Annotated in this window: 45 protein-coding genes (2 of these 45 cut by a window edge); all 45 read right to left on the bottom strand. The window is 40.1% G+C overall.

The genetic code is table 11. From position 1 onward, the window contains the following. A protein-coding gene (drmB, locus tag E7274_RS08705) for a DUF1998 domain-containing protein (RefSeq protein ID WP_304175314.1) crosses the window boundary here: on the bottom strand, positions 1-348 show its beginning. Its footprint begins 1,512 nt before the window's first position; 348 of the gene's 1,860 nt are visible here — the first part of the coding sequence; its start codon is at positions 346-348; the stop codon falls past the left edge of the window. Between the two features lie 2 nt (positions 349-350). Continuing rightward, positions 351-3,527 (bottom strand): hypothetical protein, encoded by a 3,177-nt coding sequence (locus tag E7274_RS08700; RefSeq protein ID WP_304175312.1) that lies wholly within the window; start codon positions 3,525-3,527, stop codon positions 351-353. Between the two features lie 12 nt (positions 3,528-3,539). Beyond that, a complete protein-coding gene (locus E7274_RS08695; RefSeq protein ID WP_304175310.1) occupies positions 3,540-8,276 on the bottom strand; it encodes a UvrD-helicase domain-containing protein in 4,737 nt (1,578 codons plus the stop codon). 45 nt (positions 8,277-8,321) lie between these two features. Next, a complete protein-coding gene (locus E7274_RS08690) occupies positions 8,322-10,772 on the bottom strand; it encodes a DUF2357 domain-containing protein (protein WP_304175308.1) in 2,451 nt (816 codons plus the stop codon). 12 nt (positions 10,773-10,784) lie between these two features. Beyond that, positions 10,785-12,902: an McrB family protein gene (locus E7274_RS08685; protein WP_304175306.1), complete on the bottom strand. Its 2,118-nt coding sequence runs from the start codon at positions 12,900-12,902 to the stop codon at positions 10,785-10,787. Positions 12,903-12,906: 4 nt separating this feature from the next. Further along, on the bottom strand, positions 12,907-14,112 hold the full coding sequence (locus tag E7274_RS08680; RefSeq protein ID WP_304175304.1) for a DNA cytosine methyltransferase: 1,206 nt from the start codon (positions 14,110-14,112) through the stop codon (positions 12,907-12,909). A 52-nt stretch (positions 14,113-14,164) separates the two neighbouring features. Continuing rightward, a complete protein-coding gene (locus tag E7274_RS08675; protein WP_118483821.1) occupies positions 14,165-14,365 on the bottom strand; it encodes a helix-turn-helix domain-containing protein in 201 nt (66 codons plus the stop codon). A 529-nt stretch (positions 14,366-14,894) separates the two neighbouring features. Next, entirely contained in the window at positions 14,895-16,328 is a 1,434-nt protein-coding gene (locus E7274_RS08670) for a relaxase/mobilization nuclease domain-containing protein (RefSeq protein WP_304175302.1), read from the bottom strand. Between the two features lie 18 nt (positions 16,329-16,346). Continuing rightward, positions 16,347-16,676, bottom strand: coding sequence for a plasmid mobilization protein (locus tag E7274_RS08665; RefSeq protein WP_004602770.1), 330 nt, complete (start codon positions 16,674-16,676; stop codon positions 16,347-16,349). Between the two features lie 2 nt (positions 16,677-16,678). Then, positions 16,679-17,053 (bottom strand): DUF4316 domain-containing protein, encoded by a 375-nt coding sequence (locus tag E7274_RS08660; RefSeq protein WP_004602771.1) that lies wholly within the window; start codon positions 17,051-17,053, stop codon positions 16,679-16,681. Then, positions 17,041-18,927, bottom strand: coding sequence for a DNA topoisomerase 3 (locus E7274_RS08655; protein WP_304175300.1), 1,887 nt, complete (start codon positions 18,925-18,927; stop codon positions 17,041-17,043). The genes E7274_RS08660 and E7274_RS08655 overlap by 13 nt, the downstream gene beginning before the upstream one ends. Beyond that, positions 18,924-20,255: an ArdC family protein gene (locus E7274_RS08650; RefSeq protein WP_304175298.1), complete on the bottom strand. Its 1,332-nt coding sequence runs from the start codon at positions 20,253-20,255 to the stop codon at positions 18,924-18,926. The genes E7274_RS08655 and E7274_RS08650 overlap by 4 nt, the downstream gene beginning before the upstream one ends. Further along, positions 20,248-20,394, bottom strand: a complete 147-nt coding sequence (locus tag E7274_RS08645) for a hypothetical protein (protein ID WP_004602774.1) — start codon at positions 20,392-20,394, stop codon at positions 20,248-20,250. The genes E7274_RS08650 and E7274_RS08645 overlap by 8 nt, the downstream gene beginning before the upstream one ends. A gap of 64 nt (positions 20,395-20,458) precedes the next feature. Further along, positions 20,459-21,268: a DUF4366 domain-containing protein gene (locus E7274_RS08640; protein ID WP_304175296.1), complete on the bottom strand. Its 810-nt coding sequence runs from the start codon at positions 21,266-21,268 to the stop codon at positions 20,459-20,461. After that, positions 21,255-21,572, bottom strand: coding sequence for a DUF4315 family protein (locus tag E7274_RS08635; RefSeq protein ID WP_026508815.1), 318 nt, complete (start codon positions 21,570-21,572; stop codon positions 21,255-21,257). Before E7274_RS08635 ends, E7274_RS08640 begins: the two co-directional genes overlap by 14 nt. A 10-nt stretch (positions 21,573-21,582) precedes the next feature. Beyond that, positions 21,583-23,229: a C40 family peptidase gene (locus E7274_RS08630; protein WP_304175294.1), complete on the bottom strand. Its 1,647-nt coding sequence runs from the start codon at positions 23,227-23,229 to the stop codon at positions 21,583-21,585. After that, positions 23,230-25,620 (bottom strand): VirB4-like conjugal transfer ATPase, CD1110 family, encoded by a 2,391-nt coding sequence (locus E7274_RS08625; RefSeq protein WP_304175292.1) that lies wholly within the window; start codon positions 25,618-25,620, stop codon positions 23,230-23,232. It abuts the gene before it with no gap. After that, entirely contained in the window at positions 25,550-26,008 is a 459-nt protein-coding gene (locus E7274_RS08620; protein ID WP_304175290.1) for a PrgI family protein, read from the bottom strand. The genes E7274_RS08625 and E7274_RS08620 overlap by 71 nt, the downstream gene beginning before the upstream one ends. Before the next feature lie 12 nt (positions 26,009-26,020). After that, the gene (locus tag E7274_RS08615) at positions 26,021-26,887 is read right to left on the bottom strand and encodes a VirB6/TrbL-like conjugal transfer protein, CD1112 family (protein WP_304175288.1); all 867 of its coding nucleotides are present in this window, start codon (positions 26,885-26,887) and stop codon (positions 26,021-26,023) included. A 73-nt stretch (positions 26,888-26,960) separates the two neighbouring features. Beyond that, positions 26,961-27,173, bottom strand: a complete 213-nt coding sequence (locus E7274_RS08610) for a Maff2 family mobile element protein (protein WP_304175286.1) — start codon at positions 27,171-27,173, stop codon at positions 26,961-26,963. Between the two features lie 273 nt (positions 27,174-27,446). Beyond that, positions 27,447-29,225, bottom strand: a complete 1,779-nt coding sequence (locus E7274_RS08605; protein WP_304175284.1) for a VirD4-like conjugal transfer protein, CD1115 family — start codon at positions 29,223-29,225, stop codon at positions 27,447-27,449. Next, the gene (locus E7274_RS08600; protein ID WP_304175282.1) at positions 29,222-29,707 is read right to left on the bottom strand and encodes a PcfB family protein; all 486 of its coding nucleotides are present in this window, start codon (positions 29,705-29,707) and stop codon (positions 29,222-29,224) included. The genes E7274_RS08605 and E7274_RS08600 overlap by 4 nt, the downstream gene beginning before the upstream one ends. 29 nt (positions 29,708-29,736) lie before the next feature. Further along, entirely contained in the window at positions 29,737-30,066 is a 330-nt protein-coding gene (locus E7274_RS08595) for a DUF7768 domain-containing protein (RefSeq protein ID WP_004602785.1), read from the bottom strand. 12 nt (positions 30,067-30,078) lie between these two features. After that, positions 30,079-30,489 carry a hypothetical protein gene (locus E7274_RS08590; RefSeq protein WP_304175279.1) on the bottom strand — a complete coding sequence of 137 codons (411 nt, stop codon included), beginning with the start codon at positions 30,487-30,489 and terminating at the stop codon, positions 30,079-30,081. Between the two features lie 12 nt (positions 30,490-30,501). Beyond that, a complete protein-coding gene (locus tag E7274_RS08585) occupies positions 30,502-31,365 on the bottom strand; it encodes a DUF6017 domain-containing protein (RefSeq protein WP_304175277.1) in 864 nt (287 codons plus the stop codon). Between the two features lie 11 nt (positions 31,366-31,376). Continuing rightward, complete coding sequence (locus tag E7274_RS08580; RefSeq protein ID WP_304175275.1) at positions 31,377-31,589, bottom strand: hypothetical protein; 213 nt, start codon at positions 31,587-31,589, stop codon at positions 31,377-31,379. 76 nt (positions 31,590-31,665) lie between these two features. Further along, positions 31,666-32,721: a DUF5688 family protein gene (locus tag E7274_RS08575; protein WP_304175273.1), complete on the bottom strand. Its 1,056-nt coding sequence runs from the start codon at positions 32,719-32,721 to the stop codon at positions 31,666-31,668. Positions 32,722-33,049: 328 nt separating this feature from the next. After that, positions 33,050-33,610 (bottom strand): chromate transporter, encoded by a 561-nt coding sequence (locus E7274_RS08570; protein ID WP_304175272.1) that lies wholly within the window; start codon positions 33,608-33,610, stop codon positions 33,050-33,052. Then, positions 33,607-34,203 (bottom strand): chromate transporter, encoded by a 597-nt coding sequence (locus tag E7274_RS08565; protein ID WP_304175270.1) that lies wholly within the window; start codon positions 34,201-34,203, stop codon positions 33,607-33,609. Before E7274_RS08565 ends, E7274_RS08570 begins: the two co-directional genes overlap by 4 nt. After that, complete coding sequence (locus tag E7274_RS08560) at positions 34,166-34,903, bottom strand: DUF134 domain-containing protein (RefSeq protein WP_304175268.1); 738 nt, start codon at positions 34,901-34,903, stop codon at positions 34,166-34,168. The genes E7274_RS08565 and E7274_RS08560 overlap by 38 nt, the downstream gene beginning before the upstream one ends. A gap of 293 nt (positions 34,904-35,196) precedes the next feature. Beyond that, the gene (locus E7274_RS08555; RefSeq protein ID WP_304175266.1) at positions 35,197-35,847 is read right to left on the bottom strand and encodes a CatA-like O-acetyltransferase, family 3; all 651 of its coding nucleotides are present in this window, start codon (positions 35,845-35,847) and stop codon (positions 35,197-35,199) included. Between the two features lie 79 nt (positions 35,848-35,926). Next, positions 35,927-36,235 (bottom strand): hypothetical protein, encoded by a 309-nt coding sequence (locus E7274_RS08550; protein WP_304175264.1) that lies wholly within the window; start codon positions 36,233-36,235, stop codon positions 35,927-35,929. After that, complete coding sequence (locus tag E7274_RS08545; RefSeq protein WP_200796074.1) at positions 36,235-36,507, bottom strand: helix-turn-helix domain-containing protein; 273 nt, start codon at positions 36,505-36,507, stop codon at positions 36,235-36,237. The genes E7274_RS08550 and E7274_RS08545 overlap by 1 nt, the downstream gene beginning before the upstream one ends. Positions 36,508-36,649: 142 nt before the next feature. After that, positions 36,650-36,985 carry a helix-turn-helix transcriptional regulator gene (locus E7274_RS08540; RefSeq protein WP_304175262.1) on the bottom strand — a complete coding sequence of 112 codons (336 nt, stop codon included), beginning with the start codon at positions 36,983-36,985 and terminating at the stop codon, positions 36,650-36,652. Between the two features lie 321 nt (positions 36,986-37,306). Further along, positions 37,307-39,949, bottom strand: coding sequence for a pyruvate, phosphate dikinase (ppdK, locus tag E7274_RS08535; protein WP_304175260.1), 2,643 nt, complete (start codon positions 39,947-39,949; stop codon positions 37,307-37,309). A gap of 199 nt (positions 39,950-40,148) precedes the next feature. After that, entirely contained in the window at positions 40,149-41,501 is a 1,353-nt protein-coding gene (gene gtfB / locus E7274_RS08530; protein ID WP_304175258.1) for an accessory Sec system glycosylation chaperone GtfB, read from the bottom strand. Continuing rightward, positions 41,474-42,970, bottom strand: coding sequence for an accessory Sec system glycosyltransferase GtfA (gtfA, locus tag E7274_RS08525; RefSeq protein WP_304175256.1), 1,497 nt, complete (start codon positions 42,968-42,970; stop codon positions 41,474-41,476). The genes gtfB and gtfA overlap by 28 nt, the downstream gene beginning before the upstream one ends. A gap of 24 nt (positions 42,971-42,994) precedes the next feature. After that, on the bottom strand, positions 42,995-45,334 hold the full coding sequence (secA2, locus tag E7274_RS08520; RefSeq protein WP_304175254.1) for an accessory Sec system translocase SecA2: 2,340 nt from the start codon (positions 45,332-45,334) through the stop codon (positions 42,995-42,997). A 2-nt stretch (positions 45,335-45,336) separates the two neighbouring features. Beyond that, positions 45,337-45,777: an accessory Sec system protein Asp3 gene (gene asp3, locus E7274_RS08515; protein ID WP_304175252.1), complete on the bottom strand. Its 441-nt coding sequence runs from the start codon at positions 45,775-45,777 to the stop codon at positions 45,337-45,339. Then, positions 45,778-47,388, bottom strand: a complete 1,611-nt coding sequence (gene asp1 / locus E7274_RS08510) for an accessory Sec system protein Asp1 (protein WP_304175250.1) — start codon at positions 47,386-47,388, stop codon at positions 45,778-45,780. 12 nt (positions 47,389-47,400) lie between these two features. Continuing rightward, positions 47,401-48,606, bottom strand: a complete 1,206-nt coding sequence (locus E7274_RS08505; RefSeq protein ID WP_304175249.1) for a preprotein translocase subunit SecY — start codon at positions 48,604-48,606, stop codon at positions 47,401-47,403. 100 nt (positions 48,607-48,706) lie between these two features. Continuing rightward, a complete protein-coding gene (locus E7274_RS08500) occupies positions 48,707-50,857 on the bottom strand; it encodes a hypothetical protein (RefSeq protein ID WP_304175248.1) in 2,151 nt (716 codons plus the stop codon). A 146-nt stretch (positions 50,858-51,003) separates the two neighbouring features. Beyond that, positions 51,004-52,497 (bottom strand): accessory Sec system protein Asp2, encoded by a 1,494-nt coding sequence (gene asp2 / locus E7274_RS08495; protein ID WP_304175246.1) that lies wholly within the window; start codon positions 52,495-52,497, stop codon positions 51,004-51,006. Between the two features lie 66 nt (positions 52,498-52,563). Further along, on the bottom strand, positions 52,564-53,586 hold the full coding sequence (locus E7274_RS08490) for a hypothetical protein (RefSeq protein ID WP_304175244.1): 1,023 nt from the start codon (positions 53,584-53,586) through the stop codon (positions 52,564-52,566). Positions 53,587-53,711: 125 nt separating this feature from the next. After that, positions 53,712-57,671, bottom strand: the 3' portion of a protein-coding gene (locus tag E7274_RS08485) for an accessory Sec-dependent LPXTG-anchored adhesin (RefSeq protein WP_304175242.1). The gene runs 1,782 nt beyond the window's last position; 3,960 of the gene's 5,742 nt are visible here — the last part of the coding sequence; its start codon lies off the right edge, out of view; the stop codon is at positions 53,712-53,714.

Here is a 57,671-nt window from a genome sequence, read left to right as displayed (position 1 = left end):
TTTCTTATGCTTTGCATCTCCAAACATTTTATAATCCTTCAAGTCTCCACATTTCGGACAAAAATGCATTCTCGGAAACCGGAATGCTGGTACGTCTGGATTTCCTTTAGGGTTTTCTGAATCGGTGGCATATGGTTCTTTAAAACCTTTTATACCAAGCAATCTTTCAAGGTTAGGTTCATGTATTACAGGGCTGTAATGATTCCAATAATCAGTAGCTGCCAAAATAACAGAATAATCCGGCATATCTGCTATTGCTCCCGGTGCGAATGTAGTAATTAATTGCGTTTTCCTTAACTTTCCTATTGCGTCTTTCTTTGTTTTGGCGCTTTTTGGTCCAATCCTCATAATTAATCTCCTAGCAAATATAATCCAGACTGTTTTTCAACGCTTCTCATACTATTCATACATCTAAATCTATCATCTTCTTCGATATCTTCTTTTAACAAAGATCTCTTCTTTTTTCTGTGATACCACAGTTCACCTTGAGCCTCTTCTGCCCATTTCATTTCAATGAACTTCACTTCCTTGATGACATTATCTAACTCACGTTTATCAACAATCTGAACATATTTAAATATAATATCCTCAACTTCTTTAACTTCTGGAAGAGACGGATCAAATCTTGAAGCATTTTCATTTTCGAGCAACTCAGGGCACATGTATCTACATAACGTTACAAATAATGCATGAAGCCCCCTATCTCTGGCTCTATCTGAAAAAGGTGTCAAACTTGTAGCTTCTACATAACGGTATAGTGCAGCGTGATATCTTAAAAACTGTTCATAGTGCGACCTATCCCTAGAACGAGATGCATTATAAATCATAAACACAAGACCTGGATTATCACGTCCAACACGGCTTGTAGCCTGTATATACTCAGCATTTGTTTTGGGTTGTCCAGCAACAACCATCGTTCCCAATCTACCCACGTCGACGCCGACTGAAATCATATTTGATGCAAGTATAAAATCAAATGGTACATCTTCACCCTGCTCACTTGTATATGGGACCTTAAGTCGAGTCTGAATGATATCTGAAATCTGGTCATTCGTCATTCGACTCGTTAATTCTTCAGAATACTCATATTTATTATTTCCGGTAAATTTAGGATTAAAATCCGCAAATTTCTTATCCTTTAAGTATTGATATCTACTTTGAATATCATCTACAACCTGTGTCTGTGCACCACCCAATTCTCGAATACTGTTGAAATATCCAGTTAACGTCCAGAAGTTATCGATTGCTTTATCGCTATATCCTTTATCAATCAGATATCTGGAGGCAAACAGCCATGCCGCATACACTCTTATAAGAGTTGTGGTAAAAGTCGCGCCAACTCCCATAACTCCCATATATAGTCTTGCCGGTCTCTCCTCTGGAGTTGATTTCACAGCAAAAAAAGAATCATCTGCGCATATTCCCTGCGGCGGAAACTGAGCAAATTTCCTTCCATATAAAGCTCTAATCTGCTTATCCGCATTACGAATGGTTGCTGTTGAAGCTACAACCTTTACTGGTATCCCATCACGTTCACATATTTTTGTTATTGCAGCCTCATAGATTCCAGTCATTGTTCCCAATGGTCCAGAAATAAGATGAAGCTCATCTTGAATAATCAATTCAGGAGGAAGGCATTGTTTATCGACTGAAAACAACGCCGCCGGTTTATCTTGTAACGTAATCTGAGCAAACTTATCCACCGTAGCAACTATAAATGTTGGTCGGAGTCCATAAATTTCCTCATCGATTAAATGAATAGGCAGGCTTTCCTCTTTTGAAAAAACGCATTCGCCATTTGTACACTTTATGTTCATACGTGTTTTTGCAGCATTAATAGAATAATTCTTAGGATATATTCTTTTACCGCACCAAGGACAAATCTTTATCTGACATGGATCCGCCTCATCTTGATCTACATTTCCATTGTTATGTAACTTTGCCAAAGTAGTATCTGCCACTTCAATCGTACCTGGGGTAAGTTTATTTCCAACCCATAATCCAATTGATATTTCTCTGCCCGGTAAAGCATATTTCTTTCGTAATAATTCGCAAGCACAAATCAAGATACTTGCCCTTTCAAACTGCTGAATCGTTAGCAATCGTAAGGTATATCTCATCAAAACAGTTACACCGTCTACACCTTCTTCATGGCTTAGTCTTCTGTAAAAAATACAAAATGCAGCAATTCCTAAGTATGCCTCGGTTTTACCACCACCAGTAGGAAACCACAACAAATCAACCGTCTTTCTGTCATCCCCAGTCGGATCTACAAATGACATTATTTCAAGCATCATAAATGCAAGCTGAAATGGATACCAATTAATATTCTCATCTTTTGGTTCCCTTCCACCTTTTATAATTGATTGTCGTCTTTGCATGTACATAGCTTCGTTTGCATATCTAAAAGCCTTCCATGCATTTCCATTTTTCGCCGCACTTTTTCCGAGAGTCTTAACTGTTTGCTCAATTCTCGCACAAACAGTCAGACACTTATTTATATTATTATTTGCACTTTCCGCATACTCTTTGGGAATGGATTCTTTAAGCTTATTAATCCAGTCTCTATATTCATCTACAAAACTCTCTAAATTAGCAATTATTTCTTCGGCATCTCCTGTGTGTAAGTATTTCATGTTGAACACAGGGTTATCCTCTATTTGACGTGCCTTCATTTGAAGAAGATTAAATGCAGGCATAAACGAGCTCTTAATATAGTCTGGTTCTACCTTCTCTACATCCCATTCAACAGCACAACCATGCCCTTGGCCAAAGCAACCATTAGCTGCATATAACATATCAAGCTCTGATAGTTCTTCATCATCAGTAAGCTCTATTTGTCTGCGGACAGAAGTAAACACTCTTCCTTCCATTTCATCGGAGACGATAGTAATTTCTGGTTGAAATAAAGAGTGATTATTCTTTTCATCAAAATCAAACTGATCAATTACATACTTGTTTGTGAGAACTATGGTAATAACTGTTTCCCCACTCTCAAATGTTTTGTGAGTGAACGACCTAAGATATATCTCATCAACAATTCTGTATTCTTTATCTTTTCCGATATCAAATACATATTCTTGTTTTCCCGGCTCTCTTACCCAAAATAATGTCTTATCCGTCACGTCATTTTCATATTTACTAACATCAAGCCCTTGCTTATCTATCTCTTCCTTTGTATTTGAATGATACTGTGCATAGCTTACAGACACTTTTATTTGCTTAACGCCTGGCTTAACTGTAAAAGTAACACCCATGGTACTTGGATCAATAACATTTGTAGATGCCAATGCACTATCATATGAATCAGTATTCTGATCCATGCCAGAGTTTGTTGTTACATCCTCATCTGTATCGCTTTCATTATCCTGCTCATCCTTTGCTCTTGGATATAGTTTTCCCATAACATAGTATTGCGTAGGACGCTCAACCAGTATTTCATCTTCATATACAGGCCCAATAAGGTCTTTTTTTACTATGTCTATGATTTCCTTTCGAGCCTCATAGAACTCTTTATAATCCGCCATCTCATTCTCCTATTAGTATTCCGCTTTGCTATAACCAACAATGGTAACTGCATTCCAAGTGACCATTTCTCCAAAGGCTTTTACACCCATTTCTGAACCATCAAGCTGATCAATTACAGAAATTACATCATCAACGTATATGTCTGTAAAACGCTCCGGATAGACATTAAAGTACAATTCTGCTCTTGAAGGCAGCTTATACACTACGTGCAATGCTCTACTTAATGACTCATAGAATTCCTTGCTTGTATATCCAAGAATGTAATTGCCTTCAGCAAGAACAATCTTATACCGCACAAACTCTGACTTATGTTTGTCTTTAAGCAAAACAATCTTCTTTCCTACGAGGTTATTGTAGTTTTCTCTGATATAAAGTTGTGTTCCACCTTCTCGTACAAAGGATCGCAAATCTATATCTGGCTCCCCTGTAACTTCAAAGTACGTCAATCGTTGCTTATTATATCCAACATAATCAGATTTAAAACAGCGCCTATCTCCTTCTTTGTCAATTCGGATAAAATCAGCCTTAGCATTTATTCTATAGATTTCTTGCTTAGGTCTGGTTAATGCTACATAACATACTTTATGCTCTTCCAACTCTTTTTCTTCATCTGTAAAAATATCATTTTCTACCAATACAGCATCAAATTCGCGTCCTTTTCCTCTATGTATATTTGTAACAGTAAGCTTTGATAGTCTTTCATGTGAATACAATGCCAATGATCTAGAATTAGTCATAATACCTTTCAAAATATCCCTAACACCAATTCTTTCAGCTGATGTTCGAGATGCTTCCCTTATGGCATTCCATACCTCATACGATTCTGCATCTTCAGAATCTGCTATATCATTGTATAAATCTGTAAAGTCATCTTCATCTATTGAAGTTAGTTCATAATCATTAAAGACTAATGCAATCCACTTATTTAAAGTATTATCTCTTAATCGTTTCTTTAAAACGTGATCAATTCCTTTTTCCCTTAATGCTGCAGATATTTTTAATGCTTGGCCATTGGTTCTGGTTAGTATCCCCACAGTTCCTGCATCCAGTAATTCTCTTAAACTACTTTGTGTTATCTTATCAGCATCATATTCCTTGAACTGAGGTATTTGTTTTTCGACTTCTTTATGCCAATAAGAATCACACTCTTTAACTCGTCCACTTAAAATATGAGTTCTATAACCATCGCCTAAAGATGCAAGTTCATCATCCTGTCTATAGTTTCTTGTAAATGTATAATGCGCAAATTTCGGCATATCATTTGCCATAACGCCGTAAAACTGTTTTGAAGTCATGCGGTCACTTCCTGCCTGATAATCATATATTGACTGACATGCATCACCAAGCAATGTTACTCCTGAAGAATCCGGTATCTTTCGTATCATAGCAAGTACCATACGTGCACGCTCCTTGACCAAATCCTGAACCTCATCAACAAAAAGATGACTACACTGTTCAAGTAACTCCGGCAACTCCGTTATGGTACTCGTAAACAAATTAATTCTTTCATCATAATTCAATTTGCCGATATCATAATATTGCAGGTTATCATATTCACTTTCATCCTTTACCCAATACAATACTTGTGAAGCAAATGAGTCAAATGTTCTGACATCTACAAGATTAATTACTTCTGATACTCGTTCATCATCAGCTGCTTTTTTTAATCTATTCTTTACGACTTCAACCGCAGCTTTAGAAAAACAAAGCACCAAAATAGTTTCAGGATCCACCTCCTGAACATCTACAAGATTTATAATTTTTTCAATCAAAGTCCACGTTTTACCCGTTCCAGGACCCGCATTGATTATCATTCTCCTTGATACTTCCGCTTCAATAACTTCACACTGATCTATCTCAACATACTTTTCAAAATCATTCCTCACATTTGAGTATGCTGAAACAACAGGTGTTGTAGCCTGCGCTCTTAGCCTTTTTACATTTGATCCATACAAATAGAAAAGTATATCCTTATAATTCTTTGCTCCAATCCTTGGTTCTCTGTCTGTAATTTCCAATCTCGGCGATGTTCCAAAATTGTCATAGCAATAAAGTCCTTCATCATCCTCATTGACAATTCGTAACAACTTTTCGTTAATATAGATTATTTTTACAGGGTTAATTTTATAGAACGAAAAATTCGTTTGCTTGTTGGTATAGTATCTACGTGAATAGTACTTTTTACTTCCATCCGGCCTTACAAAAAACATCTGTCCTTCATAAATATCAAAAGTACCCTCTTCTGATGCTACATAATTTCTTTCTAAAAACTTAATGTTCTCAATGTAAACAGGCTTAATTTCTTGTGGCTTTGTCCCTTCTTCAACATCCTCCGTAACTTCAAAAATTTCAATTATCTTATTCTCGAATCTGTATTTATTGGGGTTTCCAAAGAACTGTGTTTCCTGTGCGAGAATCAGTTCCTCATCTCCAGATTCTAGAACTATAGAATATGTATATTCACCATCTACAAAGTCTGGCGGTAATTCAATCTTGTTATCATCAAATTCCAATTCCAAAGAATAAGCATGATTCTCTTCGTTATACAAATCCAGTCTAATTCTTTTATCCCTATTACCTATAAAGCTAATGCCACCATCCCAGTAGATAAAACTCTCATCAGATGTAAACACTGGCATCCTAATGAACATTTCAGAAAAGATAATTTGTCCCAATGTATACCTATGATTCTGCACTGAAACGGTAACCGGATAATTATAAGAAGCCTTGCTTTTTTCCCGCTCTCCAATAGCAAAAAGATCTATTTTAGAATCTGAAAATCTCTCATCTCCGATTTCAACTTCAAAATCTAATTCTGATGAACAGTTTATCTCTAATTCAGCCCCCTGCTTAATATCATCAATCCATATATTCTCTCCGGGATAGATGTTATCAATATTGTTCCAATGATACGTCATAGCAGGAACATCAACGCTAATGTTTCCGGCCTCATATTCAATTGAAATGACATTCTCGCCCATTTGAATATTATGCTTCTGCATTTCATCATTGATTTTAATATCAACAAATGCTTCATCATAATCATCCCGCATAACATAGCAATCTTTATTAAATGACACCCTTAAATCTTTTAGAACGAGAAAATGTTTTTCATAAATAACCGCATTTCTTTCTAAACTAACAATACTTACCGATACCACATCATTTACTGTAGAAAAACTGCTCAATGGTATTTCACATACGTCTCTATCCTTCCAATAATCAGTAAGCTTTATTTCCTCACTTCCACAGTACATACGAATACTATTTCCCTGACGGTCTCTATCTAAATAAATGGAAAAGCTGTCCTGAATAAGGGTTATCTTGCACTCGTCATCTTCTGTTATATAATGACATCCTTCCACAAACTCCGGTTCTGAAATTGTCACTTCTCTAATATTAGACGTGTCCATGGCAACAAGTCTGTCGTTATAATAGATTGCATAATCATCATTCAGACAAATATCGAGGTAATTATTGCTTTTTTCAAGAACATCTACTTCTTCGAAAGATATGCCATCCACACCTGGAGCATAAATTTCATATCTTCCCGGCTTCAATCCACTTATGCTGGTTTCCTTACCATTTTTAAATATCCAAAATCTCTTATAAAGGCTCTTTCCTGAATCGTAGATAACATCCCCATCACAAACTATTTCAATCTTTAAATTGCAGGAATTTAATCCTGAGATAGCAATTGGAATGTTACAACCACTTACTGTCTCTCCAAGCTCATTACCATATATTTCAAGTGTTTCCTTTGATATCAGCCGAGTTTCATCGTAAAGCCTTACTTCGGCATATTTATGCCCTGTGTTTTCCAGTCGTATGGTAGGGATATTCACAACTACACCTGATGAATCAATCAATAACGATGCTCTGATTCTTGAGTATGACAAAGCTGTATCACCTGAACGTGACACTTTTCTAGTGAACTGCTCTTTTTCACCCTCCAGCATTCTGCTAATTCTATTTGTAAACCACTGATCTACAAGTTGCTCAACATAAGTAGAAGGTTCTTTGGCCGAATTCTGTACCAAATCATTTATTCTACTAATAATTTGTTCAAAAAGAACTGTTGAATACTCTGGACGATTTTGTAATAGACGTTTTGCTCCAAGTCTTATATGGTACTCCTTAGAACTAATTAATAAATCCTCATCATCAGATGAGTTTCCATTCATTTTTGCATTTAACGCATAAATCATCTTATTGATGATAGGATCGTCCTTAATGTAATTCCATCGCAGGTTATATTTCAAAAAGTCATATAACAAGTCAAATACAGAATCCCATGCATTAAGCGGTGCAAACGAATGCACCAGCACCGTCTCATAGAATTCTCTTCCGTTCTTGTCTTTTAGGAAAAACCTATTTTTATTATTAAACGTTTTCTCAAGAGATCTAGATATTATTCCCCAAATTTTGCCTGAATCATCTCTATATCCAAACTGAAGTGTAATGTACTTAGTAAATCGTCCCTCTTCATTTGCATTCCATTTTTTAGCATAATTAATTGTTGCCAACGTAATAAACATATGCCAATTTATAGGCACAGATGAAAAATAAGACGGATTTTCCACCAGTTTATCTAGTGCTTGTTTTGCCTGAACATTTATTTTTTCTTGTGTTGATTCCTTAATTAAGGCATTACCAATAATAGGATAAGCAGCATACAATCTATCTAGAAACTTATATCCTTCTTTTATTTCTCTTATCTGCATATCCTTTTCATTTAATGTACCCAATACTTATCCCCTCGTTTTCGTTTCAAATCATCTTTATGTAAACCCTTAGAAATACTCTTCTAACCATTTCTCTGTTACAACCTTAGGCGAATGCGGACTGAATGTATCATTTCCATTCACGCCATTCAAATCACTATTATTACAGCTAATCTTTGGCTCAGTGCAGCTTACTATCTCCACCTTAAGAACATAGTAAAAATCTGCAGATCTTCCTTTACCATCGTTAGAACCACTTTCTGTCAGTAAATCATTAAGCTGCTTTTTTGAAACCAATTCTCTTGATTTTATGATTCCTTTAAGCGGCTCTATTTCATATCTACCCGTAGCATTTACATCATTCTGATAAAAGCGAATATACTTTGCTTTTCCTATATCTTCATGATGTGAATACACCGATTCACCTTTGATTGCATAGTAATAAAAAGCGAAAGATTTTCCTTCAAATAAAAGGCCTGCTTTACTCAACACTTCATAATAATCAGGTTTCAAGTAACCAAGCACGCACAGATCATTATGAATATTCTTGTTGTCCTTATCCTTTCCAGAAGTTCTTTTATCAAGCTCACTTATCGCCGGTTCTCCAAGGACAAGATTACTATATGACAACATGCGGTTAAGTCTGCTGTACTTTCTACTACGAGCTTCAATAATCTCAGAAATAAAATCCTTCAGTGCATTTTCACTATCCGCTTGAATACTTGGCTTGATTGCAAAAGCTCCAACTCCTGGAAGTACTTCTTCAAAGAGCCTGTAATTCTTCGTTTTTGAATCAAAATCACCTGGATATAAAACGTAACTTCCTACCGTTCTTCTAATTGCATCATTGTATGTATGCATTTTAAGAAGATCACCACGTTTGTATGTATTTGTTACGCTATCCTGCTTATCATTTTCAACCTCTTCTTTTATCTGTTCCTCTGTCATTTCATTTTCATCTGGTCCAATAAAAGATCTAAGATCAGTTATTCTGTACTTCGCATCAAAATGAATATAACTTACCGCACCTTCTCTGACAGCATCTTCAGGTTTAAGATAATCTGAAGGATACACTTCCAGCGTATAATCCGGTCTAAAAGGTCTAGAATATGAACCTGCATACTTTGTATTGGAAAACTCTTCTCTTGAGAAAGTCCTGTTGTAATACAGGTTTACCCTAGTACCCAAATCAGGAAGAAGAAATGCCTGACAAGAAGTCTGACCTTCACTCAATGAAATAGTCAAACCATTATCAGTATTAATGAACGGCTTCTCTGCAGCCTGTATGCATTGGCAGTTATCAATTGAACTGATAATCTTTCTAAGTTCAAAAAACAGCCAGTACTCATATAGTAGTGCCGTATTTTTAGATTCGCCACTATATGCTTCCTGCTCACCCTCCCAGTTTAACTGTAGAGCAAGATCAACCATAGCTGCAGCATAAAAGATTTGTCTATATCCTTCTCTCTTTTCAAGTACCTGATTATTCTGCGGCATAATCGTAAGTTCTCTTACATCATCAAAGAAATGATCTCTCAAAATGTCATCAGTAATTCTTTGAATCTCTACAGCCTCCCGATAGCACTCCGTATACATATTCTGTCCTGCATTTATTCCTTTTGCGGCATCAAGACTTGAACAGAGTTCTCTACATATCAGGTTAAATTTTTTCAAAGCAAACTTCACAAAACGGTTTGCAACCGTATCAAGACTGTCATACTTTCTTGTTACAGCAACTTCTTGAGGCATAGGCTTTCCATTTACCATCTGCCAGCCTCTACTATGAGAGAAAGGGCTGGAATAAAAACTTGCACTTGGAGAACCCTGTCCAATTGGCTTAAGTACTTCATCCTTCATAAGCATTCTATCCGGATTACGCTTTATATGTCCGAAAAGAGCCTGTAGGTTATGTGAGTAACAGAATTCCCTCAAGAAAATAAACTGTTCCAAAAGTGTCTTAGCACTATTGGTATCAGATGTTTCAAATCTGTTCGATGTAACACCTGAATACTCCAGCAAGATTTCTGCGCACTCTTCAGCCAACTTTTTAGTTAACTCAATATAGTCGTCTTCATAATTCATCTTCTGAGGTACTATTTCAAAATCGACTACAGTTTCATCTGAAGAATTTTTTAAATGTGTTCTTCCAAGGTAGTTAATAAATCTAAAGGATAATGCATCTCTATCTCTGGTTACTTTGAGGAACTTATTATTCTTCTCATTTGGGAAACCGAGATTCTTACAAATCTGATCCGAACCAGTTTGAATGTCATCCTTTAATCTGCATGTATAAGTAGCTGTTTCGCGTAATCTTAATATTTTCTGTCCATCCACTGAAGTTGCAATATCAAGCTTTGAGAGCGCAGCTTTAGACGCAGCTTCTTTTTCTTCATAGGCAATCATATCTGTGCCTTCTTCTTCAGTAGCTACGTTAAAATCAATAGTATCCCACTCGCCCTGCGGATAAATTACTATCTCTATTCCATTTTTATCTTTAAATGAAACTGCTGCTATGCCCATTAAAACACCTTCTTACATAAAGCTTGCGTACTGATATTTATCAAGTCTTTTCTTCATCTGCTCTATCTTCTTCAATGATAAAGTCATCTCTTCTGATGAATCCCCAATTCCGTTTATGCATTTTTCTTCAAGAGTATCCAATAACTCTCCTATCTGTTTTCTATCACCATATATTTTAGGAAGAATCTTCTGAACAATCTGTTCGTCCATTGTTCTTGTAAGATTAAAGTTACCTTTCTGTAACTCATATGCCGCTGCATAATACTGACGAATCTCTTTAACTGTACGATAAGCAAATTCAAAACCACTTTCCTGAAGTTCCTCGTAAATGCTATCAAGAAATTCTCGAACCTGCTCAAGTTTTATCTGTTCAACATTGCAAACTCCATTTCTTATAACAGACGCAAGATCTATAAATCCTTCAGCCACTCCATTTCCTGCACGAGAAACATTGTTCACATCTACTGAACCTGTCATCAAGTTCAATACAGCTTCCTTTTCAGGCTTAAATTCTACAACATTAGAGCGATCTAACACCTTTGGACTAAACATATATGTTGTTTCATCAATATTAACTGTTCCTGTTACAAAAAGATTTTTAGGAAGTCGTATTTTTTCAGGAATCGTTATCTCTTCTCCATCTTTTGCTTTTTTGCCAGATACCTTGTAAAGTGGGATTTCTTCATCCGACTCCATTGCACTCAAAAAATCTGAAAAATATCTTTCCACATGTGAAAGATTCATTTCATCAAGTATAAGGAAATATGGCACTGTCGGATTTTTTATTGCTTGGAGAATAAAATCCAGTGTTGGAGTTGAAACATATTTCTCTTCAAGCGGATTATAAAATCCAAGCATTTTAGTATTATCTGTCCAGTCTGCACCAACAGGAACAATTAGCCAATTTCTTTTACCATCTATTGTTCTTTCAAGGTACTGTGAAAACTGTTTCGCTATTCTGGTTTTTCCCGTACCACTATTACCAGTCAAAATTACAAACGGTTTAGTCAGAAGTGATGTGATATATCGCTCAGCAAAAACAGAATCAAATACGTCTGGTAAATCTGATATAAGAAATTCTTTCTTCAATACATGAAGATAATATGTACCACCCTCATCCTTTATTTCGAGAACATCAGAATAATATTTATTAACCAGCTTTATAAGTGCCTGTAGATAATTATTACCCTGCGCACCCTCAGTTATATCTGTTCCAACCCATTCAGTAGTCAGTTTACATCTGTACTCTTCACCGGTTGCTTTTATAAGATATTCAGTATCAAACACCCTAGTCTTATCACTTGATGATTCAGGATTGAACATTCCTGACGATGGACGTGCGAACATATACCGTAACCAGTTTCCTTCTGGTAAAAGCCCATCTGTATTTCCTGTATTTATCTTTATACTCTGATCCATAATTTCGATTCGTTCAATAATACTTTCGAACTCATCTAACCTATATATGTAATCAACAATTGCTTTTGCACAATCCTTCACTACAACTGGCAGCTTGATTGCTGAATCAAGCACTTCAGTCTGTCCAGAAATTTCATTTTCAAGCTCATCATAAAGTGCAGGTCTTTTTGCAAGATAATAGACCAGATTACCGAGATATGCAGATGAGGCATTTGGAACATCCATCTTTCCTAAAACACAAGACCCAAAGATATCCTTGCATGATCTGATCTTATCGCCGGCATTAACCAGATTTTTACCTGGTCTAAATTCCTGATCTCCGTTAATGAATTTTTTCATATACTCTCTATCATTTTCAGAGTCAAAAAGATTAACATATGCAGATCCGCTATAATCCTGTGCTTTAACACAATTCATTACATCAGTATCAGTTCTCATATGATTATCAAAAAAATCGCAATACTGATATAAAGCCTGCGCATATTTTTTGCACATTACAGCCAGATACAACCATTGATTTGAAAAGAAAACATAGCTTTTATCAGTTTGAACAACTGATGTTGCTCCCCAAATTTTGCTATATGCTTTCTCCTCCTGTGAAAACATCTCATCCAACTTTATTCTTAAGCCTTCACTTATTGTAATTTCTGGAATAAGTCCTGCCTTTATACTTTCAGGTTGAAGCGCAGGATCATTTAAATCTGCAAACATCTATTTACACCTCCAATATTTGTTTCACTATTTGTTCTGATACCTTTTCAACTACCGGAACTGCTACACTATTCCCAAACTGCTGATAGGCCTTTGTATTTGAATCCGGAAGCTTAAACTCTTTTGGAAATCCCTGCAGGTTAGCTGCCTCTCTTGGTGTTAATTTTCTCGGATTCTTACCCGGTTGCTCAATCAGTATTTCACTCCCGTCCTTGTAATACCTTCTTGATATTGTGCTTGTATATTCAGAATCCCCATTGAATAAACAATATCCAAATCCATTTCCTTTTTCTTCATGTTCCAGCTTTCTTCTTTGATGTCCCGCCCACAATTTATCCGAAATTGTAAATGTATCAGGAACATTTTTTTCAAGAATGGATGAAACTTTTGTTTTCGTGTTTTCCGCCTCGGGATATAGAAATTCTTTAATATCCAAATCTTTTTTCCAAAGTACTATATAAATTCTAGGACGATTCTGTGGTACCCCATAATCTTTTGCACACAGAACCATCTTTGCACATTCCTCTTTTAGTTTTGATACTGGGCCATTATCAATAAGTTCCTGTGGCACATTGCATGTATACCCCATTCCTGTAATTGTTCTCAAAACAGTTTGGATAGTTTTGCCCTTATCATTACTGATAAGTCCTCTAACATTTTCAAGAAGCACTGCCTTAGGTTGATGATCACGAAGTATTTCAGCAATATGATAAAACAATGTTCCACGAGTATCTTCAATTCCTTTTTTCAGTCCAGCATTACTAAAAGGCTGACATGGAAATCCCGCACATAAAACATCAAATTTATCTGGGATTAGTGCTTTCGTTTCTGGTATCGTAATATCACCAAATGGTACTTCACCATAATTTCTAAAATAAGTTTCCTTTGCTGGCTCATCCCACTCGCTTGAAAAAACGCATTGACCTCCAAGCTTCTGCATGGCGATTCTAAAGCCACCAATTCCTGCAAATAAATCTATAAACGTAAATTTGTTCTTCTCAGGTACTAATTCAATTTTATTTTCTCTATTAAACAATTCTGCAGAAGGTAAGTCATTAACATCAATACCGTGTTCCTTTAAAATATCTCGATACTTCTTTGCATCAGTTGTATCTCCCAGCTGTATTGCATGACTTATTAATGCATACTTTTCATCAAATTCCTTGTCTGTGAATTTAGTAAATGCGTTGTTGTAAATTGTCTTCTTCATTTAAGATTTGTATAACCTCTCAATCTTTATTTTGTCGCATTTGGAGACATAATCATTTTTCAAAACTCATAACATCACCAATATCACAATTGAAATAATTGCAAATTCTCTCCAATACATCTAAAGACACTTTCTCACCCTTTCCCATTTTTGCAATGGTAGTAGAACTGACTCCGATCTTATCTATCAGATCTTTCTTTTGCATTCCATTATCAATTAATAATTTCCATAGACCGTTATATGATATTTTCACTAAGTACACCTTTCTTCTCCTCAGAGAACAATATTAAACCAATCTTATACCATTATATCACCACCACTCCATATTCGCCATATAAAACTTTATGTTTGTAAAGTTTTTATTTTCCCGGAAAAAGTATTGCTTTATACAGTTTTAACAATATAAGAACCAGTTTTTATTATCTTTAAACGATCAAAATGGTCTTTCACCTACCCCTTTCACCTACCTACATTATCAAAAGAGCTGTCCTATTATGTGGACTTCAATGTATTATTCCAATTTTTTTCTTTGTTTCCCGCTCTTCGCGCGGCACCATCTTCGATGGTGTTAGGGCGCGTCTTCGCAAAGCGGCGAGCAGTGCTTTTTTGTACAAAAAGCTACTTTCCGCTCGTTGGTGGCACATCCCCAATCCCCTTGAACAAGCTAAACGCTTGGCTACGCAATTCTTATGAATCGCTTTATTTTGCTGTTGGATATTTCTTCAGAAATGAAAAAAAGAGGGGAACCCATAAGTCTTAAACTTACAGATTCCCCATTAGAATTATCGAGTGATATTGTGTTTTCTGACACGTTCCTTCTTCTGCTCTTCATCACTTTTAAGGAACTGGTCGATATCATATTTTGCTCTTTGAATCTCCTGCATATCTTTCTTAACCTGACGATATTCACCGTACAGCTTTTTCTTTTCTGCAAGAATCTCGGCATACTCTGCACTTAGATCTTTAACCTTAGGTAACTTCTTCAGATGAAGCTCATCAAAAGCATTCTTGGCTGCCTTATGAAGCAGGATATCCTGTCTATGCTCTTCTAAGAACTTCTTGCTGTATCCGCATTTACGATAATCCACATATACGTCTTTGGTCTTGAAGTAGTCAAAGATATGCTTCTTCAAGACCTGAATCTCAGCAAGTCGTTTCTCCTTTTCTTTAATGGAAGCTGAAATTTTCGTAAATCGCTCTGTTGCTGTTTTCACATTTTTCTCCAGATCATCATAACTTCGGATGTCATGCTGCTTCAGATATAAAACTGCCTTGGCTACCTGCTTTATATTAAAATTCTTGGCAAAGCGAACATAATATTTTCCTTTGCCCTGAGCCAGCTTCTTTTGAATATCGATAAGAAGGTCAAACTCATGATCTTCCTTTTTCCGCTGGTAAGTCTTTGGCTGTTTCTCAGCTTTTTCATTATCTTCAAATGCATGCTCCATCTCTCCGGCAAGAATCTTCTTAAGATCCTCATCTGTATAACCATCCCCCAGAGAGCGCAGCCGTATGAAACGCTTCTGCTCTTTTCCCTTTAGAGAAATATGCTTTCCACGCTTAATCTCGTATCCGGCATCTTCCAGTTTATAAAGCAGCTCATTAAAATCTTTTGCGCTGCCTTCCTTAAGAATCTGGTCAATCGCATCTCTAATATCGTCACGAAAGGATTTCTTCTCAGGATAGGTCGTTCGTTTAACACGCTCACTTGGCTTCTTCTTTTCTATGACAGACAAGCCATGCTCTAAGCAGATAATATCTGATAATCTCTGCAAAGCAAGACCAACAAAAAAGAAATCTCTAAACTTATGGGTGCAATCAAGACTCGTAGAATTAAAGATGATGTGATTATGAATATGTGCCTTATCCGTATGAGTCGCTACGATAAAAGCATGATTACCTTTGGTAAATCGCATGGCGGTTTCATAACCTACCTGATTCGCTTCCTCCGGTGTGATTTCTCCCGGCTTAAAGGATTGCCTGATCTGATAAGCGATGATATTGCCTTTGGGATGTCTTCCTGTCAGACGCTCATATTCTCTTTTCGAGAGCATGAATTCTTCATCAACACTCTCAGCCTGGCAGGCGTAGGAACTGATGAATTGACCATTTTCGGTCTTCTCTCCATTCTTGGCATAATCTGTTCTGTCGCTAAGAGACTTCGCTACACTTTTCCCTTTATTCTGATGCATCGTGATAAGTCTTGTAGCCGCCATGCACATTCACCTCCTTCCCTAAATCGTAGACAGACGCTTTAATATTTCCTTCATCACTTTCCAAAGTTCTTCCTGATGAAGTCTGATATCATCGATATCTTCTTTGTAGATACTGCCGGTTTCATTTGCTTTCTTTGCATACTGATTCATGTTGGAAGATGTGATGCCAAGAAGCCTTACAGCCTCTTTGACATCACTTAAATCCATCTGGATGAGATAACCATCAATCGCCATTTTGCGAAGATAAGCACTCTCATTTAAAATACCGATTTCTTTCTCCCTGTCACGAATCAGTTTAGCTTCCTCCGGAGTTGCAAAGAAATGAAACTGCTCCGTTCTGTTATTCATGATTACATCTCCCTGCAGGGACAAATCACAGGAGTCTTCTTCTCAGGTTCCGGTATTGGAGCCAGCTTCACTTTTTCCTGCTGCTCTTTTATCTTCTCCATCACAGAAGCCTTGGTATCTGCAATAATATCCTCCTGATCTGCCTTTTCATTGATTTCTGCAAAATCCGGCACAGGAGCTGCAGGCACATTATTGATGATTCCGTCAAATGAATTATCATTCTGTTCCACCATATCCTCGATACCGCGCATATGATTTCTGCTGATAGATGGACCTGCACCAACATCCTCTATCGGATCAATGGACTCAGGAATCTGTTCCTCTACTGCATTTCCTGTGACTTCATCCCATTTTCTGATTTTCTTCATCTTTGCCATCTGGACGCTCCTTTCTTCGGATACTTTTTATACTGTTTGTACTGACGAGGTGGAAAGAGTTTATCTGCACCCTTTACAGGCTCATAGGTCTCAATCAGATCAACAATCATATCCTTGATTTCAGCCATAAAGTCTTCCGATGCAATATCCTGTTTTTCCACTTCCAGTAGTTTCTGCTCCCACTCAGCTGTCATCGATGCTGACTGAATCTGTTCCGGCATGACAGTAATAAGAGAAGTCCCCTTTTCTGTAGGAACCAGATACTTTGTTTTCTTAGTGCCCTGTCTTTCTACAAAACCAATACGAACCAGCTTCTCAATAACACCGGCTCTTGTTGCAGGAGTGCCAAGTCCTTTACGCTCCACCTCATCCGGCATATCTTTAGCACCAGCTGATTCCATAGCAGAAAGTAACGAGTCTTCGGTAAATCGTTTCTTAGGAGTTGTCTTTCCTTCCTTTACCTTTGGATCTCTGGCAGGAAGCTCACGACCTTCTGATAAAAGAGAAGCATCCGCTTCCAAGATTTCCAGAATGCCATGTGAACCACCATCATCTTTTTTGCCGGAGTCATCTTCCCCATCATCCTGCTTTTTTCCAAGAATCCAGTCTTCCAATAAATGCCAGCCTAGACTTGTGATGCACTTACTCTTTGCCTTAAAAACTTCACCGACACATTCCACTTCCAATGCATACTCTGTAATCTCAGCCGAATCTCCAACAGAAGAAAGAAGCCTTGCAGTTACAAGGCCAAGAATCTTTTGTTCACCGGATGGGATTTCTGAGTAATCAGCATCCGAAACATTTTCTGTAGGAATAATCGCATGGTGATCTGATACTTTGCTGCTGTTTAGAACCTGCTTTGTAGAAATTGGGACCATCTTTGTATATCCGTATTTATCTTTCATCAAGCAGCAAAGACGAGCTGTACTGTCATCCATATCATCTGTAAGATATCTGCTGTCTGTTCTTGGATAAGTAACAAGCTTTTTCTCATAAAGACTCTGGGTATAATCGAGAGTCTGCTGAGCGGTAAAGCCATAATACTTATTGGCATCCCTCTGAAGACTGGTAAGATCATAAAGAAGTGGTGGTTTCTCTTGTTTGGTGGAAGTCTCCATTTTAGAAATTTTCGCTTTATCTGCTGCATTGACTTTCTCTACAAGTTCCTCTGCCTCCTGCTTACGTTTAAAGCGTTTTGAGGTAACTGCAACACCGGATACTAACATCTGAACGGTATAGAAGTTCTCAGGCTTAAAGCCCTTGATCTCAGCTTCACGCTCTACAATCATTGCAAGTGTAGGAGTCATAACACGTCCAACATTTAAGGTCTGACCATAAACTGTAGAAAAGAATCTTGTAGCATTTATACCTACAAGCCAGTCCGCACGTTCACGACAAAGTGCAGCTTCATAGAGATCATCATAGTCTACGCTTGGTTTCAGATTAGCAAAGCCATCTCTAATTGCTTTATCTTCCATTGATGAAATCCAAAGTCTCTCAAAAGGCTTTTTACATCCTGCCTGCTTATACACAAGACGAAAGATAAGCTCTCCTTCACGCCCTGCATCAGTTGCTTCTACAAGACTGTCTACATCAAAACGCTTCATGAGATCCTTTAATACCTGATACTGCTTTTTCGTGGAAGCTGTTACCTGATATGAAAATGGCGCAGGGAAAATCGGTAAATCTTCCTTGCGCCACTTCTTATATTTCTCATCATAATGTTCCGGATTTGCCAGCTCGATTAGATGTCCTACGCACCAGCTGACGATATAACCATTACCTTCAAGATATCCATCCTTTTTCTGATTTGCTCCAATGACTTTCGCCAGGGACTGGGCTACCGAAGGCTTCTCTGCAATCACTAATTTCATATGGCAACTTCCTCCTTCTTCTTTGATGACTTAGCTCTCTTTGGCTTGGCCGCCTTTGTTTTTTCCTTGAGCTTCTCTTTCATGGAACTCTTTTCGAGTCCTTCAAGTTCAGGCAAAAGCTTTGCAATTTCATCTGCTGCCTTTACAACCTGAGGATGAGCAGCCAACTCAGGAAGGATATCTTTCATCTCCTGTATATTCAATCTGTTGCCAACAACCAGGTCATATTCATTTGCAAGCAAATTGTCATCCTTGATTACAAAACCAATAGTCTTTACACCATTCATCCTGTCAGAAGGAATAGACTTATAGATATCCACTGCCTGCTGCAATGTCAGATTCTCATGAAACTCTCCCATGGAATGAAACTCACCACATTCAGCTACATAGAAACTGATAGGTTCCTTCTCAGCTGTAAGCTCCTGTACTTTCGCATCAATCTTTGTAATAAGATCAGCTGCTGCATCACGAATCGTATTAAGAGAAGCCTTTAGCTCCGGAGTCTCTTTTCCCTGAGACCAGGTTGCCACATAGGCGAAACTGTAATCAGAAGTATCAATGCCATAATGCTGACACACGGTATAGGCAACGCTCTCAGCTTCCACCTCTTTGCTGTTTTTGGACTGCTTATTATCTTTCTGCGCTTCCAGATTATGAAGCTTGGCGTGAGCCATTTCATGAATTGCAGTCTTTACTGTCTGGATCTCACTCATGCCGTTATTGATAGCAATGCGATTATCTTCAACATGAAAATATCCCTTGGCACCGGACTTGATATCTTCAAATCCGATAGGTACAGGACTTGCTGCCTTGATTGCTTCAAAGAATGTCTGATATCCTTCCACACTTCCGGTAAGCTCATCCACACCGATGGATGGAAGCGGTTCACCTTCTGTCTGGGAGATATCAAAAGTACTCACAGGCTTAAATGCCGTAAGATTAATCTCCACCTTTTCCTTTACAGCTTCGCCATCTTTATCAAGAATGACTTTGCCTGCCTCATCCAGCTTTTCCTGTTCTTTTTCCAATTTAAAAGGAGCCGGTGCAAGGATACGGATTCCCTTTTCACCCTTCTTTACAAAGCGCCCCATCTTCTTCCAGCCGGTATAGGATTGAACCAATGTTGCATCCGGTTTTTGCATCATGATAAGGATATTGTTATTCACCGAGTAATGCGGAAACTTCGCCATGGTATCCAGTAGGTTTTGAAACTGCTCTGAGCCAAAGACATCTTGCACACCCTTTTCCAGCTTCTCTGTAATATCCTTCATTTCAGCTTTTCGCTGCTCAGCTGCCTTCTCAGGATCAAAATTTGTGGTTTTACCCATTCTCTCTCACCTCCTTCTTATACTGATTCAGTTTCCTGGTAAGAGACTTTTCCTTTTCGATTTTTCTGCGCTTCTCATGCTTGGCTTTCAGCTGTTCCAAGCCTTCCACGTAACCCATATATCTTGATTTTCTTGCCATAACTTGCCCTCCAAAACAAATCAGGGCAGCCCTTATGGACTGCCCCTTAGAATCAATTATTCAATTACTCATCCTCTTCAGAATCAGGCTCTTCCGATATATCTTCGTCAGCCTCAGGAATCTCTTCATTTGATTCCTCTTCTGCATCTTCAAGATAATCGTCCTCTTCATCCTCCAGGTATTCTTCATCAGGATCAGGTGATGTCGATACCTTCTTAGGCTTCTTTTCCTTTAAATACTTAAAGCCCATATATCCACCTGCGCCAAGGAAAATAATAAGTGCCACAATAGCTGCCGGACCAACAGAAGGTTTCTTCTTTTCTTCTTTTACCTCAGGCTCCGGTGTGGTCTCAGTCTCTTCAACTGTTTCCTTTGTAGCTTCCTCTTTTTCCGCGCTCTCTAAAGATTCCTGAAGTGCTTTCTGCTCATCCTCATCCATTAGTGACAAGAGATCTGCTTCATCAACCATATTCAAGAAATGAACGGTTTCTGTACCGTTATCATCACGGTCTATAATGATATAGAAGTAATTCCCTTTCTTGGTAACAACAGTGATAAACTGCTTGCCACCAGCTTCCACCGAACCGTAATCATCAACCAGAGTAAGATTCCCATCCGGTGTAAGAGGTCCCATTTTCTCTTCCTCTTTTTCCTCAGGTTCTTCAGGTATCTCTTCGCCCTGGCATAAAGAGATGTCCTCTTTACATACAGGGCACTCTTCATTTACGCAGTCCTCTGTGCATTTAGTCTCACAGGTACATTCTGCTTCAGGACCTGTATGCGCAAAAGCTGTCATGGGAGTCATCCCAATAAAAAGAGCCATGGCACCAACCACAGCTCCTGTAAGTCGCTTATTCAATTTAGTAATCTTCATCCTCTGATTCCTCCTTATTATCATCACTGTCATCATCTCCATAGATGGATGACGTTGCTTCAGTAGTTGTGTTTTCCGTCTTATTCTCAGCTGTTGGAACAGAAAGCTGTCCGGATGCAGCAAGCTGTAAAAGCTTTGCCACCTCTTCCGGAGAAAGTTTAAGTGCACCTACATCAGATAAAATCTGACTAGCCTCTGCATCCTTTAATTTTGCCTGAGCAGCTTTTAATCGCTCATTAGCTTCATCTCTACGCTTTTCACAGCGCCTGACTTCTTCACGAAGTTTATCTAATTTCTCAAACATGCTTTTCCTCCTATCGAATTCTTCCAAATGTATAAAAGTGGTTCTGCCAATAGTTTGTATTAATGGATGTGTACTGAATCGGATTGCCGCAATGAATCATCATGCCATTACCTACATAGATTCCTACATGACTGGCTCCTGCAGTATCATAGGTTCCCTGGAAGAAAATAAGATCTCCAGGTTTTGCATCTTCTTTTGAAACTCTGGTGCAACAGTTATTGAGAAGCCCATCCGCAGTCTGTCTTCCATAGCTCCATCCATTACCACAGTGATTAATGACGTAGCTTACAAAACCTGAACAGTCAAAGCTGGTACTTGGGCTGCTTCCTCCCCACACATATGGATATCCAAGATACTTTTCTGCCTCCCGAATCATATTGGCGAATCTGGTATCTGTAAGAGCTTCCGGTGGGATATCATAGTCCTGATACTCGCCCGGATCGGGATTGGAATAAGGATCACCCTCAAAGAGATAAGCCTTGTTACCTCTAGTCTCTAACAGAAGCTCATAACGGCTCATCTGATCCTCAGTCAGTCCCATATTTCTTACAACAGAATCCATAGTGTTGTTGGTAAGAGTTGTCACAAGAACATGCCAGTCATACTCAACTTCCACCGTGTAAGTGTAGGAATGAACCTGCCCTTTCTCGTCCTTATAGTGACCGGTTCTGGTTTCTGTTCTGGTTTTCTTCTCAATCACTTCTCTAGTAGTCAGCTTGTACTGAGCATTGAAAATCTCGGTAAGTTTACTCTGCACTTCTGCTTCCGTATAATCCTCATACAGTACTGTCAAAAGTGCTGCCAGCTGATATTGATTGTGGTTGATCTCTGCCAGATTATAGCGATACTCATCATAGCCGGGATGCGTTGTAGGGATGTTATTCACCTGCGTCTGCAGATCTGACTCCTTGCTCTTATAATCCTGCTCTACAGCCTTAATATCATCGTCATCCGCTGTGTAGGAAGTAGCTACTGTAGTATCACTAAAGGAACCAAGCATTCCTCCTGCAAGACCGGCACTGCCGGAAAGCATCAAAATCAGAATAAGAATCACAAGTGCCATGATAATTACTAATGGATTATCCATGATTTTCTCACGAATCCATTCTGCAAATCTGCCAACCAGGTCTTCTGCCTTATCGACAAATTTCTTTGAAATGCTTCCAACCTGATTAGCAGCTTCTTTCTGTGATTTCTTATAGGCAGCTCTCTGGAATTCCTTTTTCATGTAATTCTTTTGAACTGCCTTAGTGGAAGTAGTCTCCTCAGCTGACTTTTTGACATCTTTCTGAAGCTTTTTAGAATACCGGCTCTGATGAAGTGTTCTTGCTGTATTTTCAGCAGTCGCTGTAGTCTTATTCAAAGCCTCTGTACCCACATTCTGATCTTCATTCGTTCTGTCAATCTGACGGTGAACGGATACGTTTTCAGCTACCTCACGACGGATTTTATGCCGCCCCTGTACCTGAAGCTTTTTTATCTTTTTCTTTTCCTCAGCCGTAAGCTCGTTTGTCTTTTTCCCATGACGGAACTTCTTTCCATAAGCCTTTTTAGCAGCGGTTTCGCTTTTCAGCTTCTCACCCCGGCTTTTTTGTCTGTATCTGCCGGAGGCCCTCTTCTTATGTCTTTCCTTCGTAAACTTCTTATCTTCATTCATTTACATCTCCTCCTGAGTCTGTGCCACCTCATCAAGCTTGGTGGTCATGATACGATAGAGTTCAAGATCCTTAGGGAAACGATCCACAAACGGAAGGATGACATTGCCATAAAATAAAAGCCCTTCACCTTCTCCCGAATGTGTGACATACGAGAGCTGATGAGGGCTGATATTCAGCTGCTTGGCAAGGATTGCTCGATCTCCTACCGCCTGATTCAACATATAAATAAAATCAGAGTTTTCAAAGATGTTCTCAACTTCCTTAGAAGCAAGTAAGTCCTTTACGTTCTGGGTGATACCGGTTGGAATACCGCCCCACTTTCTGAAACGCTTCCAGATTTCTACGGTATAAGCTGCTGTCTGCTCCTCACGAAGAAGAAGGTGCATCTCATCCATGTAGTATCTGGTGGATTTACCCTGACTTCTATTCTCAGTAACCCTGCCCCAAACCTGATCTTGAACAACAAGCATTCCGATTTTCTTTAGCTGCTTTCCAAGATCTTTGATGTCATAGCAGACAAGTCTGTTTGTGATATCCACGTTGGTTCTGTGATTAAATACATTCAGGGAACCTGTAACATAGATTTCAAGAGCTGTTGCTACATTCTTAGCTTCCGGCTCGTCCTGTTTCAAAAGTGCATTGTAAAGGTCCTCAAGAAGAGGCATATTTTCAGGCACAGGATTCAGGAAGTACTGCTGATAAATCTGATGAATACAACGGTCAATGACAGTTTTCTCAACAGGCTTAAGTCCTTCCTTTCCACCAACAATAAGCTCACATAAGGACAGGATAAAATCTGCCTTAAGAGCAATCGGATTATCATCATCCGAGTAGTTCATATTGATATCCATTGGGTTGATGTACTGACTGCTGGTAGGACTGATTTTAATGACCTGACCACCAAATCTTTTTACCAGAGCACTGTACTCTGACTCAGGATCTGAGATGATAACATCATCATCTGTAACAAGAAACGCATTTGCGATTTCTCTTTTTGCAGAGAACGATTTACCGGCACCAGGTGTACCAAGGATAAGACCGTTAGGGTTCTTAAGCTTCTTTCTGTCCACCATGATCAGGTTATTAGAAAGAGCATTCAGACCATAATATAAAGCCTCATCTCCTGCCTGGAATAATTCCTGCGTTGTAAATGGAACGAAAATAGCTGTGGAGCTTGTAGTCATTCCACGCTGGATTTCAATCTCGTTGTAGGCAAGAGGTAGAGAACTCATAAGTCCCTGCTCCTGCTGGAAGTTGAGTCTTACCAGATTGCAGTTATGCTTCTGAGCAATGGAGTTTGCCTGAAAGACATTATTTTCAAGTTCCTGCTCTGTCTTTCCGGTATTGAGTACCAGAAAGGTCAAGAGAAACATTCGCTCATTCTGACTCTGCAATTCCTTTAAGAGTGCTTTCGCATCCTTACCATAGGTTGCAAGGTCCGATGGAATAATGTCCATATCATAGCCTGCTCTTACAGCCTTCTTCTGCTCCTCAATCTTGCTTCGATCAAGTTCTGTAATGGTATGTTTTACCGTTTTAATCGCCTCTGTCTGATCTACAGACTGAACATGCATTGTCACAATCTGACTGGACTCCATACCAAGGAAATCTGCAAGCATCCTGTCTGAGATATCAGAAGCTGTGATGCTTAAGAAACTCATGGCTCCATAGAGATTACCCATCTGAAATAATCTGCCGTTTTTGAAATTAAGTCCTGCAGGTGCAACAAAGTCTTTTACAGAAAGGCCGCTTCCTACAAGCCATTTCCAGTCGAAGAAGAACTTCTCATCATCTCCCATATGAAACTGCTGGTGAATCAGCTCTAAGCGTTCTGCGCCGTTTAGTGTGTTTGCCTGAACACCAAGTCTTTTGAAGTTGTTAAGAAGATCCATCTCGATATGAATAAGTCTCGGTTTTGCTGCTTTCATGGACTCTGCATGAATACCAAAGGATAAATACTTGGTCTTGGTTAGGCCATTGTTTCCAGCTTCCATCTGACGCTTTAACATGCCGGTATACTCATCCCTGACTTCATTGAATCCATCATTCTGATGTGGTATGGCAATGGACTTTTCAAACTTCTCTGCATCCGTTGCCATATTCATGAAGCTAAGCTCAAAGTGAACCGAACTATCAAAGAAATTCAAGAAGCTACACCACTCCTCAAAAATCTCCGTCTGATCCTCCTGCTGTGCCAACTGATAATTGATATCCTGAAACTGAATCGTCTTTGTATAATAATCGCTGCCTATTCTGCAAATGCCATCCTTAAACATCCTGTCAAAAGGAATGCTCTGCTGAGCTGTTCTGGGAACACCATCATTTTTCTGAGCTTCTTTGATGACTGCTCTTACTCTTTTCTGGTCTGCTCTCGATAACCCTGCCGGCATTGCGATGTCTCTTTTTTTCGCTTTCAGAAACAATTTTTTCTACCTCCTTCTCTGCTTTCTCCTGCCTCATCAGGGCAGCGTAATAATTATCTGTTTTGTAAGGCCGGATCTTCGGCCTGATAAATGTTGCCTGAATAAAGTGATGCAAGAATACCTCAAGTGGCTGTCCGTTCTTTTCATACATTGCAAAGAAAAACAGCGGCATCATTACAATCATCATGCCCATAGCTGCAAAGGTTGAGTCTCCAATCTTTTTCAAAAGGAAAAAGGTAGGAACACCAATAGCTGCAGCTATACAGAAGCAGATGAGCTGACGCTTGGTGAGGTTGAATGCCACTTTACTCTTTACCTTCGTGAGATCACGAGGCACCGGAATATAAGATGCCATTTCTTTTCCTCCTTAATGTGCGTGGAATACAGATCTTGCAATAGAACCTGTCTTAAACAAAGTGAATGCAAGAAGTAATGTGATACCAAGGACATTCCACAAAGAGCCCATGATATCTGATGAAAATGAAACTGTCTGAACCAGGGCTGCATAGATTGCTACACAAACCATGATTAAGAATCCCTGGAAGCCAAGTGCAAAAAGGGATCTCAAATAATTCTGTCCAATCATGCTCTGTTCTCTGTTACCAAAGGTTGCAAAAGGAATCGGAGCAAGGCTGATAGTCAAATAGATTTCTATCATTCGACCATAAACAATAGCCCAGATCAGAATCGATAAAATCTCAAATAAGAACTTCACCGCAAAGGACTGTAGGAATATGCCAAACAACGGTCCTACATCCATTCCTTCCAATGTGGTTTGCATGGTTGCCAGAGTTGAACCGTCCACTGCGGTACTTCCGGCGATAAGTGAACCTGATTGATTGACCACATGTTGTGCTACGTCAAAGACTGCCATGGTGATATTAAAGGTATTTGTAATCAGCGTTACTGCAACAAAGGTCTTGAATACCCACTTGAAAAAGATCCAGGTTTCAAAGTTTGCCAGATTGTTGTGAGCAATGACCAGCTGTATCAGCTCATAACAGGCAATAAACGTAAGAATAATTCCTGCTATGGGTAGAATCACATTCTCCGACAAGTTCCTGATGAGGTTATAAACCGTAGGCTGGAACTGGTCCGGAGTCTGTGCTACCTGTGCTGTTACTTCTCCAATCTTCTGATTCAAAGTTGAAAATGTAGATGTGAGATTATCCATAATTCCACCTACCAGCATGTCTTTGAGCCAATCAGTCAGTTTTTCTAACAAACTTTCCAACGATTGCCTCCTTTCTCAGGGAAGGGCAGCTTGTTACACTGCCCCTCCTGATTTTTGTTGGTGATAGGCCGGATTAGAAAAGTCCGGAAAGAAGTGGAACAAGTGTAGTACCGATGAGGGCAACACCACCACCGGCCATGAGCTGCTTCATGCCCTGAGACTTCGCGCCAGGGTTGTCGTTGCCGTAACCCTCAAGAAGGTTTACAACGCCCCAAACTCCAAGACCTGCGCCAAGTGCGATAACGAGTGTCTGAAGTACGCCTACTGCTGAGTTGAAAAATGCCATAATAAAATCCTCCTTGTGATTAAAAAAATTGATTGTTTGTAGTTGCGGGCATTAAAAAAGAGCCATGGCTGATCAGGCCGTGACTCTAGTTAATTACCCTTGAAAAAAGTTCCATATTCAGTTGTAAGCCGGATGTCTTCTGCAGTGACTTTTCCGGCACAGCGCTGCATTAATTAACGCGGAATCTTCCGCTATACTCCTCTACAGGAGTAAATACGGCGGCAGGTTATGACTCCTGCTTTTCAATCGCCCTGAAGCTACGCCGCATGATGGTTACTTGCTTTCGCCATCTTCAAATACTTCGTATTCATCATTTGGATGAAGGACAAGCTTTCTGTTTAGATACTTCTCAATATCAAACCAATTCTTCTTGTCATAATCTGCTGTCAGCGGATAGTTTGGATGTTTCGTCAGGTCATACTTATCTGAGAGAAAAGGTCTCACACCTCTAACCTGCACAATGCATTTACTTCCATCCATAACAGCAAGCTCATCCATACTCATCAGCTCTTTGCCGAGTTTCTGATAATTCATGCTGTAGGATTCCTGGGAGCCCTTGGTATTTCCTGTGGTGTACATATCAATAGTTTCCTTGCCAAGAATCTCGGTGAGATCCTTAAGCGTTGTCTTCTCAGTTCCACCAAGGAAGATCTGAGAATCCATGTTGCCGATAATGGTATCCGCATTATCTTTGTAGATTGCCTTAAGCTGTGACTTTGCCTGCAAAACCAGGCAGGCACTAATCTCACGGGATCTGATAGTTGCCACAAGTTTTTCCAGGTTAGGAATCTGTCCGATATTGGCGCACTCATCTACGAGGCACCTTACATGGACCGGAAGCCTTCCACCGTAAACATCATCAGCTTTCTCACAAAGGAGATTAAACAGCTGCGTATACACCATAGATATTAGGAAATTAAAAGTGGCATCTGTATCTGACATAATCAGAAACAACGCCGTCTTCTTATCACCTATGGTATCCAGTTGTAATTCATCATAAGCTGTAATCTCTCGAAGCTCCTTGATATCGAATGGAGCCAATCTGGCACCACAGCTTACAAGGATTGACTTAGCTGTCTTTCCAGCTGCCAATTTATATTTTTTATATTGGCGAACTGCAAAATGATTCGGATCTTTTTCTTCCAGCTCATCAAAAAGCATATCTACTGCGTTTTTGAACTCCTCATCATCTTCTCTGACTTCCATTGCATTAATCATTTCAAGAAGTGTTGTGAAGTTCTGCTCCTCTATCGGAGCCTCATAATGGATGTAGCCTATAAGCGCTGAATACAGCAATTTTTCGGCCTTTTCCCAGAATTCATCACCGCCTTTTCCTTCACCTTTAGTGTTGGCAATCAGCGTAGTTACAAGCTTTAAGATATCCTTCTCACTATGAATATAAGCGAAAGGATTATAATGCATACTCTTGTTAAAGTTGATGGTATTGAAGATTTTAATTCGATACCCTTTCTTCAAAAGTGCATTGCCACATTCAAGAACCACGCTTCCCTTTGGATCAGTTACTACAAACGAACAAGGATAATCCTTACTGTCGCACTGCAGCAAGTTTGGTTTAATAAAAAATCTCGTTTTACCTGAGCCGGAACCACCTACAACCAGAACATTCTTATTTCTTGCGTACTTTGGCTGTGATGGTCTGGAACTTAGTGTAATCTGCTCCGTTTGGGACAGAATCACATTATTCTTCGGATCGGGATCTTTGAACGGTTCTATGTCGGAGGGCTTCCCCCATCTGGCTGAACCATATTCTGAGCCATGCCGAAATTTCTTAGCATTCTTTCCCTTCAGATAAACTGCAAGTCGTAGTGCTGCGCCACAGGCTGCACCAATAAGCAAATCAAAGGGATGTAAGCTAGGAAGCGGATTCGTAAATGCGGTTTGAAATCCGCCTCCAATAATAAGCCCCTGAAGCTTTTCCGAAGCATTCATCCCTTCTGCTATTCTCCAGGCCTCACCTAAGTTTGTAGCAAACAGGCCTATTGCAACATAAGGGATATTCAGGATAATCTTCTTTTTTAATTTCTGATTCATCGTGTCTGCTCCTTCCTCTTCTCTACTACCTTGCGAGGTATAGAAGCAACCTTTTCCTTAAGTTTCTTAAGCTTACCAAGTACGCTCTCCTTTGCACCTTTTTCTTTTCCGAGGGTTCTCTTGGTATAATCAGCTACCAGATCAGAGATAGCATCTGCATCCTGAGCCTTGAAAAAGATTTTATAAGTACCAGCCTCCTTATCTTTCACCACGGCATAATCTACACCGTACTTCCTGGCAAGGCGATTAAACAAATGGATATCTTCACCATCCAGCTCAATTTTCTGAGCACCTTTGCCCTGCTTAATGAGCTTTTTCACAGGCATCTTACCTGTAGGTTCTTTCTCCTTACCAAAATATTTTTTATCATGTCGGTGACGCAAATATGCTTTCAGGATATTCATAAACATACGCACTGTTGGCTTAGCACCTTTTTCCACCATGAAATGGAGCGACTTGGCTGATGACTCTTCATTAACCATGAACTATCGCCTCCTTCCTGACTAACATCCTATAAGCCAATCACTCCATCTAAGGTTGTAACAATAACCTTGGATTTTCTGGCTATTGCGATATCATCCTTAACTTCCTCATTCTGCTTATTACCACAGATAACAAGGAATCTGGCTCTACGAAGTAGATCCTCGGACATTTCCTTGAATCTCTTATGAGCTTCCGTATCCTCAGCTGAAAAGATTCCATCAAAAGCAAGAATAGGACAAAGTGGAAGGTATCCTTCCTTTACCAGTTCCTGACAATATTTCTTGGCATCTTCTTTTGCCACAACCGGATTCTTATTCCATGCTGCAGTAACATATGCTCTCGGTATTGTTCTACTCATGATATTCCCTCCTTAATCAACACGCATTGCAGAAAAGCAGGCATCTCCTGCCTTCAAAGTATCCATCTGTGCCATAGCAACCTCTAAGAGATCACCAATCTCATCATCAGGAATAGCCTTGAGCACATTCCCTGCTCTTTGAAAAATGAGAACACTGCCTACCAAGTACTCCTCACCTTCAGCCTTAAAAAGCTTATCCTTGTTGTAAACAGCAATATAATCTGACTGTCCAAGATGAGTCCCTGCCCCACAAGTAGCCATCTGATCAAGGATTGTCTCTGCTTCCTTCATAGAAATCTGTCTGATTTTACCGTTGGTTCCAAGAATCACAGCATGAGCATCTGGCCTGGATAAATCTGTCTCCGGTACTTTAATTCCATCCTTAATAGGATCAAGCTGAATATCAATTGTAATCTGTTCCATTGTCATTCCTCCTTATATTTTTCCTGTCGCCATGTCATGCTGAACCAGCGACGAATAGTAGTTGTTAATAGTAATTGGCGCATTGTATAGCGCTGCCACTATATATTTCTTTACATTGCGAACCTTTGTAGTTTTTTCCTTCATACTGTCCATAACAAACTGGATATGGCTGCTATCCAGCTTCATGAATCTGCTTTTCACTACGTTAATAGGCTTTTTATCCCCGGATATAGTGATAAACTTCTGATTGCTGCACAGCACATCCAGGATTATGTCAAAAATCTCATCTATCTCTTCTACTCCATAGGGATAGCGCTCTTTGAGTATCTCTATATCCAGTGACTGGTATAAATATTGTCTGTATAGCTCCCTCTCATCTTCTCTGCTCTTAGATAAGATAAGATTAGTATTACTACACTCAGTATTATTTAACTCAGTATTATTAGGTGGTGATTCTCGACATTCCGGGCTGGTGATTTTCACTACACCGGTATGGTGATTTTCACCACTCCGGACTGGTGATTCCTGAAGCAGGATAAAGTTCTTCACATAGATCCTGTCAGGTTTACAAAGTCCCTGCTTAACTCTTTCGATAAGTCCATAGCTCTCAAGTTCCTTTAAAAGCTTTAATGCCTTCTGACTTGCACAATGCAAATCCTCCTGAATACTGACAAGAGTGTAATAGACGTACACTCTGCCCTCGTCATCAATCCAATGATTCTTTTTGGAAAGGGATACCCGATTCAGAAATAGTCCATACAGAACCTTGGCATCCGTAGAAAGCTTTGCAAACTTTTCATCCTTAAAAAGAACCTGGGGAATCCTATAGAAGGCAAACTGCTCAGACTCTTCCTCATGAAAATAGCCAAAGTCCATACCACACCTCTTTAGGCATTACCTGTAACAACACTGTTACTTCTGCAGTCAGCAACAAGCTTCTGATAGCAGGGAAAGCAAAACGTTCTGCCATTACCATAAGGACAAGGATGACTGCAATTGCAAGGTGTAACTGGACCAAGCTTAGGTGCAACACTGTGTGGCACCCTTGAAATGCCATTTTTGTTAAAGTTCTTCTGAACTCTCATATATTTCTTACTCATCTTAGATATCTCCTTTCACCATTGAAAAAGGCCTCCCTAAAAAAAGGGAAGCCTCTCTCTTACTTATTGATGGAGCTTATAAAGAAGTCTCATGCTTCTTGGTTGCAGCTTTTGTGGCTGCATCCTTAGCCGGATCTTTCTTTGCAATCTCCTGTTTCTTTTCTTTTAGATCTCCAAGGACGGAATCTTTATCAACAGCCTCGTGTTCAGCCTCACGCTGACGTTCCTCATACTTATCAGCCAGCTCAAAAATATGATTCTGGCTGTCGTAATGATAAACATGATCTGTAAGCTGATCTGCAGGTTCTACCTGAGTAGCATTGACCTCTTTGACCATATTTTCCAGCTCTTTGGCTGTCATCTGGCCATTGTCCTTTACAAGCAACACCTCATGGATACTGCTTGGAAGAACGAAGAAGTCACCGCCCATCTTCTGAGCTGCGTCCTCCATGAAATTCGGATATGCGATAACACCGGCTCCATGAATCTTATCCGGAACTGTAGCAACAAACATCTGCTCATCTTCCGGTGCAACCTCAGGAATCATGCCAGGTGCAATCTCACTCATAACTTCAGACATACCTCTGATCTCAGATGGTCTGATTTCTGGTGCATTCTCCATGGCATCAGCGCGAAGCTGCTCTTTGGTAATGCCATACTGATCAAGCAACTGATTGGTAACAAGGATTGTTCCATTACCAGAATCTGTCTGATCAAGCACAAAGCGATAAACAACAGCCATATCCTCCATTCTTTCGTGAGGTACGCTCTCAAGAAGTTCCGCATTCTTCTCTGCAGAAACCACTTCCATAGAAAGCTTGCTCTTCATCTGCTCATAATCAGAGAGCGACTCCAGATCGACCTGAGGGGATTCACGGAATCCTTTTTCCACTGCATCAGCAAAATGCTCTGCAATCTCAGGAATTGGTGTACCATTCTCATAAGCAGCAAATGCTTTCTCAACGCTGATGTTCACTCCAATGGAACTGTCTACAGGTCTTACTGTGATAGCATCATAGCTGTCATTCATCTTATCTACTCTACGAGCAGTAAGTTCAACGTCATCTCCTCTAACAGCAAGTTCAGCCTTTAACGCATCCTGGAAACCTTCTTTGAAACGTTCATAATCCATATTCAATTTTCTCCTTTTCTTTGACAGTTTTAATAGAAACACCGGCGCGCGCTTTCCGGTTTCGGACAACAAAAAAAGCGCCACACACGACCTTGAGGGTTTGGTCATGTGGACGCTTAAATCTGCTTCCTATTCTTCTGCAAAAGAAAAACAAGTGAGTGGCTTTTGTTTACCTCTCACTTGTCTATGATAATAATAGCACCGTTAAATCTATAAGAAAAGTGCTAATGTCGGTCGAGACGAGACAAAACGAGTCAAAACGGGACAATGTCGGTCATGAACTCAACAAACAGGAATTTTGTAATTAACTTCCAAGTTAATGTTCCATCTATAGCATATAAGCCATCGCTCCCACAAATGCCGAAAAGCAAATAAGCGTGATGGGGCCTAATCCTTTTTTTATGATTTTTCTCGAACCAAAATATATCAATGCGATAACACCAGTAAGTCCTGCCGTAAGAAAATCAGGCCTGCCACTGAAAACAAAACCGCAGTTTTTTATAATCATAAATATACCTGTTGCCAAGATGATTCCTATAATACATGGCTGTAACCCAGATAAAGCTGCCTTGACTAAGCGGTTTTGAAGATATTTCTTCATTGCTGCCATTATAAGCAAAATGATTAAAAAAGCAGGTAATACAACCGCTGTGGTAGCAATTATCGCACCAAATAGTCCTCCCTTTTCACTTCCGATATATGTGGCCATATTTACCATAATCGGTCCGGGAGTACTTTCGCTGATAGCAATCATGTATGCAAGCATTTCATCATCCAACCAACCGTGAGCCATGACAACATCCCTGATCAAAGGTATTGCCGCATAAGCTCCGCCGAAAGAAAAAAGGCCGACCTCAAGAAATCCGATTAACAGATCAATATATATCATTTCTCTTCCCGCCTCTTTTCCATATTATTTTTTATAACGAAAACAATGATACCGATAAATGCAGCTGCAAGCATAAGTATCATGGATGATATATTAACGGCAAATACGTTTATAAGGAACATCGTAAGCACAGAACATATAACTATGCTTATCTGCATAGGTTTTTGCTTCATTTTCTTCAGCATTTTTATCGCAGCATCCACAATAAGAATCCCAACAGCGATTTTTATTCCGCGAAATGCATTTGAGACCCAAGTTATTTCAAGAAAACCATTCAGAAATCTTGAGACAGCATATATAATAGCAAAAGACGGAAGTACCATCCCAAGAGTAGCTATAATCGCTCCTGGAAGTTTCCCCTTTTTATATCCGACATAAGTTGCACAGTTGATTGCTATGGGACCGGGCGTGGATTCTGCTATCACAGTAATGTTCATCATTTCATCATGAGTTATCCATTTTTTATTATCCACGCACTCATTTTCGATAAGTGAGATCATTGCATACCCACCGCCGAATGTAAATACCCCAATCTTTGCAAATGTTAAAAACAGATCAATGAGCACAATGGCCTCCACAGTGATGATCTTCATCGTGATGATCACTACAATTATGGCCTTCACCATGATGATCACACTTTACATCAGGGTTATAATCAAGTCTTTCTTCAATCAATGCTTTTACTGCTTCATCTGCATTACCGGATACACCTCCGTAGAGTTTGATGCCTGCTTCACTGAGTGCAACCTGTGCTCCTCCTCCAATACCTCCGCAAATTAGGGTGTCTACTTTTCCACCAAAAAGAAAACCTGCCAGAGCGCCATGTCCCTGACCATTTGTATCCACAATTTCTTCATGCACGATTTTTCCATCTTTTATATCATATACCTTAAACTGCTCTGTATGTCCAAAGTGCTGAAAAATCTCACCATTTTCATAAGTTACTGCAACTCTCATCTCATTATCTCCTTTTTTTCTTTTAGCATTGATGCTTTCGCCTTTTGAAATGTCAAAGCTTACATTACCACCTGAAATGATAAGACTCTTCCCCTCCACAAGTACTTTCGCTATTTTCTTTCGAGCATTATCATACATTGCTGTCACCGTAGTTCTGGCAACACCCATTTTAGCCGCACACTGTTCCTGAGTCATTCCTTCCGCATCCAGCAAGCGTATAGTCTCAAATTCATCAAACGTCAGCCGTAACGCTTCCTCATCAATATTATCCGTAGGTGCAAAACCAAACTTTCTGGGAAGACCTGATATTCTTCTACATTTCGTGTTCTTAGGCATAATTCATCCTTCCTGACATATGTCAATATAAAGCATACTCTTCATTCTGACATATGTCAATATATAATCATAAATAACAATCCTATCCTTAACATAAAAATTACCGCCCGGCATTCAAACCGGGCAGTAAAAAACTGTTAACAATATGCTGTTTAACTGAATTTCAAAATTTTAATATCGTCGCAAGTTTCTTTCCACATAGAATTCCAAATATGCAGCAACTACAACTTAGCACCACATATAATCCCCCCATTCATACACTGTTTCTTCTCAAACAAATTTGAAGTTGTTGATTAAAGCCCTGCAAACAACTGGATTTCCTGCTCCAGGAGACGGAATACGTTCGCTACCAGGTAGCCATCAGCAATCGCATGATTCAGACGGACAGTAACAGGCATGACAAGTCTGCTGTTTTCTTCCTTGTATTGTCCCCAGTTGACGACCGGCGCAAAAAACATATGAACGTCGGGCAGTTCAAGATGCATGGAATCATAGGACAACCAAGGTATACATGACGCATCAAACCAGTTAGGATGATTCATAATATCAAAACCGTATTCTCTGGTCTTTTTTGCCTCTTCAGCATCCCGCAGAGCCGCAGCGTAGAATTTTTCATAATCTTCATCGTATTCCGTATAGACAAGCGTGAAGGTTTCTGTATCTTTATGAAAGATATACTGTATGGGATTGATCACATCATAACAGATCAGTTCGTCTTTTTCCCTAAGATACCCCATCCTGTAATCCTCGCGAGAATTTAGAACCTTTGACATGATATAAAGAAAGTTGATGTAGAACTTTGTCTCGGTCATTTTGGAATAACGAACAAGATCAGTAACATCAATCCTCGCTGTCATAGAAGTCGAACATGTGCAGTCCTCTGTAAAGTGCCGAAAGACGCCCTTTCTATAGTAAGTCTCTTTATCTATAACCTTATAATTCATTTTGCATTATCCTCACAAATTTCGATCTATCAAAATAAGCGCTTTTTCGTGCTGCTTCTTATCTTAACACACTATAGCTTTATATTCTTGCTAATAATTCCTTTAAGCAACCAATCCCTTCAGCTCCCCATAGAGTTAAGGCCTGAGGGACCACTGCAACAAGGATACCTACAATAAGTCCTTGCCATCCAAGGGTTGTAGATCCATTAATAAATGAACAGATACCACCAAACACAAAGAAAGCCCCTAACAACCAACATACGATATTTGCTAACCCACCAATGAAACCAATTGCAAGCATCAGCAACGTAAGAACCGCCTGTACCGGTAATAATGCGATTCTAAGGATAACTCTTAAAACTGTTCCAATACCATACAATACTGTCATTATAGGTTCCCCCTTTCTTTCTCCATCTGAACCTTATAAGCAATCAAACGAAGTACATATTCCGGCATTGCCCTACGACCAAGTTCCCACTCCTGCATAGTTCTATATGGAATACCAAGCCAGGCAGAAAAATCTTTTCTGTTCATTCCTGACTGCGCTCTAATCATCTTAAACGCATATGCCATCTTCCGGCGTACAGCATCAGCATCTGTTTTATCTATTTTTTCCACTTCAATATCTATACCTTCAATGCTATATATTTCCTTATCCATGGCACTACCTCCTATATTAATGTAGTCAATGCGTGTATTCTTATCTTTATTATATGTAGTCATTGACTACAAGTCAAGATATAAAAATGCCCGCAAAGCAGGTGTAATCTGCAATGCGGGCATTCCTAGCCTTATTCAGTTTTTAAAGCAATCCTTCAACTTTACGCTTTATTACCCAATAAACATCTTCGACCTCTCGATCAGATAGTTTTTCGAGAAGCTTGAGGAAAGAACTGTACTTGGCAGTTAATCTCTGCTCATCTCCAGCTTCTGTAAATTCAATAAAAAGCAATTCTCTCACATCTACATTATAAATACGAGAAAACTGAGCAAGCTCATCTGCAGATATACTTCTCTTACCTGCTTCCATCTCACTAATCGCCCTCTTTGCAACATTCATAAGATTAGCAGCCTCATCCTGGGATAATCCTTTCTTCACACGTGCTTCTTTAAGCTTTTTACCCGTAAATTCAGACATTTTTAACCTCCTTCAAAGTTCCGATTTTCGGAACAAACATCAAAATGGTCCATTTTTCTTGTTACGATTTTCGGAACAAATGCCCCGAAATTTTTTTGAATGTAGTCAGCAAAAAAGTATGAAGTACTCCGGCAGCTTAATTGATTTTATTCTTATGTAAAAAAAATATAGGGTGCCTAAAGTAGACACCCTATACTAGGAATAGCTTAATTACAAGCTTTTCGGGAAATCTGAACCCGTTTTTCTTATGATAAATCTTTGAAGATTGTCTCATAAAATCTTTCGAAATTTCAAACGTTCCCAAAAAACAACTGGTCTCGCTTACTGACGTGACTCGGCGATAGCAGCCTGTGCTGCTGCAAGTCTAGCGATTGGTACTCTGAATGGAGAGCATGATACATAGTCAAGACCAATCTTGTGGCAGAACTCTACTGAAGATGGATCTCCACCGTGCTCACCGCAGATACCTACGTGAAGCTTAGGATTTACTGGCTTACCAAGCTTGATAGCTGTTTCCATAAGCTTACCAACACCTGTCTGGTCAAGCTTAGCAAATGGATCGTTCTCGAAGATCTTTGTGTCATAGTAAGCATTGAGGAACTTACCAGCATCATCACGAGAGAATCCGAATGTCATCTGTGTAAGGTCGTTTGTACCGAAGCAGAAGAAATCAGCTTCCTTAGCGATCTCATCAGCTGTAAGAGCAGCTCTTGGGATCTCGATCATTGTACCAACTTCATAATCAAGCTTAGCACCTGCAGCAGCGATCTCAGCGTCAGCTGTCTCAACTACTATCTGCTTAACGTACTTAAGCTCCTTAACCTCACATACAAGTGGGATCATGATTTCAGGCTTAACATTCCAGTCAGCGTGTGCCTTCTGAACTTCAAGAGCTGCACGGATAACTGCCTTAGTCTGCATCTTAGCAATTTCAGGATATGTAACTGCAAGACGGCATCCTCTGTGACCCATCATAGGGTTGAACTCGTGAAGTGAATTGATGATAGCCTTGATCTCGTCTACTGACTTGCCCTTAGCGTCAGCAAGCTTCTTGATCTCGTCCTCTGTTGTAGGAACGAACTCGTGAAGAGGTGGATCAAGGAATCTGATTGTAACTGGGCATCCCTCAAGAGCTTCATAGAGCTGCTTGAAGTCGTTCTGCTGATAAGGAAGAATCTTCTCAAGAGCAGCTTCTCTCTCTTCTACTGTATCTGAGCAGATCATCTCACGGAATGCAGCAATTCTGTCTTCCTCGAAGAACATGTGCTCTGTACGGCAAAGACCAATACCCTCAGCACCAAGCTCTCTAGCCTTCTTAGCATCAGCAGGTGTATCAGCGTTTGTACGAACCTTAAGTCTTCTGAACTCATCAGCCCAAGCCATGATACGTCCGAACTCACCAGCGATCTTAGCGTCAACTGTTGCGATCTGACCATCATAGATGTTACCTGTTGTACCATCGATTGAAATGAAGTCTCCCTCGTGGAACTCTTTTCCACCAAGTGTGAACTTCTTGTTTTCTTCGTCCATGTTGATGTCGCCACAACCTGATACGCAGCACTCACCCATACCACGAGCAACTACGGCAGCGTGTGATGTCATACCACCACGAACTGTAAGGATACCCTGAGCAGCCTTCATACCTGTGATATCTTCTGGAGATGTCTCAAGACGTACAAGAACTACCTTCTCTCCTCTAGCAGCCCATGCCTCAGCATCGTCTGCTGTAAATACAACCTTACCACATGCAGCACCTGGAGAAGCGCCAAGACCCTTTCCAAGAGGAGTTGCAGCCTTAAGAGCAGCAGCCTCGAACTGTGGGTGAAGAAGTGTATCAAGGTTACGTGGGTCGATCATAGCAACAGCTTCTTCTGGTGTCTTGTGTCCCTCATCAACAAGGTCACAAGCAATCTTAAGAGCAGCTGGAGCTGTTCTCTTACCGTTACGGCACTGGAGCATGTAAAGCTTCTTGTTCTCTACTGTGAACTCCATATCCTGCATATCATGGTAGTGATTCTCAAGAGTCTCACATACCTTGATGAACTCTGCGTATGCCTCTGGGAATTCCTTCTCCATCTGAGCGATTGGCATTGGTGTACGAACACCAGCAACTACGTCCTCGCCCTGTGCGTTGATAAGGAACTCACCCATAAGCTTGTTCTCGCCTGTAGCTGGGTCACGAGTAAATGCAACACCAGTACCAGACTCGTTATTTAAGTTACCGAATACCATAGGCATTACGTTAACTGCTGTACCCCATGAGTAAGGGATGTCGTTGTCTCTTCTGTAAACGTTCGCACGTGGGTTATCCCATGAACGGAATACTGCCTCGATAGCAAGCTTTAACTGCTCTACTGGATCTGAAGGGAAGTCTGTTCCGAGCTGGTTCTTGTACTCAGCCTTGAACTGCTCAGCAAGTTCCTTAAGATCTGCTGCTGTAAGGTCTACGTCATACTTAACGCCCTTCTTCTCCTTCATCTCATCGATGAGCTGCTCGAAGTACTTCTTACCTACTTCCATAACTACATCTGAGAACATCTGAATAAAACGTCTGTATGAATCATATACGAAACGCTCGAAAGCTGGATCTGGGTTACCAGCGATCATAGCTGCAACTACTTCATCATTAAGACCAAGGTTAAGGATTGTATCCATCATACCTGGCATAGATGCACGAGCACCTGAACGAACTGAAACTAAAAGTGGATTCTTAAGATCTCCGAACTTCTTGCCGTTGATCTCCTCCATTTTCTTAACACCTTCCATAGCCTGAGCCATGATTTCATCATTAATCTTGCGACCATCCTCATAGTACTGTGTACAAGCTTCTGTTGTGATTGTGAAGCCCTGTGGTACTGGAAGACCAATGCTTGTCATTTCAGCAAGGTTTGCACCTTTTCCTCCTAAAAGATTGCGCATTGTCATGTCGCCTTCGCTAAACATGTAGACCCATTTGTTAGCCATTTCAAAATCCTCCTAACATATATATAACTTTTGATTTGTCTGTCTGTAAAAAACGGGGTTTTCAAACAGTCCGTTATTATTAAAACACAATTTAGACACCAATACAAACAAATTCGTTGTACAGTTAGTAGAAATTCAGGAGTGATTTTTGTGCATTTTTATCAAACAAGTAAGTTGTTTGAAACTTTGACTCAATTAGCTAAAATGTATAATCATCTACAGATGCATTCAAAGCGTATCTTTGCTGACTGTAAACCGCAGTTTTAAGCTGATTCTCGTCTTTTAATAGACTTTTTATCCTTTCTGTCATTTTGAGGTACTGTTTCGCCTCAAAACGATTTTCACGGGCTGTATATGTCAATCCATGGGCAGTTTCATTAAATGTCAGAATAAGCTGATTATGAAGAAATGCCTTTCTAGTTGCGTCAACAATTTCACCCTCACGATTAATATCGAGGAAGAAATCACACTCCCAGAAAAGTCTATCCAAAGTAGACATTTTTACATTTGGATACATGATTACATTGTCGTATTTCTCATGTGCCAAAAGCTTTGCTGACATTTCTGTAAGCGCGGTAACATGGAACTTCAACTCTGGTAAAGCCTCCACCAGTTCCTTCAACTTTTCGACATTTTCTGTATTTGTACAAATAAGAGCAGATGGTCGACCTAGGTTTTTCTTTTTGAATGAATAAATATATCCCAACTCATCCATTTTATCCTCAGGTGCATTAAGCATTCTAAGGCGCTCATAGGATGGATGATTCTGCACTATTACTCTCTTGCATCTTTTTGCTTTTCCATCAAATATCAAAAGCATATTTCCCGGGATTTCATCATGTGTTGCTTCCTGCCAAAACAGCACATCCTCCCTGCCGTCTGAAAGTGGTGGTAAAGAATTTGAAACAAAAAATGGAACCGATAATGAGTTGAAGAATAATCTATGATTCTCAAGCCCCAAAGACTTTAGATAATAAACCACAAATTCTGTACGATTTTTGAAAAACAAAGATTGCTCATCAATATTTAAAATGATGTCACCTGTAACAAAGTTTTCAACAATGATTTCCTGTCCATGACCATTGAAATAAGACTTGCTTACCTTTTGAGCCTTTTTGTTAAAGATAGTTCTGGCGTAAAGCATGCCATATTTATTGTAGTGGTCGCTGGCTCTGACTTTTCCTTCCTCATCTAGCCAGTCCACCACCTTTACAAATCTTTTGTTCTTTGGCTCAGCATAAAAAATTCTACCGCGCTCCTTTGCCTTGTCATGGATACTTCCGCTAGTATTGTTGCCACTGATTTGCCAATATTTTGGCACCTGAATCTGATTAAAATAAAGAGGCTTTTTAGGACAGCCTTCCACCTTCTTAAAATCTCCCAGGAAATGCTCAAAAACATTTTCAACGCCATCAGGCAAAAAGCCATCATCATTGATTGTGACAGCCTTTACTTCATAATCTGCATTCTGAAATGAGAAAAGCAAATCCTGGCTTCCCATATTAAAATAGTCGAACAACAAAACTATGTCGTTTCTATTAGTTTTTTCCATTTTGCCTCCACTTCACTTGCAAGATATTTTTTTGCCTTTGAATAAGAATGCTTATGCATTTTTTCTAAATCATCCTCTGTAAACAATTTACAGATTGCATCAACCATCGCTTTCTGGCGTCTTCCCTTTTCCATTCCTGTGGCATAAGGTAGCCTATAGCCATTCTTTCCCTGGTCGATAAAGTTCTGATTTCCATAACGCACATCAAAGCCGATAATTGGCAAACCTGAACCAATTGCCTCCATCAGCGTAAGCCCAAATCCCTCACTGGTAGATGCCGATAAATATGCCTCGTAATTTATATACACATCCGTCAAATCATGCTGCCCCATCAATCGTATATACGAATCAGCCCCAAGAGACTTTATTTTCTCCTTCAAATCCCTTTCAGCTGCGCCCTTGCCATAGATATCTAAAGAGATATCTGGCACTTTATCATGAGCTGCCACCACAGCATCTATCATCCAATCCACGTGCTTTTCAGTGGCAAGGCGTGATGCTGTAATAAGAGAATGTGGCATTCTCTCACCTGCCGGATATTTAAGCTCCTGCAGCGCCCCAACCGGGATAGTCACAATATTAGGCTTTGCACCTAAATACTTATCAAACTGCTGCAGCAACAGCTTTCGCTGGTCTTCCGTAGCAGTGATGTAGAAATCTATTTCATCATGCATAGAGAATGAATACTCATAGTAATTGTTCCACAAGATATAATCCTCATCCGTAGCCCCTTCGCTAAAATGGTCTGCGTGAATGACAATTCCAACCTTTGCATCTCCCACATTTTCAAGAATAGCCTGGCCCTGGCCGGTGGTTCTATCGATTATTACGATATCATCCTTTGTAAGCCCAAGCTTGCTTGTCATATAGCCAACAAGCTCTTCCTTTGAACATATTAATTTATCTGGGAATTTGTACATGACATTGTCGTCATCATTGATTTCCTCGTAAGCAAGACTGCCATCCTGATTGAAAAATCGTCTGTGATACAGATGTGCCTTGCCATCAAGTGGAGCATAGTATTCCGAAAACACACGCTTAGACATGAAATAGTCCTTGCGCACCAAACATCCCCTGGAAACCATTTCCACACGATGAACGAAATCCTCCTCCGTATTTACGAAGTAGACTCTATAGAAATTATTATCCCCCTCAAAAATCAACTTTCCTATTTTGCCATCCCGCTCATAGGAAAAGGCTTTATCTCCAAGTGTTGCTTTCAAATCATCCAAGGTATAGGTAACAGGGCCTGGCTTGAAATCTGTAAAGAATGTATATAGCCAAATAATCTCATCATCCTCAAAACCAATATTTCTGGTCATGTCGATAAGATTGTCCTTGGAAAACATATCTGAAAATATGAACTTTGCCTCAGCCCCAATATTGCGAAGCACCTTTGCTCTATAGCTTTGAGCATACTCCACCCCTGAGCTGGCCCATCCTATTCCTAGATTAAAGTTGTAAATCATATATGCCCCTTTTCTGCCAAACTTTTATGGAAGTATGATGTGTAATCTGTTCTTTTTGTCCATGCTTACTTCCGAAAGCAATACATTTCTGATGATATTTCGCTTGATGGATTTCTCCATCTTTCTGAAGGATTCCAATGCCTCTGCATGATACTCAAACATAAGATTTCTCTGAGCACTGCTTCGACCTGAAACCGCTGCCTGCAACTGCTGCAAATAGTCAACCTGCTCAATCCATGCCTCATCAATTGCAGATAGTGCTGAAACTCTGACAAAGTCATTCATAGCATTTTCCGAGTTCAAGGAAGCCTTCTTTTCCTCGAATGACTGCTCTACCCTTGCCATAATATATGCCTTCACTCTGTTTCTATTTTTGAGATTAAGATAACCAGAATCTTTCTCCATTCTGTAGGATATATTATCCAAGAGATAGCGATTCAGTGTGGACGCATCCAAATCCTTATTCTCCTTCAAAAACAGATCAACATTGTCCTCTGCAATACGCAGGAGACGGTCTTTTTCAACAGTACCACCGTCAAGCAGCATATCTCTGGTATCGTACATAAGCTTACGTTCCAGCTGAAGCACCACATCATAATCCTTGGAAGTCTTTCTGTTTGTGCTACCAAGCTCCTCATTTATCTTTTGCGCATTATTAACAATTCGCTTGATTTTTCTATCGCTTATACGTTTTGTTCCGTCGATATATTTCTGAATTTTTTCTAAATCCGTTCCTTTTTCAACAATGTCATCCTCCAAAGATACAATAAATCTGCTGTATCCAGGATCACCCTGTCTTCCAGAACGGCCTCTCGCCTGACGTTCATCACGGATATTAAGCATTCGGCCTACTCCAATAACAGCTAGGCCGCCCAGTTCCTTTACACCTGGTCCGAGCTTAATATCTGTACCACGTCCTGCCATAGATGTAGCAACAGTTATAGCTCCCATCTGGCCAGCTTCCTTAATAATATCCGCCTCCCAAAATGCGTTGTTTGCATTGAGCACTGAATGTGGCAAACCTTTTTCTACTAAAAGATGAGAAATGATTTCTGTGTCCGCAATCATAGTTGTCACTATAAGCACAGGCTGGCCTGTATCATGCTTTTTGACAGCCAGACGAATGGCAGCCTCGAACTGCTTTTTCGAATCGCTGAAATACCAATCCGGACAATCTACTCGCTGGATTGGGTTGTTGGTAGGAATAACTACTACCTGCTTGCCATAAACATCATATAGCTCGTCCTTTGCATCGTAGATAGTTCCGCTCATGCCCGACATCTTTGGGAACATAGAGAAGAAATTCTGATATGTGATGGATGCCATGGAACGGTTTTCCTGTGAAAGTTCCAAGCGCTCCTTGCACTCAATAGCCTGATGCTGGCCTCCACGAAGCTTAACTCCCTTTAGAGTACGTCCTGAGCTGGCGTCGATAAGTGCAACTTCACCATTTTCAGATATCATGTACTCTGTGCCCTTTTCGATAATCTTGTGGGCGCGAAGTGCCAGTACCAAATGACGATATATTTCGAAATACTCTGGAGCAAAAATATTGTCGATTCCAAAGTACTCTTCTGCATATTCAAGTCCCTTTTCTGTGAACCATACGTTTTTCTCTTCTACTTCGTAGTCCTCATTTTCCCTCAAAGTACGCACGAAGAAATCTGCCGATTCGTATAGGTTGGACTGGACACGTGGAGCACCAGAAATAACAAGCGGTGTGCTGGCACTGTCTAGAAGTACTGAATCAGCTTCATCAATGATTATGAAATTGAATGGACGTAAGAATCTATCGCTGGCAGACTTTACCAGATTGTTGATAAGGTAATCAAAACCAAGAGCAGAGTGTGTCGTATATACGATATCTGCTTTGTAAATTTCCTTTTTTTCGTCGTTTTCGAATCTATCATCCTCATCACGCTTTACACCTGCCATAACAGAAAGGCCCATGAATCGATATGCTGGTCCCATTTCCTCCGCATCTCGCAAAGCCAGGTATTCATTGTTTGTAACAAGGATTGCCCCTTCTCCTGTAAGACCATTTAGATACATAGGTAAGGTGGCTGTAAGTGTCTTGCCCTCTCCTGTGTTCATCTCTGCCAGATAGCCCTGATGTAATGCCACGCCTGCCATAATCTGCACATCAAAAGGATACATTCCCAGCACACGCTTGTCAGCTTCGCACATGGCAGCAAAAGCCTCTGGCAAAATCTTGTCCAGTGACTCTCCCTTCTCATAGCGCTCCTTGAAGGATGCAGTCAGCCCAGACAATTGCTGATCTGTAAGCTGCTCCATCTGCTCCTTGTATGCCTTTACCTTTTTCAGTTCTTTTCGTAGCTTATTTACAAGCTTTCTAGTTTTCACTATTATTCTTCCTCAATCTCTTCAATGGTAATTGAATGATATGTAAATTCCGTCATACCAGCATTTATCAACTGCATTCTATAGCTATATGTCTTTAAAGGACATGAAAATTCTGCCTCTGTACCTCTCACTGTAAAATCCCCTGCCTCTCGTTCATATCTATCAAGAAACACAAGGCGTACAAGATATCCTCTCCCCGTAGGAGTCTTTACATTGATTTTGATTCGGTAATGACTCTCACCATCGATGATAGGAAGTGATGGTTCGATACGCTGTGCCTGATAGTTGGTCAGAGAATACCACTCCTTTATAACTGTTCCTGGTGGCATCAGCTCATTTTCAAAATGTACGTAATTCTTCGCTTTGTAATCTATTTGCGAACCATACAGATAAGTATCTGAGCTGTATTCGTTCCAATAGATTGTCCAACTTGCCTTTTCCATTTATTTCTCCAAACCTGCGATTACATTCTTCCATTTTTCAAGAAGATGCTTTGTAGTAAACTTCTGTCCTATATCGTAAGAATAAACCTTTGCCTGGTTCCAGTTGAAAAGACTTCCAAGGAAATAATCCAATGCAACAGGTATTCTATCAATCTCCGTCATGACGAATCCGTTGTAGCCATTTTGCATATACTGTGTTTCGCGTCTGACTATCTGAGGGATGGCTGAACTGATGCAGTTTATCTGTAGGAATAAATCAGGATTGTGACGCATATCAAGCATGATACGCTGCTCACGAATACACTTGCTGACTGATAGCTCATCTACACACTGCTCCACAAAGAATCTGATAGGAATTTCTTCCTGCTCCTCAGCTTCCATTTCTTCATTTTCAGCAGTGTCATCCTCTTCCTCATGGATTACCATGCGTCTATCAAAACCAGCCTCTTCCAAAATCTCTGCAATCTTATTAAGAAGCTTTTCAGGCAAATCATAGGTGGCGTTTCTTGTGAAGATGCTGATTACCGCATTTTCATTCATCTGCAGATACTTGGCCAAAGCAATCATCATTTCCCTGAAACGTTCCTCTGGCAAGCCATCTACGGGTACAAGAACCTTTTGAACCATCAGCTTTTCACTGATACCAAAATCCATTCTAGAATCGTAAGGAGAAATATCTGTGATATTAGTGATTTCTTCTTCCATCTCTCGCTTCAAATAACGAGTGGTTGCCTCAGAATCCGTGATGATGTATCCTGCCCTTTTTACAAGTGGTCTGGAATCCAAATGATCCTTTATGCGATATCTATCTCCGTAGAAAGATAGAATACATTTCTTTTTTCCTATGATGTTCTGTGCTGCCAAATAGTTTAACTCGTGCATGGCAATACAGAAAACATCATCTTCATTATCATCCTCAATATGGGCTTCAAGCACTTCCAGGATTACATCAGTAAGACTCATGTAGATTGTCTCTTTGAAAGTCCTGGTCTCTGTTGTGTCATCAGATTTAAAAACCTGATAGGTGTTGCAGCTGGCATTGATTTCCACCGCACCTGTTTCAGCATACACACGAAGCTTCGTAACACCAGCCTCTGTCAGATAATCGGTGTAGAGCATGCGTCCATTATCATAAACCTCCGTAGATGAAACGAAACCTCTGTCATCGTAGATGTTACGACGGCTAAGCACCTCTTTCTTGTACATACTAACCTGAATAGGGTTGCCTGCTTCGCCGAAATCTATCTGGGCGTACTTGGTATTATGCAGATATGCAATTACAACAAATGGGGTATATACGAATTCGATTCCTTCTGGCCAATCCAGATTGTGAAATGAAAAAACCGCTGCCTTCTTTTTCTTAACCTCCTGAATGGCATCAAAACAAGACCAGTATGGAGCATGGAAAACTCCCTGGCGATGTAAGAAATGTCTGAAGTTTGGAGCATGACTCAAAAGAAGAATCTTAAAATCACGCATACCACTACGATAAAACATCTGAACCTGTTTTACCGTATCATCAAACTCTGTATGCATTCTTCGTGTGTGCCAACTCTGCTCAGACTCTCTCCACTCATTCTGTTGATACCAAGCTGGAATAAAATAAAGCATCGTAATTACCTCTTATAGGAAAGGCACGTAAGCATCGTAATCTCTTACTGCCCTAAGTTCTCGATATAAGTTACAGTTGATACTTGCCATCGCAATAAGAATAGATGGCAAACTGATAACTGTTGATTCTACATAACCTCTTAAATGAAGGACCAATGGGATAATAATGAAAAATCCCATAAACATTGCTGAGAAAAATGCAATCCAAAATACTCTTATAGAAATGAATCTTCGTGTGTTTTTACCAGATTTGAGACCTGTGATACTGTCTCCTGCTTTTTGCAAAGATTCTGTAAGATTCTTTGGACTGATAAATACGAATGAGAAAATTATCGTAATTACGTATAGCACTACCGTATATACAGCAATTCCAAGGGTATGTGCTGTATCCATGTTTTCGTATACCCACTGTAAGTTTTTGTCATTAGGGAACAGCATACTAAGTCCCATAGACACGTACACTGGTAGCATGAAAAACGCAGTAGAAAACATAACCGGCATCATTCCGATTGGATTTAGCTTGATTGGGATATAGTTTTTATCAGAATATATATTGTGAATAGATATTCTTTGCATAGGAATACGGTATTCACTGTTTTCAAATATGATTGTGCATATCACTGCCAAAAATCCAATTCCACCAATAACATGCATTTCCCACAGGCCGGAATTCTTGACTGTGTGAACCACACTATCCAGGATATTTACATAAATAAGAACTGTCTGACCACCTATACCGTATTTACCATTTCGAGTGGCAAGCCATAAAATCACAAAAGCTCCTGTCACCATCTGAAAACCAGATATGATTTTTGCAATGATAAGCTGAAGCCCGCCATCAAAAACATAAATTGTGGAATTAACAGTAAGATATGCCTGGACGCTAGCCCATACAAACATCAAAATAAGAGTTGCCATGGTGATTTTTTTAGGAGAAGTGTGTGCCTTTGAATCAGCACGTTTAACAGCAACTATTACCTGAACAAAGAGCATGGAAAACATAAAAGGAGAAATACCAAGCGCCAGCAAGCTGGTTTTGTATCTATCTCCTCCGATTGTTTCCATGATAAGATCTCCAGAATTGTCCTGGAATGCTTTGTAAGCTTCTAAATCAACTCCATATAAAGGAAGCTCTCTACCAACAAGGTAAACTCCCATTATTATGAAGGTAAATATTAATTTTTGAATAAGTGTTTTGGGAAAAAATTTTTGTCTCAACTGATTATCCTCCCCCCATTATGCACTTTTATTTTACTACACTAAAAGTAGAAAAAATAGAGGCAACCTTCCGGTTGCCTCCAACTATTAAAAAAGTGTCTTAGTTATTTTCTTTCTCTTTTTCCTTTTCTTTTTTAATCTTATCGTATGTAACTTTTCCAGTAATCAATGCGATAATCCACCACCAGAAACCTTTTCTTGCAAGGCTTTCATCTTCTGTGACTGTAATGCCCTTAGCAACATCATCATCTGCGATTTCTGTTACTTCAGTTTCTGCCTCATTTGCAGCCTCGATTGTACGGCCTTCTACGATTAACTCGTGGCCACCTGTCACTTCTTCGCCACCAACTGTGTCGTCATTTACAACACCAAGTGGAACTCTTGCATCATCGATAGGTGTGATTGCCTGGTTTGCAATAGCACCTGCTGCCGGCATAACTGTCTGTGCAGAAGCTGCTGGTGCTGCTGTAGATGCAGATGCTACAGGAGCAGATACTGTTGCTGCAACTGCTGCTGACTCACTTGCTGATGCACTTGTGCTAGCTGCAGTAGAAGCTTCCTCGCTTGCTGCTGTTGAAGCCTGCTCACTTGCCTGATTAGATGCTAACTCGCTAGCTTCTGTAGATGCCTGCTGGCTTGCTGCTGTGCTTGCTGCGCTCTCAGATGTGCTTGTGCTGTTAGAAAGACTTTCTGCAGTCTTTGTGCTGTTAGCAGCATACTGTGACCATGCACTATCAAGCTCATTAGAACGAGCTACATATTCGTCTACCATTGACTGGTATCCCTCAACCTGTGAACCAGTAGATGCAATTGCTGCTGATAAAGATAACATCTCTGATGCTAATTCAGAACGCTCATCCATCTGGCTATTCATGAATGCGTAGCCATAGTAATCTTTGCCTTTGTAATGGCCGTTTTCATCTGCCACCATAGAATAGCTCTGTCTTGTAATTTTGAATGTCTTTTCTGTGCCGTCATCACATTTAAATGTATATGAAAACAGATTGCCGCCCGCTCTTATGCCATTGTCTTGTAAAAACTTTTCAACAATATTGATTCCTGAAACATAAGGAGAATAATTCTCTATAGAAATACCTCTTGGAATTGCAATACCTGCGGCAACATCTTCTTCAGAAAGCTCAGACCATCTAAAGAGACTTTCTCCTCTAGCATTAGCTGTTACATAATCATAATATTCCTCATGAACCTGTCCATCAGTTCCTAAATAAATTGTACAGAAATGCTTTTTATCATATCCATCCGGTGTGTAATAATTAATCTGTGCGCTATCAATATAATTAGGATCAGCTTTTCCGTCAATTACAAGACTATACTTAATCATTGCGATTGCAAGAGGTCTGCCAGCGTGTTCAAAATAATCAGTATCTAAACTCTTGTTCTTAGCAGCTAATGCTTCTCTCTTTGCTGTTTCAATCGCCTGAGCAGCTTTAACGTCATCCTCCAATTTATCAAGCTTTGCAATGTTGTAGTTCTTAGATGCATAATCTTCTGATGTTGTAGTCATTGTCTCTGAATAGCTTTCATACTCAGATTCTGCCTCTGATGCTGAAGTAGAAAGTTGCTCAGATGTAGATGATAATTCACTTTCAACTGTAGAAAGTGATGCTCCTGACTCAGAAATCTGTTCCTCCGTATATACGGTAGCTGCCTCTGCTGTATCAGAAAGGCTAGCATCAGTTTCTGTATCATTTGTTAATTCAGTTGCAAGAGGAGCTGCCTTTCTCATAGCTTTAAGCTGAACCTTGTTTTCAGCTAACTCATTTTCATCGATTGTTTCATCTCTATAAGCCCCTCTAAGAATGGTGAATACATCGTTATTTGTATCCTCAGCTGGAGCCACAGGAGTTTCTTCTGCTGGAGTAGCTGGTGTCTCAGCTGGAGCTTCCTCTACTGGTGTAGTAGGTGTCTCAACTGGAGCTTCCTCTACTGGTGTAGTAGGTGTCTCTGCAGCTGGTGGCTCTGCTACTGGCGCTGGATTTTCTACCGCTGGAGCTGGTGCTGCAACTTCTACTGCTGCTGGTGCCGGAGCTTCTACAACCTGCTCTGTTGCTGCTGGGGCCTGTGCCTCTACTGTCTGTTGTGTCTGTGGCGTAGTATCTACAACTATCTCACCTGCTGCTTCTTCCATAGCATATACTAAATCGGCATCGCCAAGTAAAGCTGCTCCACCTACTGAAGCACCTGTAATGGCTACTCCTTTTAATAAACTTCTTACCTTCTTTTCACCCATTTTTCATTCCTCTCTTTCACAAATTCCTATTCATTTATTTGTATATATTTTATCGGTAAATTGTGAACTTTTTTTGCTCCCCGCTGCCAGTTATTGCCATTTTTCCTTACTTTTTGCCAATTCACAGAATGATTAAATTGCAAGAATTATCTGTCAAAATCCTCCTTCAAAACACGCTCATATTGACCTTTAAACCAGGCACCAATTCCAGCGGTATTATCATTGTGGCGACCATGTAATCCTTTTCCGTAAACCTGCACACCGGCTGAATTCAATTCCGAAATCAATTTATTATAAGCAGTAGAATCATAATCATCTTCAATCATATAAGAAACAATAAACTTAGTATGGCCAAAATCTGTATTTCTAATCTTATTCCATACTCGTTCATTAAGCCTATCTATTGCCTCTTTATCTGTTCCTCCACCATATCTCTTTAAAATGTCTAGTGATGTTGGAAATCCTTTTGGTCGCTTCAACGTCTCATTTGCAGCGATATCGCCAAGGCTAGCCAAAGGTTTTCCTAAAATAAGAGCATGAGGTCTCATGTCGCAACCATAATATAATGAGCCAATTGTTCCCATAGATATTCCCGAAAGAATCAACTGATCTGGATAAAATCCCAGCTTATTTAGATGCTCGTCAATTATCTTAACCATCAACGCTTCAAACTCTGGGCTTCCCATATAAAAGCCACCGCCTTCAAAACGTTGCTCTGCAATCAGCAAAAATGGGCATCCCATTTTTCGCATCATGTAATATCCTTCAAAACCTTCTTGGGTTTTATAGCCTGAAAAATAAACTGCAAGTGGTGGTTTGAAATCTCCTGGATCAAAGTAAGAGAAAATCTCCTCTCGTTCAGATGTGACATAGCGTTTACCACCCACCATAAATGTGCCTAAATCCCATCTAGATACTCGGTCGTGCAAAGCTATAATATTCAGCTTTCCCTGGCCTGCTGCACGAAGTGATACAAACAGCTGGCCATCACCATTTCGACCTTCAATAAGGACAGGTTCTTTCAAATCTTCTTCGCTAAACGTCCAGGAATCTCGAACGTCAGATAGAGAGCCTGGCACAAACTGAGTAATTGATAATGATATTTCTACAGTGTCGTCTTTTTCGTACTCTAGCCAAAATTCCAATCCTTGGTCTTTTACTATTGGAATATTATTCTTCCAGAAAGCAACCTGGGTAAACTCATTTCCATAATCCCCCTGTAACTCTACAGCATACTGTCCATTCCATCTGATGCTTCCTTTGAAGCCCTGAGCAACACCAACATTTTCTGGCTTAAACTTTTCTCCATATGGGTGTGGAAAATACTTCTTTGTCTCATTGGTCAGAAAATCCTGAATATCCTCCATCGCCAAATTTTTGCCCATTCTTCGATTGAAAAGTCTGGTGGTAGGCCGATTAAGCTTGAAATCTCCAACAATAAAGACGCAGTATGACATGGACATTTGTAAAACTGCCTCAACCTCGTCCTCCTCCAGATTTCTTTCAAGCATAACAATCTCATATATTTCTTTTTTCTTTTCGATTGTATTATCAGCAAAGATAATCTTTACATTGTCAGGATAGCTATATTTGTTTTCCCAACTTTCTGTTCCAATCTGTAAAATCCTAATCTTATCCATGTAAATTTAAGCCCTTCGTGCAATATAAAAGCCCAGCAAGCATTACTACAAGCTGGGCTTTAAATCTTAATTATCTCTTTCCTCTATTTTCAGTCCAAGTGGCTTATCCAAAAGTGAAAGGATACTAGCAACTGGAACAATATATAGAGCCTTAACTGCTACCTTGAATGAATCAAGATTCTCCCCCTGTAGTGCTACTACTATTATTGCACAAATTACTACTCCAAGCCAAATACATAAATCAGCAACATTTTCATTCATAACCACTTTTATGATGATTGCAATTACAAGTACCGCAATTGCGATAGTCCAAGGTGTTGCAAGAACCACCTTTAATCCTTCGCCAAATGAACCTATGTTGTTAAAGTTGTATGAAACTACATTCTGTAAAAATGCTGCTCCATTTTTGAAATACCATAAATATAATCCCATTGGGACTGCTACAGTTATCCAACCTTCAATTGTTGAGAACCAGAATGCTCTGTACCCCTTTCCATCAATGCCATCAACCTTGAATTTGATTGCAAAGAATACAATAAGTATTGCCCAAAAGATTGCATATCCCGGTTGGATAAAAAGAACCAGGCCTAAATCAATTGCAAGCAAATATGTATGATGTGATAGCATTCCTGCCTTTAGCTGACGAGCCACATGGTAACAAGTCAGTGACATAATAAAGAACAATATTTCTTCTGCACCAGCATGGGTAAGTGCTCCCCATTCAAAAATGGCAACCACTGCCGCTGCAACCCAAGCAAAAATATTCGATGTGTAAAGCTTTGCTGTCTTATATAAGAATAATATAGACACAAAATTGAGAGCTGTCTCCATTATAAACTGAACTAAGTGAGTGTCTGTTGGTAAATAACCAAGTCCAAAGAACTCATATACAACTGGTCCGTAGTGACCATCCAATTCAACGTAAGCAAGATATCCTTCTCTTACTGAATACGCAATACTAAGGATTTCTTCCTGAACCTGAGTAAAGACATTGTTCATCCAAGGATTTAATGGGCTTGAAATTGCAACAATACCAGCAATCACAAGGACCGCAAGGAATTCCAAACATCTTTTTTGATTTTTGTTCATATATTACCTCCTACGCATAATATAAAGAGTGGAAAATGTCTGACATCTTCCACTCTTATATTATAATTCACTTTCTAGTTACATTCCACACACTTTTGTGAATTATTTCTCATATGTAGCTTTAATTACTTGTCTGTATCTTCAACTTCCTTTTCAACAATGCTTCTCTTATCCTTAGCAACCTTTCCAGTAATTGCTGTGATAATGATAAGAATCCAATACCACCAAACTCTTCCACCTAAACCGCTCTTTGTGATAGAAAGTGGTGTCTCCTCATCCTGGATTGTTGTGTACTCATCCTCAAACTCTGATGCCAAATCATCTGTTGAGTCTAATCTTACAGCAAGTGGTACCTGCTGTTCCTCAATTGTTGTCTCAGCTCCGCCAATCTCATTGAATGATGAAACTGTGCTTGTAGATGAAGCATCTGTTGAAACTTCATTATATGAAGAAGTTGTTGTTGCTGTTGTTGTAGTAGCTGTGTCATTTGTCTCACTTGCTGATGAAGGAGTGCTTGTGCCGCCGTTACCAGTATTGTCATTTGCTGTGCTTGTAGCTGCAGATGCGCTTGCTGACTCTGATGCACTTGTGCTTGCTGATGTGCTTACACTTGTTGATGCGCTCTCACTTGCTGAGATGCTTGCGCTTGTCGATGCGCTCTCACTTGCTGATGTACTTGCACTTGTCGATGCACTTGCGCTTGCTGATGTACTTGCACTTGTACTAGCTGATGCGCTGTGACTCAAGCTAGCTCTCTCTGAAGCACTAAGGCTCATGCTCTCTGACAAGCTAAGGCTAACTGAAAGTGACATGCTTGCACTCTCTGAGAGTGAAATACTCTCTGATGTTGAAGCACGCTCGCTAAGTGAAGCACTTGTTGAAAGACTCTCCGATGTTGAGGCACTCTCACTAAGTGAAGCACTTATGCTTGCAGACTCAGACAAGCTTGCGCTTGTTGAAGCAGACTCGCTGGCTGAGATGCTTGCACTTGTTGATGCCGACTCGCTGGCTGAGATGCTTGCACTTGTTGATTCACTTGTGCTTGTTGATGCACTCTCTGATGCACTTGTACTTGCTGATGTGCTTGCGCTTATTGAGGCACTCTCTGATGCACTTGTACTTGCTGATGTGCTTGCGCTTATTGAGGCACTTTCACTTGCTGAAATACTTGCGCTTGTTGAAGCACTTTCACTTGCTGATAAGCTCTCACTTACAGAAGCACTTATTGATTCTGAAGCACTTGTGCTAGCTGATTCACTCTGGCTAAGTGATGTACTTGTTGACTCACTTAATGATGCTGAATCACTTAAGCTAGTTGATGTGCTTGCACTTGTTGATGCGCTTGTACTTGCTGACTCACTATCGCTAAGTGATATACTTGTTGATTCGCTCAAGCTTACTGATGTGCTATCACTAAGTGATGCACTTGTGCTTGCTGATTCACTTAATGACTCACTTAATGATGCTGAATCACTCAAGCTTGTTGATGTACTTGTACTCTCTGATACTGAGTCGCTCAGGCTAGTTGATGTACTTACACTCTCTGATACTGAGTTACTTAAACTTGTTGATATGCTTTCGCTAAGCGATGTGCTTGTTGACTCACTCAGGCTTACTGATGTGCTGTCACTAAGTGATGTGCTTGTTGACTCGCTCAAGCTAGCTGATGTGCTTGCGCTAAGTGATGCACTTGTGCTTGCTGATTCACTTAATGACTCACTTAATGATGCTGAATCACTCAAGCTTGTTGATGTACTTGTACTCTCTGATACTGAGTCGCTCAGGCTAGTTGATGTACTTACACTCTCTGATACTGAGTTACTTAAACTTGTTGATGTGCTTTCGCTCTCTGAAACTGAGTTGCTCAAGCTTGTTGATGTGCTGGCACTTGTCGATGCACTCTCACTTGCTGATGTGCTCTGGCTAAGTGATGTGCTTGTTGACTCACTTACTGATGCTGAATCACTTAGGCTTGTTGATGTGCTGACACTTGTCGATGCACTCTCACTTGTTGATGCGCTTGTGCTTGCTGATGCGCTTGTGCTTGCTGATGCGCTATTGCTAAGCGATGTACTTGTTGACTCACTTAAGCTTGCTGATGTGCTATCACTAAGTGATGTGCTTGTTGACTCACTCACTGATGCTGAATCACTTAAGCTTGTTGATGTACTTGCACTTGTTGAAGTACTTGTACTTGCTGATTCACTCTGGCTAAGCGATGTACTTGTTGACTCACTTACTGATGCTGAATCACTTAGGCTTGTTGAAGTACTTGCTGATGCACTTTCGCTTATTGAGGCACTTGTACTTGCTGATGTACTTGCACTCTCTGATACTAAGTCACTCAGGCTAGTTGATGTACTTATACTCTCTGATACTGAGTTACTTAAACTTGTTGATGCGCTTGTGCTTGCTGACTCACTATTGCTTATTGAAGTGCTCTCACTTGCTGATTCACTTGCACTTGTTGATGTGCTGGCACTAGCTGATGTAGATGCACTTTCTGATGCACTTGTACTTGTTGACTCACTCTGGCTAAGCGATGTGCTTGTTGACTCACTCAAACTTGCTGATGTGCTATCACTAAGTGATATACTTGTTGACTCGCTCAAGCTTGCTGATGCGCTATCACTAGCTGACTCGCTATTGCTAAGCGATGTACTTGTTGACTCACTTAATGATGCTGAATCACTTAAGCTTGTTGATGTACTAACACTTGTCGATGCACTCTCACTAACTGATGCGCTTGCACTATTTGATGCACTTGTACTTGCTGATGTACTTGCACTTGTTGATGCGCTCTCACTTGCTGATGTACTTGCGCTTGTTGATGCACTTTCACTTGCTGATGTGCTTGTGCTTGTTGATGCACTTTCACTTGCTGATGCGCTTGCACTATTTGATGCACTTGTACTTGCTGATGTACTTGCACTTGTTGATGCGCTCTCACTTGCTGATGTACTTGCGCTTGTTGATGCACTTTCACTTGCTGATGTGCTTGTGCTTGTTGATGCGCTTTCACTTGCTGATAAGCTCTCACTTACTGAAGCACTTATTGACTGTGAAGTACTTGTACTTGCTGAGAGGCTTTCGCTAACTGATTCAGAAATACTTAAGCTTACAGAAATACTCTCGCTAATTGAAATACTTGTGCTTGCTGACTCACTCTGGCTAAGTGATGCACTCTCACTTGCCGATGTGCTTGCACTTGTTGATGCACTTTCGCTTGCTGACGTAGACGCACTTTCTGATGCGCTTGTACTTGCAGACTCACTCTGACTAAGTGATGTACTTGTTGACTCACTTACTGATGTTGAATCACTCATGCTTGTCGATGTGCTTGCACTTGTTGATGCGCTCTCGCTTGCTGATGTAGATGCACTTTCTGAAGCACTTGTACTAGCTGATGTACTTGCACTTGTTGAAACGCTTGTACTTGCTGACTCGCTCTGGCTAAGTGATGTACTTGTTGATTCACTCAAACTTACTGATGTGCTATCACTAAGCGATGTGCTTGTTGACTCACTTAAACTTACTGATGTGCTATCACTGAGTGATGTGCTTGTTGACTCACTCACTGATGCTGAATCACTTATGCTTGCTGATGTACTTGCACTTGTCGATGCGCTCTCACTTGCTGATGCAGATACACTCGCACTTACAGACAGGCTCTGGCTTACATACTCAGATAAGCTTGCGCTAAGTGATGTGCTAATGCTCTCACTGATTGAAGCACTTTCACTTGCTGACGCACTAAGTGACTCTGATCTAGATAATGATGCACTATCAGATGCTGCTGCACTCTCTGATAATGACTGGCTGCGCGACTGTGACGCGCTATCTGATGTTGATGCGCTTTCTGATAATGATTCGCTTCTGATTCCAGACTCACTCTGTGAAGCCTCAGCACTTGCACTTACAGATGCTTCCCAAGATGAAGACTCTGATGCAACCTGGCTTGCTGACTCTGAAAGTGATGTTACCTGGCTTCTCTCCTCAGCATAGTCATCTTTTCCTGTATTGAAATCATCTTCTGAATAATATACGTAACCCTTCTTTCCAAAGTTACCATCTTTTACTTCGCC

This window comes from Pseudobutyrivibrio ruminis, from assembly GCF_015057245.1.
Taxonomy (GTDB): domain Bacteria; phylum Bacillota; class Clostridia; order Lachnospirales; family Lachnospiraceae; genus Pseudobutyrivibrio; species Pseudobutyrivibrio ruminis_E.
Note: the sequence above shows the minus strand (reverse complement) of the source record. Positions and strands in the feature narration are given on the sequence as shown.

Bases quoted from the DNA above. Each gene is read 5' to 3' on its own strand.
- E7274_RS08595 (WP_004602785.1), bottom strand. From the start codon at position 30,066: ATGAGTAGAACAATACCGAGAGCATATGTTACTGCAGCATGGAATAAG.
- E7274_RS08610 (WP_304175286.1), bottom strand. From the start codon at position 27,173: ATGGCATTTTTCAACTCAGCAGTAGGCGTACTTCAGACACTCGTTATC.
- asp2 (WP_304175246.1), bottom strand. From the start codon at position 52,497: ATGGATAAGATTAGGATTTTACAGATTGGAACAGAAAGTTGGGAAAAC.
- E7274_RS08565 (WP_304175270.1), bottom strand. From the start codon at position 34,203: ATGAAGATCATCACTGTGGAGGCCATTGTGCTCATTGATCTGTTTTTA.
- E7274_RS08670 (WP_304175302.1), bottom strand. From the start codon at position 16,328: ATGGCGGCTACAAGACTTATCACGATGCATCAGAATAAAGGGAAAAGT.
- E7274_RS08575 (WP_304175273.1), bottom strand. From the start codon at position 32,721: ATGGATTATGAACGTTTCAAAGAAGGTTTCCAGGATGCGTTAAAGGCT.
- asp1 (WP_304175250.1), bottom strand. From the start codon at position 47,388: ATGCTTTATTTTATTCCAGCTTGGTATCAACAGAATGAGTGGAGAGAG.
- E7274_RS08580 (WP_304175275.1), bottom strand. From the start codon at position 31,589: ATGAGTAAGAAATATATGAGAGTTCAGAAGAACTTTAACAAAAATGGC.
- E7274_RS08540 (WP_304175262.1), bottom strand. From the start codon at position 36,985: ATGTCTGAATTTACGGGTAAAAAGCTTAAAGAAGCACGTGTGAAGAAA.
- E7274_RS08625 (WP_304175292.1), bottom strand. From the start codon at position 25,620: ATGCCGGCAGGGTTATCGAGAGCAGACCAGAAAAGAGTAAGAGCAGTC.
- E7274_RS08620 (WP_304175290.1), bottom strand. From the start codon at position 26,008: ATGGCATCTTATATTCCGGTGCCTCGTGATCTCACGAAGGTAAAGAGT.
- E7274_RS08690 (WP_304175308.1), bottom strand. From the start codon at position 10,772: ATGGGCATAGCAGCAGTTTCATTTAAAGATAAAAATGGAATAGAGATA.
- E7274_RS08635 (WP_026508815.1), bottom strand. From the start codon at position 21,572: ATGTTTGAGAAATTAGATAAACTTCGTGAAGAAGTCAGGCGCTGTGAA.
- E7274_RS08655 (WP_304175300.1), bottom strand. From the start codon at position 18,927: ATGAAATTAGTGATTGCAGAGAAGCCTTCGGTAGCCCAGTCCCTGGCG.
- E7274_RS08665 (WP_004602770.1), bottom strand. From the start codon at position 16,676: ATGAATAACAGAACGGAGCAGTTTCATTTCTTTGCAACTCCGGAGGAA.
- ppdK (WP_304175260.1), bottom strand. From the start codon at position 39,949: ATGGCTAACAAATGGGTCTACATGTTTAGCGAAGGCGACATGACAATG.
- E7274_RS08645 (WP_004602774.1), bottom strand. From the start codon at position 20,394: ATGGCAAGAAAATCAAGATATATGGGTTACGTGGAAGGCTTGGAACAG.
- E7274_RS08500 (WP_304175248.1), bottom strand. From the start codon at position 50,857: ATGGGTGAAAAGAAGGTAAGAAGTTTATTAAAAGGAGTAGCCATTACA.
- E7274_RS08700 (WP_304175312.1), bottom strand. From the start codon at position 3,527: ATGGCGGATTATAAAGAGTTCTATGAGGCTCGAAAGGAAATCATAGAC.
- E7274_RS08630 (WP_304175294.1), bottom strand. From the start codon at position 23,229: ATGAATGAAGATAAGAAGTTTACGAAGGAAAGACATAAGAAGAGGGCC.
- E7274_RS08545 (WP_200796074.1), bottom strand. From the start codon at position 36,507: ATGGATAAGGAAATATATAGCATTGAAGGTATAGATATTGAAGTGGAA.
- E7274_RS08650 (WP_304175298.1), bottom strand. From the start codon at position 20,255: ATGGGTAAAACCACAAATTTTGATCCTGAGAAGGCAGCTGAGCAGCGA.
- E7274_RS08550 (WP_304175264.1), bottom strand. From the start codon at position 36,235: ATGACAGTATTGTATGGTATTGGAACAGTTTTAAGAGTTATCCTTAGA.
- E7274_RS08600 (WP_304175282.1), bottom strand. From the start codon at position 29,707: ATGGTTAATGAAGAGTCATCAGCCAAGTCGCTCCATTTCATGGTGGAA.
- asp3 (WP_304175252.1), bottom strand. From the start codon at position 45,777: ATGGAAAAGGCAAGTTGGACAATCTATTGGAACGAATACAGCTCAGAT.
- E7274_RS08640 (WP_304175296.1), bottom strand. From the start codon at position 21,268: ATGAAGATTACTAAATTGAATAAGCGACTTACAGGAGCTGTGGTTGGT.
- E7274_RS08660 (WP_004602771.1), bottom strand. From the start codon at position 17,053: ATGGCAAAGATGAAGAAAATCAGAAAATGGGATGAAGTCACAGGAAAT.
- gtfA (WP_304175256.1), bottom strand. From the start codon at position 42,970: ATGATTTACAACTTTAATCTAGGAATAGGATGGGCCAGCTCAGGGGTG.
- E7274_RS08560 (WP_304175268.1), bottom strand. From the start codon at position 34,903: ATGCCTAAGAACACGAAATGTAGAAGAATATCAGGTCTTCCCAGAAAG.
- E7274_RS08605 (WP_304175284.1), bottom strand. From the start codon at position 29,225: ATGAATCAGAAATTAAAAAAGAAGATTATCCTGAATATCCCTTATGTT.
- E7274_RS08585 (WP_304175277.1), bottom strand. From the start codon at position 31,365: ATGGACTTTGGCTATTTTCATGAGGAAGAGTCTGAGCAGTTTGCCTTC.
- E7274_RS08570 (WP_304175272.1), bottom strand. From the start codon at position 33,610: ATGATATATATTGATCTGTTAATCGGATTTCTTGAGGTCGGCCTTTTT.
- E7274_RS08680 (WP_304175304.1), bottom strand. From the start codon at position 14,112: ATGAAGAAGACAATTTACAACAACGCATTTACTAAATTCACAGACAAG.
- E7274_RS08590 (WP_304175279.1), bottom strand. From the start codon at position 30,489: ATGGAACAGATTACAATTGATATTCAGCTTGATCCTATTAAGGATGGA.
- E7274_RS08490 (WP_304175244.1), bottom strand. From the start codon at position 53,586: ATGAACAAAAATCAAAAAAGATGTTTGGAATTCCTTGCGGTCCTTGTG.
- E7274_RS08685 (WP_304175306.1), bottom strand. From the start codon at position 12,902: ATGTTTGCAGATTTAAATGATCCTGCGCTTCAACCTGAAAGTATAAAG.
- E7274_RS08555 (WP_304175266.1), bottom strand. From the start codon at position 35,847: ATGAATTATAAGGTTATAGATAAAGAGACTTACTATAGAAAGGGCGTC.
- gtfB (WP_304175258.1), bottom strand. From the start codon at position 41,501: ATGGAAAAAACTAATAGAAACGACATAGTTTTGTTGTTCGACTATTTT.